At 65.8% G+C, this 55529-nt stretch carries 55 protein-coding genes and 1 tRNA gene (2 of these 56 running past the window's edge); 46 read left to right on the plus strand and 10 right to left on the minus strand.

What is annotated here, in order from left to right; genetic code table 11:
- From ABE473_RS06250 to ABE473_RS06335, 18 genes are all read left to right on the plus strand, one after another.
- Positions 1 to 1640: the 3' portion of a terminase TerL endonuclease subunit gene (locus ABE473_RS06250; RefSeq protein ID WP_346488891.1), read on the plus strand. It extends 184 nt beyond the left edge of the window; the window shows 1640 of its 1824 coding nt (coding positions 185–1824); its start codon lies beyond the left edge, outside the window; the stop codon is at positions 1638 to 1640.
- Positions 1637 to 2899, plus strand: a complete 1263-nt coding sequence (locus tag ABE473_RS06255; RefSeq protein ID WP_346488848.1) for a phage portal protein — start codon at positions 1637 to 1639, stop codon at positions 2897 to 2899. The genes ABE473_RS06250 and ABE473_RS06255 overlap by 4 nt, the downstream gene beginning before the upstream one ends.
- Complete coding sequence (locus ABE473_RS06260; protein ID WP_088432447.1) at positions 2892 to 3539, plus strand: HK97 family phage prohead protease; 648 nt, start codon at positions 2892 to 2894, stop codon at positions 3537 to 3539. Before ABE473_RS06255 ends, ABE473_RS06260 begins: the two co-directional genes overlap by 8 nt.
- Positions 3536 to 4744 carry a phage major capsid protein gene (locus ABE473_RS06265; RefSeq protein WP_346488849.1) on the plus strand — a complete coding sequence of 403 codons (1209 nt, stop codon included), beginning with the start codon at positions 3536 to 3538 and terminating at the stop codon, positions 4742 to 4744. Before ABE473_RS06260 ends, ABE473_RS06265 begins: the two co-directional genes overlap by 4 nt.
- Before the next feature lie 64 nt (positions 4745 to 4808).
- Positions 4809 to 5315 (plus strand): hypothetical protein, encoded by a 507-nt coding sequence (locus ABE473_RS06270; RefSeq protein ID WP_346488850.1) that lies wholly within the window; start codon positions 4809 to 4811, stop codon positions 5313 to 5315.
- Positions 5315 to 5617, plus strand: a complete 303-nt coding sequence (locus tag ABE473_RS06275) for a head-tail connector protein (RefSeq protein WP_346488851.1) — start codon at positions 5315 to 5317, stop codon at positions 5615 to 5617. The genes ABE473_RS06270 and ABE473_RS06275 overlap by 1 nt, the downstream gene beginning before the upstream one ends.
- Positions 5617 to 5952 (plus strand): head-tail adaptor protein, encoded by a 336-nt coding sequence (locus tag ABE473_RS06280; RefSeq protein WP_346488852.1) that lies wholly within the window; start codon positions 5617 to 5619, stop codon positions 5950 to 5952. Before ABE473_RS06275 ends, ABE473_RS06280 begins: the two co-directional genes overlap by 1 nt.
- Positions 5945 to 6448, plus strand: coding sequence for an HK97-gp10 family putative phage morphogenesis protein (locus tag ABE473_RS06285; RefSeq protein ID WP_346488853.1), 504 nt, complete (start codon positions 5945 to 5947; stop codon positions 6446 to 6448). The genes ABE473_RS06280 and ABE473_RS06285 overlap by 8 nt, the downstream gene beginning before the upstream one ends.
- Positions 6448 to 6807 carry a DUF3168 domain-containing protein gene (locus ABE473_RS06290; protein ID WP_346488892.1) on the plus strand — a complete coding sequence of 120 codons (360 nt, stop codon included), beginning with the start codon at positions 6448 to 6450 and terminating at the stop codon, positions 6805 to 6807. Before ABE473_RS06285 ends, ABE473_RS06290 begins: the two co-directional genes overlap by 1 nt.
- A gap of 78 nt (positions 6808 to 6885) precedes the next feature.
- Positions 6886 to 7365 carry a hypothetical protein gene (locus tag ABE473_RS06295; RefSeq protein ID WP_088432440.1) on the plus strand — a complete coding sequence of 160 codons (480 nt, stop codon included), beginning with the start codon at positions 6886 to 6888 and terminating at the stop codon, positions 7363 to 7365.
- Between the two features lie 127 nt (positions 7366 to 7492).
- Positions 7493 to 7870, plus strand: coding sequence for a hypothetical protein (locus ABE473_RS06300; RefSeq protein WP_088432439.1), 378 nt, complete (start codon positions 7493 to 7495; stop codon positions 7868 to 7870).
- A gap of 56 nt (positions 7871 to 7926) precedes the next feature.
- Complete coding sequence (locus tag ABE473_RS06305) at positions 7927 to 8163, plus strand: hypothetical protein (RefSeq protein ID WP_253247632.1); 237 nt, start codon at positions 7927 to 7929, stop codon at positions 8161 to 8163.
- Between the two features lie 2 nt (positions 8164 to 8165).
- Positions 8166 to 10142: a hypothetical protein gene (locus ABE473_RS06310; RefSeq protein ID WP_346488854.1), complete on the plus strand. Its 1977-nt coding sequence runs from the start codon at positions 8166 to 8168 to the stop codon at positions 10140 to 10142.
- A gap of 22 nt (positions 10143 to 10164) precedes the next feature.
- A complete protein-coding gene (locus ABE473_RS06315; protein ID WP_346488855.1) occupies positions 10165 to 10908 on the plus strand; it encodes a hypothetical protein in 744 nt (247 codons plus the stop codon).
- Between the two features lie 420 nt (positions 10909 to 11328).
- On the plus strand, positions 11329 to 15912 hold the full coding sequence (locus tag ABE473_RS06320; protein ID WP_346488856.1) for a tape measure protein: 4584 nt from the start codon (positions 11329 to 11331) through the stop codon (positions 15910 to 15912).
- A gap of 6 nt (positions 15913 to 15918) precedes the next feature.
- Entirely contained in the window at positions 15919 to 20358 is a 4440-nt protein-coding gene (locus ABE473_RS06325; protein ID WP_346488857.1) for a hypothetical protein, read from the plus strand.
- Positions 20358 to 20639: a hypothetical protein gene (locus ABE473_RS06330; protein ID WP_346488858.1), complete on the plus strand. Its 282-nt coding sequence runs from the start codon at positions 20358 to 20360 to the stop codon at positions 20637 to 20639. The genes ABE473_RS06325 and ABE473_RS06330 overlap by 1 nt, the downstream gene beginning before the upstream one ends.
- On the plus strand, positions 20639 to 21325 hold the full coding sequence (locus ABE473_RS06335) for a hypothetical protein (RefSeq protein ID WP_346488859.1): 687 nt from the start codon (positions 20639 to 20641) through the stop codon (positions 21323 to 21325). Before ABE473_RS06330 ends, ABE473_RS06335 begins: the two co-directional genes overlap by 1 nt.
- A gap of 99 nt (positions 21326 to 21424) precedes the next feature.
- Here the strand turns inward: ABE473_RS06335 and ABE473_RS06340 are convergent, their stop codons facing one another.
- Positions 21425 to 21712, minus strand: a complete 288-nt coding sequence (locus ABE473_RS06340; RefSeq protein ID WP_346488860.1) for a hypothetical protein — start codon at positions 21710 to 21712, stop codon at positions 21425 to 21427.
- A 123-nt stretch (positions 21713 to 21835) separates the two neighbouring features.
- Here ABE473_RS06340 and ABE473_RS06345 point away from each other — a divergent pair, with 123 nt between their 5' ends.
- From ABE473_RS06345 to ABE473_RS06355, 3 genes are all read left to right on the plus strand, one after another.
- Positions 21836 to 22768, plus strand: coding sequence for an SOS response-associated peptidase family protein (locus ABE473_RS06345; protein ID WP_346488893.1), 933 nt, complete (start codon positions 21836 to 21838; stop codon positions 22766 to 22768).
- Between the two features lie 197 nt (positions 22769 to 22965).
- Positions 22966 to 23334, plus strand: a complete 369-nt coding sequence (locus ABE473_RS06350) for a hypothetical protein (protein ID WP_346488861.1) — start codon at positions 22966 to 22968, stop codon at positions 23332 to 23334.
- Between the two features lie 63 nt (positions 23335 to 23397).
- On the plus strand, positions 23398 to 23610 hold the full coding sequence (locus ABE473_RS06355) for a hypothetical protein (protein ID WP_346488862.1): 213 nt from the start codon (positions 23398 to 23400) through the stop codon (positions 23608 to 23610).
- Between the two features lies 1 nt (position 23611).
- On the opposite strand, the gene ABE473_RS06360 is transcribed toward ABE473_RS06355, so the two are convergent.
- A complete protein-coding gene (locus ABE473_RS06360) occupies positions 23612 to 24139 on the minus strand; it encodes a hypothetical protein (protein ID WP_346488863.1) in 528 nt (175 codons plus the stop codon).
- A gap of 510 nt (positions 24140 to 24649) precedes the next feature.
- Here ABE473_RS06360 and ABE473_RS06365 point away from each other — a divergent pair.
- From ABE473_RS06365 to ABE473_RS06380, 4 genes are all read left to right on the plus strand, one after another.
- On the plus strand, positions 24650 to 26161 hold the full coding sequence (locus ABE473_RS06365) for an ATPase domain-containing protein (protein ID WP_346488894.1): 1512 nt from the start codon (positions 24650 to 24652) through the stop codon (positions 26159 to 26161).
- A 4-nt stretch (positions 26162 to 26165) separates the two neighbouring features.
- Positions 26166 to 28205, plus strand: a complete 2040-nt coding sequence (locus ABE473_RS06370; RefSeq protein WP_346488864.1) for an ATP-binding protein — start codon at positions 26166 to 26168, stop codon at positions 28203 to 28205.
- 139 nt (positions 28206 to 28344) lie between these two features.
- On the plus strand, positions 28345 to 28806 hold the full coding sequence (locus ABE473_RS06375) for a BLUF domain-containing protein (RefSeq protein WP_346488865.1): 462 nt from the start codon (positions 28345 to 28347) through the stop codon (positions 28804 to 28806).
- 270 nt (positions 28807 to 29076) lie between these two features.
- Positions 29077 to 29325: a hypothetical protein gene (locus tag ABE473_RS06380; protein ID WP_346478596.1), complete on the plus strand. Its 249-nt coding sequence runs from the start codon at positions 29077 to 29079 to the stop codon at positions 29323 to 29325.
- Positions 29326 to 29375: 50 nt separating this feature from the next.
- Here ABE473_RS06380 and ABE473_RS06385 read toward each other — a convergent pair whose 3' ends face one another.
- Both ABE473_RS06385 and ABE473_RS06390 read right to left on the minus strand, forming a co-directional pair.
- Positions 29376 to 30467: a 4Fe-4S dicluster domain-containing protein gene (locus ABE473_RS06385; protein WP_346488866.1), complete on the minus strand. Its 1092-nt coding sequence runs from the start codon at positions 30465 to 30467 to the stop codon at positions 29376 to 29378.
- A gap of 2 nt (positions 30468 to 30469) precedes the next feature.
- Positions 30470 to 30763, minus strand: coding sequence for a hypothetical protein (locus tag ABE473_RS06390; protein ID WP_346488867.1), 294 nt, complete (start codon positions 30761 to 30763; stop codon positions 30470 to 30472).
- A gap of 182 nt (positions 30764 to 30945) precedes the next feature.
- Between ABE473_RS06390 and ABE473_RS06395 the strand changes: the two genes are divergently transcribed.
- The 8 genes from ABE473_RS06395 (at position 30946) to ABE473_RS06430 (ending at position 38407) form a co-directional block, all read left to right on the plus strand.
- Positions 30946 to 31389: a group III truncated hemoglobin gene (locus ABE473_RS06395; protein ID WP_176989609.1), complete on the plus strand. Its 444-nt coding sequence runs from the start codon at positions 30946 to 30948 to the stop codon at positions 31387 to 31389.
- A gap of 44 nt (positions 31390 to 31433) precedes the next feature.
- Positions 31434 to 32843: an oxygen-independent coproporphyrinogen III oxidase gene (hemN, locus tag ABE473_RS06400; RefSeq protein ID WP_346488868.1), complete on the plus strand. Its 1410-nt coding sequence runs from the start codon at positions 31434 to 31436 to the stop codon at positions 32841 to 32843.
- 66 nt (positions 32844 to 32909) lie between these two features.
- Positions 32910 to 32996 (plus strand) — tRNA-Leu (locus ABE473_RS06405).
- Positions 32997 to 33086: 90 nt separating this feature from the next.
- Positions 33087 to 34124 (plus strand): TraB/GumN family protein, encoded by a 1038-nt coding sequence (locus ABE473_RS06410; RefSeq protein ID WP_346488869.1) that lies wholly within the window; start codon positions 33087 to 33089, stop codon positions 34122 to 34124.
- A gap of 107 nt (positions 34125 to 34231) precedes the next feature.
- Positions 34232 to 34687, plus strand: a complete 456-nt coding sequence (locus ABE473_RS06415) for a BLUF domain-containing protein (protein ID WP_346488870.1) — start codon at positions 34232 to 34234, stop codon at positions 34685 to 34687.
- Positions 34688 to 34991: 304 nt separating this feature from the next.
- On the plus strand, positions 34992 to 36278 hold the full coding sequence (locus tag ABE473_RS06420; RefSeq protein ID WP_346488871.1) for a nucleotide sugar dehydrogenase: 1287 nt from the start codon (positions 34992 to 34994) through the stop codon (positions 36276 to 36278).
- A 30-nt stretch (positions 36279 to 36308) separates the two neighbouring features.
- Entirely contained in the window at positions 36309 to 37931 is a 1623-nt protein-coding gene (locus tag ABE473_RS06425) for an FMN-binding glutamate synthase family protein (protein ID WP_346488872.1), read from the plus strand.
- Positions 37928 to 38407, plus strand: a complete 480-nt coding sequence (locus tag ABE473_RS06430) for a GNAT family N-acetyltransferase (protein WP_346488873.1) — start codon at positions 37928 to 37930, stop codon at positions 38405 to 38407. Before ABE473_RS06425 ends, ABE473_RS06430 begins: the two co-directional genes overlap by 4 nt.
- A 127-nt stretch (positions 38408 to 38534) precedes the next feature.
- Here ABE473_RS06430 and ABE473_RS06435 read toward each other — a convergent pair whose 3' ends face one another.
- Together ABE473_RS06435 and ABE473_RS06440 are read right to left on the minus strand one after the other, a co-directional pair.
- Positions 38535 to 39782 (minus strand): TIGR03862 family flavoprotein, encoded by a 1248-nt coding sequence (locus tag ABE473_RS06435; protein ID WP_346488874.1) that lies wholly within the window; start codon positions 39780 to 39782, stop codon positions 38535 to 38537.
- Between the two features lie 10 nt (positions 39783 to 39792).
- On the minus strand, positions 39793 to 40233 hold the full coding sequence (locus ABE473_RS06440) for an FKBP-type peptidyl-prolyl cis-trans isomerase (RefSeq protein WP_019183352.1): 441 nt from the start codon (positions 40231 to 40233) through the stop codon (positions 39793 to 39795).
- Positions 40234 to 40299: 66 nt separating this feature from the next.
- On the opposite strand from ABE473_RS06440, the gene ABE473_RS06445 reads away from it, so the two are divergent.
- The 4 genes from ABE473_RS06445 to ABE473_RS06460 all read left to right on the plus strand — a co-directional run bounded on the left by ABE473_RS06445 (position 40300) and on the right by ABE473_RS06460 (position 43205).
- Positions 40300 to 40665, plus strand: a complete 366-nt coding sequence (locus ABE473_RS06445; RefSeq protein WP_176989617.1) for a DUF6164 family protein — start codon at positions 40300 to 40302, stop codon at positions 40663 to 40665.
- 49 nt (positions 40666 to 40714) lie between these two features.
- Positions 40715 to 41467, plus strand: a complete 753-nt coding sequence (locus ABE473_RS06450; protein WP_346488875.1) for a sulfurtransferase — start codon at positions 40715 to 40717, stop codon at positions 41465 to 41467.
- A gap of 138 nt (positions 41468 to 41605) precedes the next feature.
- Positions 41606 to 42598, plus strand: coding sequence for an LLM class flavin-dependent oxidoreductase (locus tag ABE473_RS06455; protein ID WP_179459265.1), 993 nt, complete (start codon positions 41606 to 41608; stop codon positions 42596 to 42598).
- Between the two features lie 97 nt (positions 42599 to 42695).
- Entirely contained in the window at positions 42696 to 43205 is a 510-nt protein-coding gene (locus ABE473_RS06460) for a pyridoxamine 5'-phosphate oxidase family protein (RefSeq protein ID WP_346478606.1), read from the plus strand.
- 69 nt (positions 43206 to 43274) lie between these two features.
- On the opposite strand, the gene ABE473_RS06465 is transcribed toward ABE473_RS06460, so the two are convergent.
- Entirely contained in the window at positions 43275 to 43931 is a 657-nt protein-coding gene (locus ABE473_RS06465; RefSeq protein ID WP_179459263.1) for an exopolysaccharide biosynthesis protein, read from the minus strand.
- Positions 43915 to 45225, minus strand: coding sequence for a hemolysin family protein (locus ABE473_RS06470; protein ID WP_176989622.1), 1311 nt, complete (start codon positions 45223 to 45225; stop codon positions 43915 to 43917). Before ABE473_RS06470 ends, ABE473_RS06465 begins: the two co-directional genes overlap by 17 nt.
- A gap of 282 nt (positions 45226 to 45507) precedes the next feature.
- Here ABE473_RS06470 and ABE473_RS06475 point away from each other — a divergent pair, with 282 nt between their 5' ends.
- Positions 45508 to 46134: a DUF47 family protein gene (locus ABE473_RS06475; protein ID WP_176989623.1), complete on the plus strand. Its 627-nt coding sequence runs from the start codon at positions 45508 to 45510 to the stop codon at positions 46132 to 46134.
- A 13-nt stretch (positions 46135 to 46147) separates the two neighbouring features.
- On the plus strand, positions 46148 to 47269 hold the full coding sequence (locus ABE473_RS06480) for an inorganic phosphate transporter (protein WP_176989624.1): 1122 nt from the start codon (positions 46148 to 46150) through the stop codon (positions 47267 to 47269).
- 122 nt (positions 47270 to 47391) lie between these two features.
- Here the strand turns inward: ABE473_RS06480 and ABE473_RS06485 are convergent, their stop codons facing one another.
- Complete coding sequence (locus ABE473_RS06485) at positions 47392 to 47964, minus strand: GNAT family protein (RefSeq protein WP_346488876.1); 573 nt, start codon at positions 47962 to 47964, stop codon at positions 47392 to 47394.
- Between the two features lie 128 nt (positions 47965 to 48092).
- A complete protein-coding gene (gene parE, locus ABE473_RS06490) occupies positions 48093 to 49982 on the minus strand; it encodes a DNA topoisomerase IV subunit B (RefSeq protein WP_179459261.1) in 1890 nt (629 codons plus the stop codon).
- Between the two features lie 163 nt (positions 49983 to 50145).
- Between parE and ABE473_RS06495 the strand changes: the two genes are divergently transcribed.
- From ABE473_RS06495 to ftsB, 7 genes are all read left to right on the plus strand, one after another.
- Positions 50146 to 50385 (plus strand): hypothetical protein, encoded by a 240-nt coding sequence (locus tag ABE473_RS06495; RefSeq protein ID WP_176989627.1) that lies wholly within the window; start codon positions 50146 to 50148, stop codon positions 50383 to 50385.
- A gap of 261 nt (positions 50386 to 50646) precedes the next feature.
- Entirely contained in the window at positions 50647 to 50907 is a 261-nt protein-coding gene (locus ABE473_RS06500) for a hypothetical protein (RefSeq protein WP_179459259.1), read from the plus strand.
- The gene (locus ABE473_RS06505) at positions 50904 to 52568 is read left to right on the plus strand and encodes a CTP synthase (protein ID WP_346488877.1); all 1665 of its coding nucleotides are present in this window, start codon (positions 50904 to 50906) and stop codon (positions 52566 to 52568) included. The genes ABE473_RS06500 and ABE473_RS06505 overlap by 4 nt, the downstream gene beginning before the upstream one ends.
- Positions 52569 to 52673: 105 nt before the next feature.
- Positions 52674 to 53504, plus strand: coding sequence for a 3-deoxy-8-phosphooctulonate synthase (gene kdsA, locus ABE473_RS06510; protein ID WP_019183338.1), 831 nt, complete (start codon positions 52674 to 52676; stop codon positions 53502 to 53504).
- Positions 53501 to 53917, plus strand: coding sequence for a hypothetical protein (locus ABE473_RS06515; protein WP_346488878.1), 417 nt, complete (start codon positions 53501 to 53503; stop codon positions 53915 to 53917). The genes kdsA and ABE473_RS06515 overlap by 4 nt, the downstream gene beginning before the upstream one ends.
- Positions 53918 to 53986: 69 nt before the next feature.
- Positions 53987 to 55273 carry a phosphopyruvate hydratase gene (gene eno / locus ABE473_RS06520; protein ID WP_121041757.1) on the plus strand — a complete coding sequence of 429 codons (1287 nt, stop codon included), beginning with the start codon at positions 53987 to 53989 and terminating at the stop codon, positions 55271 to 55273.
- Positions 55274 to 55277: 4 nt separating this feature from the next.
- Positions 55278 to 55529 carry the 5' portion of a cell division protein FtsB gene (gene ftsB, locus ABE473_RS06525; protein ID WP_176989630.1) on the plus strand. Its footprint extends 99 nt past the window's final position, so only the first 252 of its 351 coding nucleotides appear in the window; its start codon is at positions 55278 to 55280; its stop codon lies beyond the right edge, outside the window.

Genomic DNA, 55529 nt, shown 5'->3' on the forward strand with positions numbered 1-55529 from the left:
AGCTGCATCCGTCTCAGGCTTTCATCGTCGGATCGCTGTTCGGTTGGAAGGGGCCTGACGGGTTCCGTCGCTTTCGCCGGGCTTACATCGAGCAAGGGAAGGGCAACGGGAAAAGCCCGCTCGCTGGCGGCCTCGGGCTGTTGGGGATGACTGCCGCCGGCGAGGCTGGCGCGCAGATTTACTCTGCCGCTGCCAAGAAGGACCAGGCAGGGATCCTCTTCGCCGACGCCGTGAAGATGGTCAAGCAATCACCCGCTCTGGCCAAGCGCGTCGAGTTCGCCGGCGGCGAGGGGCGTGAGTACAACATGGCCCACCAAGCCAGCCAGAGCTTCTTCCGGCCTGTATCTCGCGACACCGGCAAGACCGGCTCGGGGCCGCGGCCGTTCTTCGTCCTGGTGGACGAGGTCCACGAGCTGCCCGACCGCAAGATCATCGAAATGCTCGAGCGCGGCTTCAAGTTCCGCCGCGAGCCGCTGCTGTTCATGATCACCAACTCCGGTAGCGACCGCACTTCGGTGTGCTGGGAAGAGCACGAACACGCGGTCAAGGTCGCAGCGGGGCACACGGCCGCGGTGAACGACCCGACTTTCGTGGGCGACCCGATTGACGACCGGACCTTCAGCTACGTGTGTGCGCTGGACGACGGCGACGACCCGCTGGAAGACCCGACGTGCTGGGCAAAGGCCAACCCTTTGCTCGGCGTCACCATCACAGAGCAGTACCTCTCGGACCTGGTCAAACAGGCGAAGGCGATTCCGGGTTCCTTGAACGGGATCCTTCGCCTTCATTTCTGCATCTGGACCGACGCGGAGACGGCGTGGATGACCCGATCAACTCTTGAGCCGGCGCTCGCCGACTTCGACCCTGCGCAGCATCACGGATCAAAGGTCTATCTGGGGCTCGACCTCTCGCAAAGCCGCGATATCACGGCCCTTGGGGCGGTGGTGGAAACCGGCAGTGTCGATGTGTCGGTGGTGGTGGACGGACAGACGCAGATGATCAGCAAGCCCACCTACGACGGGTGGGTGGAAGCGTGGACCCCGGGCGACACCGTCGCGGCGCGCGAGCTGCGCGACAAGCTGCCGTACCGGACGTGGATCAATGGCGGGCATCTACACGCACCGCAGGGTCAGACGATCAGCTTCCGCCACGTCGCTCAGACCTTGGCCGAATACGACCGGGATTACCTGGTCGAGCTGATCGCCTACGACCGATATGCGTTCCGCAAGTTCGAAGACGAGGTGATCGAGCTTGGGCTGTCGCTGCCATTCGCTGAGCACCCCCAAGGGGGCACGAAGAAGGGCCGGCCGTTGGAAGTGGCGGTGAAGGCAGCGGAGGACCAAGGACTGCCGCCGCCTGAAGGTATGTGGATGCCGGGATCGCTGCGGCTCTTCGAAGAGGCGCTGCTGGAGGGCCGGCTTCGGCTCAAGGGAAACCCCGTGCTGGTGTCCGCAATCATGTCGGCCGTCATCGAGTCGGACAAGTGGGAGAACCGCTGGCTATCCAAGGCGCGTTCGGTGAACAAGATCGACGCCGCGGTGGCCCTTTGCATGGCCTTCGGCGCTGCGCATGCCACGCCGGCCGAAGCCGGCGGCATTGATGACTACCTCGAGAACGGCTTCTTTGGACTGATCGGATGACAAATTTTCGCTGGTACAACCCGATGAGCTGGCGGTTCTTCGGCTACGACGACCCTGCAACAGGGAATTATGTGGAGGTCGACCTTTCGGTAGGCGGAAAAGGCACCAAAGCCGGTGTTCGCGTGACCCCCAAGACAGCGCTGACGGTAAGCATCGTCTGGGCGTGTCTGAAGGTGCTGAGCGAATCTGCATCCGGCCTGCCTTGGAAGCTCTACGAGGATGTCGGCGGGGTCCGATCCCTGGTCAAGGGCAGCAGCCCGCAGCGGCGTAGGCTTTTGCGGCTGCTGGCCAAGCCGAATCCCAACGTCAAATGGCTGGACCTGATCAAGGCCATCGTGGTGAACATGGGGCTGCGCGGTAATGCCTTTGCCATCATCCAGCGCAGCGACGACGGCGAGTGGATCGGGCTGATTCCGGTCTCGGCGGACAACGTCCGCATCGACACTGACGACGGCTTGCTCTACTGGGCGAACATCGGCGGAAAAGAAGCCCCGGTATCCCCGGCCAACATGCTGCACTTCAAGCTGTTCAGCACCGACGGCATCGTGGGGCTGTCGCCGATCGAGTACCAGGCCGAATCGATCGGGCTCGCGCGTGCGGCGCAGGATTGGTCTGCACGCTTCATGCGAAAAGGTGGCTTCACCGGTGGCTACATCATCTATCCGGGCTTCTTGACCAAGGAACAGCAGGCTCAAATCAAGGCCAAGCTGCCAGACATTCGCCAGGGTGACGTAGACGACCTGGGAAAGATGGCGATCCTGCAGGGCGGGCCGACGATCACGCCGGCCGGCATGACGCAGAAAGACAGCCAGTTCATCGAGTCGCAGCAGTTCCAAGAAGAGGCGCTGGCCGGAATCTGGGGCGTCCCGCTGTACCTCACGAATCGGGCGCGCTCCACGTCCGTGCTTGGGTCCAACCTCGAGCAGCAGACCAGTGGCTTTGTGACCTTCGGTCTGAAGCCATACCTGGACGCCATCGAGAGCGAGCTCAACGACAAGCTCTTTGGCGACAGCAGCATGTTCGTCGAGGCAGTGGTGGAGGGGCTGCTGCGGGCCGACAGCACCGCGCGAGGCAACTACTTCAAGACCGCCTTGGGCGGCTCCGGTGGTTCCGGCTGGATGACCATCAACGAGGTCCGGGTGAAGGAAAACCTGCCCGTGTTGGACGGTGACCAATACAACCAGGTCACCCGATGGACGAGCAACAAGCCCGACTCGATCGGGGACGACAACAGCACGGGAGATCCGGCAAATGCTTAACACCTTCGCCTGCCCCTTCGAGGTCAAGTCCGCTGACGATTCGGGCAACTTCGAGGGATACGCCTCGGTATTCGACAACATCGACCTGGGCGGCGACGTAATCGTTCCCGGGGCCTTCACCACAGTGAAGACCACGCGCACCGGTCGGTTACGACTGGCGCTGTACCACAACCTGACGCGGCTGATCGGCGACGCCGCGTTCAAGCAGGACGGCAACGGGCTGCTGCTCAAGGGCAAGGTCAACCTCAACGTCAGCTACGCCAAGGACGCCTACGAGCTGATGAAGGCCGGCACGCTCGATGAGATGTCGGTTGGCTACAACCCCATCGAGGACGCGATGGAGACCCGGGATGGGCGCCGCGTCCGCGTCATCAAGCGCGCCGAACTGTGGGAGGCGTCGATCGTCCCCTTCGGCATGAATCCGGAGGCGCAGGTTCTCAGTGTGAAGTCGGACCTGCGCGCTTTCGAATGTGCCCTGCGCGAACGCATGGGCCTGTCTCAAAAAGAGGCGGCTGCCGTCGCCTCGCTCGGCTTTCCTGCCATCCACCGAGACGGTGGCATGGCGGACACGGAGACCGTGAAAGAGCTGAAGCACCTCGGCACATCTATTCAATCCATTTTTGAGGGAATGCACGCATGAGCGACAACATCACCGATATCCGCGAAGGCCTGGAAAAGCAGCTGAAGGAAGGCTTCGCGGGCCTGCAGAAGAAGTACGACAGCGCCTCCGCCGAGATCGAAAAGGGCAACCAGGTCACCACCAGCCTGAAGAGCCAGATCCAGTCCGCCACCGACGAGATCCAGAAGGTGGTGGACAAGGTGCTCAAGCTGGAAGAGAAGGGCGTTGCGCTGGGCAACCAGCCGGGCCAGAAGAAGGGCTTCATCGACTTCATCAAGGACAACGGCGAGTACAAGTCGCTGCTGAGCCGCGAGAAGGGCTCGGCCGAGATCGAAGTCAAGAAGGAAGAGCTGGCCGCGATGGAGACCAAGGCCGTCACCAGCGCCGGCATCGTCGTGCCCAACTTCGACCCGACCATTCAGCCGGGTATGCGCCAGGAACTGCGTATCCGCGACCTGATCCCGTCGATCTCTGTCACCGGCCAGAGCTACACCTACTTCCGCGAGCTGCTGCACACCCGCGGTGCGGGTCCGGTGGCCGAGGGCGGTGCCAAGCCGCAGAGCAACGTCACGTTCGAGCAGAAGACCGACTTGGTCAAGAAGCTGGCCGTCTGGATTCCGGTGACCGACGAAACCCTGGACGACGTGCCGCAGATGTACGGCTACCTGCAGCAGCTGCTGCGCTACGACCTCAAGCTGGAAGAGGAAGCGCAGATCCTGAAGGGTGACGGCCTGGGCAACAACCTGCCGGGCCTGATGACGGACGCCTTCGTCTTCGATGATGACCTGTCCAAGGCCAGCGATACCGCCATCGACACCGTGCGGCGCGCCATCTACCAGGTTCGCAAGCAGTCCAAGCTGTCGGCCGACGCGACGGTGATGACCGAGCTGGACTGGATGAACATCGAGCTGGAGAAGGACAGCCAGAACCGCTATCTGTTTGCCAACCTGCAGGGCTTCGTTACCCCGATCCTGTGGGGCCGGCCGGTGGTTGCCTCGGACAGCATGGACGAAGGTGACGGCACCACCACCGGTGGCGAGTTCCTGGTGGCCAACTTCCAGCGCGGCGCGACGATCTATGACCGCATGAACTTCCTATTCAAGGTCGGCATGATCAACGACGACTTCGTGAAGAACCAGCGCGTGTTGCTGGTCGAAGAGCGCCTGGGCCTGGCCAAGCGTCGCCGCGAGGCGTTCGTCAAGGGCCGCTTCAAGCCCGCCGCCTGATCCAACTGCCTTCCCGTGGTGGCGGCCGCTGATGCGGTCGCACCACCTTCCGGAGACCATACAGATGAAAATCAAAGTCCTTTGGGGCTTCTGCGGCGACGTGGAGAAGCTGGGCCCCGACACGAACGGCGACTCGCGTTCGCCCACGCGCGCCGGCCAGGTATTCGAGAACGTCCAAGACGAATACGCATACACCCTCATCGGGAAGGGCCTGGTGCAGCAGTTCGATGGGGCGGCGCCTGCCGCCACGAAACCCGCCGCTGCACCTTCCCCGAGCCAGCCCGGCCCCGTCGTGACGCTCCAGCCAGCGCCTGCCGATATCAAGGTGGTCGGACCGTCGACCGGCAGTGCCGAGGAAAGTGGAGCCGATGCTCCCCCTGTCTCTGGCGAGGCGGCGCCCATCGACGCAGCACCGACCGCGCCGGCCGCAGCGGGCGAGGTGGGTTCCGACGCCGAGAAAGCCGCGCTGGTCGCCGAGCTGGAAGCCGCCGGTGTCGTCTTCGATCGCCGCTGGGGTGTCGCCAAGCTGGCCGAAGCCCTGAAGAGCGCTCAGGGCGCGAAGGTGGAGTAATGGCCGCCGCCCTCGATCTTGCTTTGGTGCGGGAGCAGTGCCGCATCGTCGATGAGGTCAGCGACCTTCTGTTGCAGTCCTATGTCGATGCGGCGCTCGCCCACGTGCAGATGCACTGTGATCGCACCTTGGTTGAGGGTGAGCCGTCCAGCGAGGATGAGATGGCACTGACGGCTGACGTTCGCCAGGCAGTGCTGCTGTTGGTCGGCAGCTGGGCCGAGAACCGCAGTGCCTTGGGCGAGGTGAGCTCGGAGATTGCCTTGGGCGTGTCCAGGCTTCTTTGGTATAGGAAACGGTTCTGATGGCTACTCCAGCGGGACAGCGCCGCCACCTCATCCGCTTCGAGCGGCCCGTCGAGATCCGTGATCCGCTCGGCGGGCCATCCAAAAAGGGATGGCAGTTCGTCGCGGAGGCGTGGGCAAAGAAGACGAACCAGCTCAGTGCGACTGCCGAGGCGGTTGCAGCGGGGGCCGAGCGATACCGCGAGCAAGTCCGCTGGGACATGCTTCCGCGCCAGGTTGATCCGACCTGGCGCATTGTTGCGAGAGGCAAGGCGTACGCCATCAAGAGCATCGGCACCAGCAACGATGGGAGCGAGACGGCGGTGATCTCCGTAGCGGGGTTGAGCGATGGCTGAGCAGGTGTCCATTCAAGGTCTGGACGGCCTCCTGCGCTCGCTGCGAGAGGCTCCCAAGGCCGTGCAGGGAAGGGCGGTCCAGACTGGTATGCGCAAGGGCGGCAATGTGATCCGGGACGACGCGAGGCGTAGGGCGCCGAAGGCATCCGGATTCATGGCAAGCCAAATCGTTACGCGCCGAGCCAACGCTCGCGACAGGACGCGCGCCGGCGTCGGGAAAGCCGGCGAGTACTTCACCGTGGGGGTCAAGTCGGGCCGCCGTCGGAAGTACGCCAACACCAAGCGCAATCAGCGACGCGGTCGAGCTGGAAAGTCGTATGTCGATCGTGGCTGGGCCTACTACTGGCGGTTCCTCGAGTTCGGCACCAAGAAGCTGAGGGCCAATCCGTTCCTGACGCCGGCAGGCGAAGCGAAGGGGCCGGAGGCGGCGCAGGTGATCATCGATGAGACCTGGAGCGCGCTCAACAGTCAGATGAGAAAGGAGGGTTGGAGATGATGGTCCCCTTGATCCAATCCCTGTTGCAGGGCGACGCGGGTGTCCGGCAAGTGCTGGGCGACCCGATCAGGGTCTGGCCGGGCACTGCACCGCAGGACACCGCACTCCCATACGCGACGTGGGAGGTCGTCGGCGGGTCGCCTACGGCGATGCTGTCCGAGCCACCGCCTGCAGATGGGTGGAGGGTTCGCTTGACCGTATGGGGCGACAGCCTGACCCAAGCCAACGGCGCCGCGGTGGCCATCCGTGATGTGGTCGAGCGCGTGGGCAGCATCGAGTCGTACAACCCGACGCCCGACAGCGACGGCACGGATGCGATGGGAATTTCATTCGACGCACGGCTCCTGCAGCTGCGCTGATCCACACAACGGCAACTCACCGGCCCCGCAAGGGGCTTTTTTTATGCCCGGCGACGGGCGCAACACAAGGAAATCCCTATGGGACAGGTAATCAAGTCGAAGCACTCGCAGCTGTTCGTCGCCATCGGCGCGGCCGAAGTCATCAAGGTGACCCGCCTGCGTTCTGTTGGTTTCCCCGATGGCCAGGCGTCGGAGATCGATATCTCCGACTACGACGACGACTGGGATCAGTTCGTCGCTGGCCGAAAGCAGACCGGCAGCACCAGCATCGAAATCATCTACGACAGCGTCGACCACGAGAAGCTGGAAGACCTGCACAAGACGGGCGCCGTCGTGAACTGGCTGGTGACCGCACCGCTGTCCGAGACGGAGGGTGTCGCGAAGCCGGCGGCGGTTGACGGGACGATCACCCCGCCGACCACGGTGCTGTCCAAGCAGTTCGACGGGTTCGTGCAGAACTTCGCGGTGAGCAGCCAGGACAACGACGTCTGGAAGGCAACGGTCACCATCCGCGGCTCCGGCGCGGTGACCACTCACCGGCCTGCTGGCGGCCCGTAACGGGCGGCAACGGCTGCACCACTCTCGGCCCGCTTCGGCGGGCCATCTCTTTGACGGGGCGGGCGGATCCTCCGCGTGTTAGCCGTGCGCGGCCCGCGCGCCCTGTCGCCATTCAAGGAAACGGCCAATGAGCAAGACCAACGAAACCCTCCCGCTTGAAACCGTCGCTCCCTCGCAGACGGTGCTGCAGGCGTTCACCAGCCTGGGCATGTTCGCGTCCAAGGACGTGCACGCCGATACGATCACGCTGCCCAACGGCGACAAGGCCCAGTTCTACGTCCGCGAACTGCCGGACGCCGAATTCCGCAAGCTCTGGCAGGACGCAGACCGCGCCAAGCTGATCGCCGCCACCATCTGCGACGAAGACGGCAAGCCGGTGATGACGACCGTTCAGGCGGCACAGCTGAAGCCGCTGGTAGCCGCCGAGCTGCAGCGCGTCGCCATGAAGCACTCCGGGTTCGGGGAAGAGGCTGCCAAAGCCCAGGCTGACGCGGGAAACGACTAAGGCAGCGGGGCGAGGACTGGTTCTGGAAAGTCCTCGCCTGGCACCTGCACCGCACGGTGTCCGAACTGCAGGCGACCATCTCGCGCCGTGAGTTCCTTGAATGGTGGGAGTTCCACAAGCGGAACCCCATCGATCCGGTGAGCCTGCACCAAAAGCCCGCTGCCTTCCTCGCGTACATCACCGCCTCCCACAGCCAGGGCGGCACCAAGCGCTCGTTTCAGCACTACCAAGACGCCCTCGTGCCCCGTTCCGATGATGACGAGGCGCAAGACTGGTTCGATGGACTGGGATAACCATGACCGACACTTTCGGGCGCTTCGCCGCCAACCCCATCGGGCCCCTGCTCGCGGCGCGGGATGGCGGGCTCACGCTCGCCACTACGGGCGCGACCGCCCCGACCAGCCATGCACGCTCCGACTTCAGCCGGGACGCCGGCACCGTGGGCGTGGAGTTTGCCGTGTGGGGCGACGACGCCGTGACGGCCCTTGTCGGCTTCGCCACCGGGCCCGCAGCGCTGAACAAGGCGCTCGGGACAGACCTAGCCAGCATTGGCTGGGATCTCGCTGCGGGTCGCTTGCTTCAGGCCGGAGGCGCGATCGCAACGGGCCTGCCAGTAGTAGTCCACGGCGACATTGTTGGCTTGCAGGTGGTGTTCTCCACTCCGCGCCAACTGCGGCTCTACCTCAACGGTCTGCAGATCCACCTACGGGAGCTACAGCTGTCTGGCCCGCTGTTCTTCGCCGCGTCGCTGGGCGCATCGAAGGCCGGCGGACTGTACCTGGCGGTAAACGCCGGGCAGTGGGGGCCGCGCAGCGAAGCGGCCGCATCCGGCTGGAGGTTGCCCACACCCGCGTTCGGTCTCACCGCCTCAACGCACTTGGCCGACGTGGACTGGCTGTCTGCGCCGGGCGACAGTCCTGCAAACGCTCGTTACGAGGGGTTGGTGTCAGAGGGCGTCAGCCTGATACAGGAGCTGGCGTTCTGGCCGTGGGGCGGTGACCCGGTGTCGCAGGCCGCAGCCGCGGAGTGCGTTGTAACGGACGCAGACGGCTTGCTGGATGCTCTGGCAGGCACCGGCGCGTCCGGGAGGTCGGTGCAGATCCTGCTGGCGGCCGAGAGTGGGATGCGCGCCGATGCCGTCCCGGCATTCCGGTGCGCGATCGAGCAGGTCGAAATCAACGACGACGGCACCAAGACTCTGCACCTGCGCGACGCGCACGATTACCTGGACGAGACGATCAACCGGGGCGTGTTCCTTCCGAATGTCCCATCCCTCGCGTGGAAGCCCCAGCCGGTTGTGATCGGCGCGGTGGCCAGCATTCCAGCGATGGGAGGCAACTCGGACGCCACGTCGATGTTCGTTGCCGATAGCCGGGTCTACATGGACGCGGTGATGGACCGCGGCGATCTGATGGAGGCCGGCACCTACAGCGCGGCGCCGGATGGGCAGCAGCTGCTGTTGAAGTCGCCCCCGGTGATGCCGGTGGTTGTGGATGCGTCGAGCGTCGGGGCCGCCATGATGCCGGCGCGACTGGAACAGGCGGTCGGCGACGTAATGGCCCGGCTGGGGCAGGAAGCCTGGTCAGCCGGCGACTGCGCGCTGATCGACCAGGCCACGGGCTACATGGGTATCGGCTACTACGCTGGCGCTGCCATCACCGGCCGCGCGGTACTGAACGCAATTCTGCCCAGCTACGGAGCCGGGTCCTACCAAGACGCTTCCGGCGTGTTGCGCTTCGTCCGCGTGACTGCGCCTGAGACCCATACCGGAGAGTTCGCCTTCGATCTTTCCGAGGCTGACCTCGCTGTCGATTTGATCATGGTCCCGGATGAGGCGCCGAATCTGACTCGCCGCATGGCCTACCGCCCCAATGGACAGGCGCTGGGAGCCTCGGACATGGTGACCGATGTAGTAGACGTCCCGCAGGCGCGGCGGGATGAGTTGAGCGGCCTCTATCGGGGGCAGGTATACGGGGCTGGCCCGCTGCATGCTCACTACCAGCGGGCGGAGGCAGCCGATCCGGTGATCTCCCTGTTCTGGCATGCCGCCGATGCGCAGGTGGAGATTGATCGGATCCTCAGCCTCTACCGGGTTGAGCGCTACTTCTACCAACTCGCGGTGCGTGGCGATCAGGACTTGGCGCCGTTGCCTGGGCAAATTGGTCGGCTGACCTATAGCCGGTATGGGCTCGAAGACGGCAAGCCTGTCCTGGTGCGCCGGGTTGAGCGCAACCCTGCCACGGGGGACGTGGTTCTGACGGTGTGGGGATGATGACGTGTTGATTGGATATGGTATGCCGGCAGTCACGACAGTCACCCTGACCGGGGGCATTTGGCTCAGCGCCGACCAGGGCGCGGCCCTCTTCGACGGCAAGCCGGGCCGTGCATCGCGAATCCGACGCACCGGTTCGCTGGCGATCACGATCAATCTGGCCGAGGCGGTGGTCCCGGGGATCATTGCGATTCTTGGCTTGAACCTGCCCGCAGACGTTCAGGTCAGCGCCGCGGGAGCAACCGGGAAGACAGTGCGATTGCCGGACGGAAGCGTGTGCGCCTGGCTGTTCCCGCCGTCGGCCACGCTGGTGTCGACCGTCTCGGTGGAGGTGGCCACCACCGCGACCAACGTGGACGTGGGCGAGATCGCGATCTTCCGGGCGGTGGATGTGGGAATCAGCGACGGCTGGTCCGTGGCGACGATCGACACCAGTGTCCACACCCGCACGAAGGGCGGCCAGATAAACACAGTTGCGGGGGTGCTGTACCGCAGGCTGGTCTGTACCTTGTCTGGCCGGGCCACCACCGTTGTGCGCGGCGGCGGCCTGGGCGGGATGGACTGGGAGACGATCGGGGCCGCGCTCGCGGGGCGCCGCCGCTCCTGTGTCGTCCCTCAGTACCGCGACATGGGCACGAAGGCGTTCGACCCGCTGCTCGCCGCTCGGTCAGCGCTCTATGGCTACCCGACGCAGCTCCCCAGCGCCGAGAACATCAGCCGGCAGTACTTCTCTGGATACCTGGAATTTGAGGAAATCTCGGCGTAGCTGGCATGATCCCAGCAAAATATCGGGAGGTCCTATGAAATATGCACTCCGTTTCCCACCCCTGCTAGTGCTGGCGTTGATGGTTGCCTGTTCCGCGCGGGATGACGGTTCCAAGCAAGCGCTGCTGAACTGTATGAGCGCGATTCAGTCCGCAACCGGGGACGCAGGCGGCACCAAGGTCCCGTATGCGAAGGATATGGGTTCTGGGAACGAGCACTACTTCGCTTGGCCCGCAGGGTCGGGACTGACTCTGCCGGAACGATATGGCAGTTCTCAGCCGGCGTCAGCGTCCTGCATTACCGACGCAGCCGGTGTCGTGACTGGCGTGACCATCAACGGGTCGGAGATCCCGATCCGCTAGAAAGAACCCTCCATAAGTCTCTAAGCCCGCCTAGTGCGGGATTTTTTTTTGGAATCGCAATGAGCCTCTACACCCTTACCGTAGACCTGCTGCTGAAGTCGGGCTCCTTCGAGCGCGACAGCGGAAAGGCTGCTCGCGTAGTCCAGCGCGACATGGCGGCCATCCAATCGTCTATGTCGGAAGCGTCGCGGCGCGGGGCCGACGAGGTCGCGGCCGGCTTCCGCCGCGTTGCCTTCGAAGCTGTGGGCCTCACCTCTGCGCTGGTGGCCGTGAAAGCCGCAGTCGGCAAGGCGGACGAGTGGACGAACCTCAACAATCGGCTGCGCTTGGTGACTCAGGGGCAGGCTCAGTTTGCAGCCGCGCAGGCAGATGTGATCCGCATCGCCGGTGCTGCGCGACAGCCGCTCGGCGCCACCGCAGAGCTGTATCAACGCATCGCAATGAACCAAGAGGCTCTGAACCTCTCTGGCAGGGACTTGGCGCGCGTCGTCGAAACTATCAGCAAGACGATGGTTATCAGCGGCACGTCGGCTGCGGGGGCGGACGCAGCACTCGTTCAGCTGGGCCAGGCATTTGCATCCGGCACGCTGCGCGGTGAGGAGCTGAACTCAGTGCTCGAGCAAGCGCCCGCACTGGCCCAGGCCATTGCGAAAGGCTTGAATGTACCGATCGGCAAGCTGCGAGAGTTGGGTGCCGCGGGCAAGTTGTCTTCCCAACAGGTGATCAACGCACTGCAGAGCCAAGCCGGCGCTGTGGACGCGGCGTTCGGCAAGATGGACGCCACCGTTGGACAGTCGATGACGCTGTTCAACAACAACCTGCAGGTAATGATCGGAAGGGCGGATGAGGCAACTGGCGCCTCAAGGGCGCTCGCGGCTGGTATTGGGGCGCTCGGCAACAACTTGGAGATGGTGGCAGTGGCTGGCGCGGCCGTGGCTTCTGGTCCGCTGCTCAAGGCCCTTCTCGCGCGGGTGGCGGCTGCAAACGCTGGGATGGTTGCCGATCGGGCCGCCGCGGGGCAGAGCTTGGCGGCGGCCCAGCAACTTGAGCTGCGCACCCGCGCTGCCATGCTGGATGCCCAGGCAGAGGTACGCCGTACAGCTGCGATCGGCGGCAGCGTATCGGTAAGCTCCAAGGCTGCGGCCGCGACTCTTGAACACCGGCAAGCAATCCTGCTGCTGGCACAGGCACAGACTCAGGCGACGGCCGCCAACGCCAGCTGGCTGGCACGAGCCGGATCCTCGACGCTCGCCATGCTGGGCGGCCCCGCTGGCATCGTCACCATGCTGGCAACTGCGGCGGCAGGTTGGCTGATCTTCCGAGACAACACCCACACCGCATCAGCTGCACTGATCGACTTCGGCGGCGCCGCCGATGTCGCGATTGAGAAATTCCGGGAGTTGAACCGGCAGCAGCAGGCTGGCGAGATCCTGCGGCTGCAGAAGGAAATCGGTGATGGTTACAAGGAGATCACTGGAACCATCCGGGACATGGCGCTGGAGTCTCAGAGGGGCATCACGAACTCATACTCGGACGTATACGCGGCTTCAATTCGCGGTCTGGCCGACGACCTCAAGGCCGGCAAGCTCAGCGCCGACGAGTTCAGCGCACGGCTCGAACAGGCGAACGCCAAAGTGCTCGAGGGTGCAACCGGCGCGGATCGATTCCGCGGCCGCATGGTGGAACAGACCGCAAGCGTGGCGACGCTCGCACGTGAAACCGAGCGTCAGGCCGGTGTTCTTGAATCATTGAACGTCGCCACCACCCAGGCGAAGGGCGCGACCGACGCTCTGTCGGGCTCGTTCAACGTCCTGGGCGATTCAGCTGGCGCTGCCGGAAAGCGCATCGCTTCGGCAATGCAGTCGCTTCCTGGCCAGCTTGCTCGTGTCGGGAAGAGCGCTGCCGATGTGGCAAAGCTGGATGTGGCCGATTGGTTCAAGGAGGCCCAGGCAGGCGGAGTCGATTTCTCCAAGCGCGACGATCCGAAGGTCAAGCAGTACATCGAGCAGGGCGCCCAGTACATCCGGCTCCAGACCGATCTTGCTGCCGCACAGAAGACCTTCACCGAATCGCGCAAGGCGGCGTCCGCGGCAGAGCGTGCCGGCGCGAAGGACCGCAAAGCCGACGCGGAGGCAATCAAGCGTTACAACGAGCAAGCGGCGATGGCCGCCGCGACCATGGCGGGGCCGCTGGCCGAGGCCACGGAGCGCCAGAAGCAGCTCGAGGACAAGCTCAAGGAATCGCTCAAGGAGGGACGCATCGAGCGGGCGGCGTACAACGCCTTGGTGCTGGAGTCGCAGAAGGCACTTGAGCAGTCCACCGCGGAAATCAACAAGGCGCTGTCCAGCCCGGAATCGATGCTGGCCACCATGGACGCCGAGGTGGCCATGCTCGGCAAGGTCGGGCGCGCGCGCGAGCTGTCGCGCCGCCAGATGATGAACGAGCGTGACATGCGGCAGGAGCTGCAGAAGGCCGTGGAAGCGGCAGGGAACAAAGAGGAGCTTGCCCGTAGGAAGGGTGTGGCGTCCTACGAGGCATACGAGCAATCCATGCTCGCCGCGGCCCGGGCATCGGCCGATCTATCGCTGCGGGTGGAAGAGGCTGCTGCCAATGTCGAGGCATGGGCCAACGTACTGATCTATGGCGTTGGCGATGCTGCCGATGCTATGGCTGACTTCGTGGCAGGGGGAATGCGCGACTTCGACAACCTGTGGGATGACCTCAAGGACGCGGCCAAGCGCGGGCTGCGCGACCTGGCCCGGGAGTTCCTGCAGCAGAAGCTGGTTATCCCCATCCAGACGCAGATTCTGAACGGGATGAGTGGGCAGGGTGGCGGGCTGAACCTGCAGAGCATCATGGGCCTGTTCGGCGGCAACGGCTCGGCTGCGGGCGGTCAGAACATGGGCACGGTAGCCGGCCTGCTGTCCAAGGGGCAGGGCCTGTTCGGATTCGGCAGCTCGGCAGGATCGGCGGCAGGATCCCTGACCGGCTTCGGGGACGTGACCAGCATGGCCGGGATGACCGGCTCCAGTTTCTCGGGGCTGATCGGTGGGGGCAGTGCCGGGGCCGGCGCCGGAGCGGGTGCGGCAAGCTCTGCCGCGGCGGCGGTGCCCATCATCGGCTGGATCGTTGCCGGCATGATGAAGAACGCCGAGCTGTTCGACCAAGGCTGGGATATTGCCAACGGGGAGAGTTGGGCCGGCAAGATCGCCACTGCTGGTGCGGTGGGCCTGGCAGACAAGGGATTCCGTGGCCTGGGCTTCAACGACAAGACCGCATCGATCCTGTCGGGGTCCAGCATCCACGCCAAGCTGTTTGGGCGCAGCGCCCCCAAGGTAACCGGGCAGGGCCTCACCGGCAGCTACGGCTTCGGTGGCTTCGACGGCCAGTCCTACGCGGATATCAAGGCCAAGGGGGGCATGTTCCGCAGCGACAAGAAGTGGACCCAGTACGGCGACCTTGACCCAGGCATCGATCGCACCTTCGACATGGCGGCGCGGCAGGTGCGTGGCGCCACCACGGATCTGGCGAAACAGCTCGGGATCGACCTGTCGGGGCAGCTCGCCGGCGTGAAGGTGTCGCTGGGCAAGCTGCAGCTGTCGGCCGATTCGGCCGAAGCGAAGTCGCAGTTGGAAGCCTACCTGGCCGACATGACGGATCGCCTCTTCACCGAGGCAGTGAAGGCGGCGGGGTTCGGCGGGCAGCTGGATGGCTACTTCGAAGCGTCGGACGTGTTCTCGGCCCTCAGTGCTTCTATCGCACTGGCTGTTGGCAACGCCGACGAGCTGGGGCGCGCGCTGAACGGCATGGAGGTGGAGAAGGTCAACAAGGCCGTCGACTACTTCCAGGACTTGGCCAGCGTCGCCGGCACGGACTTGGCCACGCAGGTGGAGAAGGTGACGGGCCTCCTGGGAAACTACGCCAGCCTCATGGCCGACGTGAGTACGCAGCTGATGACGGCGAACCTGACGCAGTACCAGTCGCAGGCGTTGTCGATCGAGCGCACGTATCGCCAGCAGGTCAAGGCGGCCAACGACTACGCCAAGGCGCTCGGGTTGTCCGGCGCCCGCGCGGAGGACCTTGCCAAGATCGAGGCGCTGCGTGCGACGAACATGGGCAAGCTGCAGGCCCAGATCGACGCCGACAAGAAGGCAATGCGGTACGGGTTGGATACCAGCGACCTTTCGACGCTGACCGATCAGGAGAAGCTGCAGAAGACGATGCAGGAGCTGGAGCGTGCGGTGGCCGGTGGCGACACCAGCGCCGCGCAGGCGGCCGCACAGGCGGCTCTGGGCTTTGGTCGGAACCTCTACGCCAGCGGCCAGGACTACAACGGCCTTTACGACCAGGTGACCGGCCTGATCGACGGGATGAAGGTCGGGAACCTCGACCTGCAGGACGGAACCAGCATGGGGGCGCTGGCCGACGCCATCGAGGCGCTGCCGGACAACTTCAGCCGGGCTGTGTTCGACCTGGTCGTGAACAACGACGCCCAAACGCAAACCACAGCCGCCGTGCAGCAGAGCAACGCCCTGCTCGCCGAGCAGAACCAGCTGCTCCGCCAACTCGTGTCCACCACCACCCAAGGCGTACGCAACGCCAGCAGCGCCGAGCTGCGCAGTTCGCTCAACTACACGAGGTAATCAGCAATGCAAGCAAGGAAACTCACGCTGGTGGAGATCGGCGTGGGCGCGCTGCCGTCCGCGTCTCCGGTGGCGCCGCGCTTCTCCACGTGGTTCCCGGTGCCTTTCAAGGCGCCGGATGTGCCGCCGGCCAACGGCGTCACCCCCACCCCGGTCGCCGACGGCGTTGTCCTTGAGTGGGATGCCGTCGACCTGGAAGGTGTGATCTACGTCATCTCACGCAGCGAGACCAAGGACGGGCCGTGGACGGAGATCCACCGCACCACCGAGACCCGCTACGTCTACAACGACGGCAGTGGCAGCACTTGGTGGTTCCAGATCACCCCGACCGTGCGCGGAAAGACCGGCACGGGAACCGTGGTGGGCGTCACCCCGCCGACCACGTCGACCGATCTGGCGGAGCAGCAGGCGAAGCTGGCAGCCGAGGTCAGTGCCCGAATTCAGGCCATCGCCGATGAGGCGGCCGCGCGCGCCGCGGGGCTGGCGCAGGCCGCACAGGACCTGGTGGCCGAGGCGCTGCTGCGGCAGCAGGGGGTGGGCGAGGCCATGCAGGCGATCGGTGCAGAAGCCCAGGCACGCATCGACGCCATCCTCAACGAGAAGATGGCCCGTGAGGCAGCTATCACCCGAGAGGAGCAGCTGCGGCAGAGCGCCGACGAGTCGTTGGCGCGCGCTGTGTCGGAAGTTGCGGCCGGCAGCGGTACGCAGTTCGACAGCATCAAGCTCTGGCCTTTCAACCAGACCACTGAGGGGTGGACCGGCAATGGCGCCCCCACGCTGGTGGATGGCTGGTTGCGCCCTGCAAACCACGCCACCGCGCCGTGGGTACAGTCGCCGGTGGCGCTGGCCATCGACGGCAGCGCTTACCGTTTCGTCAAGCTGCGCGTAAGGCGCGTGGGAGCCCCAACGTGGGGCGGTTTCCTGCAGTGGATCACCGCGACGGACCAGGCATGGAACACGCAGAAGCGTGCATCCATCCCGGAGCCGGCGTGGGACGTGAACGGCATGGCCACGGTAGACGTTCAGGACGTTGCCTGGTGGCCGGCCAAGGTGGATGCGATCCGCCTGCAGCTGGGCGCTGCGCAGACGGTGGCCAACTACTATCTGATCGACTACATCGCCGTGGGCCGCCCCCAGCCGGGGGCGTCGGTGGCGCTGGTGCAGGAGGAGACACAGGCGCGCATCACTGCGGATGCCGCCGAGGCCAGTCAGCGAACCGCACTTGCGGTGCAGATGCGAGGGAACTACACGGGCACGGATCCGGCCCAGCTGACCTCCGGGATCGCCTACGAGGAACTGCGCGCCCGGGTGGCAGCGGACTCGGCCCAGGTGCAGCGCATCAGCACGATGGAAGCGCGCATGCCGGCCGGGTCGGGCTCGCTGGCCACCACAGCGTCGGTCACGGCTCTCCAAGAATCCACCGCAACCACCACCAACGCGCTGGCGCAGTCGATTACCAGCATCAACGCGTCGCTCCAGAACATCGGCGGCGACAACCTGCTGACAGACAGCGGGTTTGAGGCCAGCACCGGCACCACCACCTTGCTGCCGAACTGGCAGACCAATACATCGCAGTCCTTCACTGTTGGGTACGGTGCAAGCCCACTTGCAGGATCGTCGCGCTTCCTCAGCCTTTCGGGTTCGCTCTCCACAGTGAGCGCGTACTTTGGCGTTGAGCCGGTGAACGCGAACCGCCCCAAGGTGACGGCCGGCGAAAAGTACGTGCAATCGGTGTGGGCACGGGGTACGCCGGGCGCCAAGCTGCGTTTCATCACGCAGTACGTCAATTCGCAGTCCGGCCAGGCGGTAACAACTCTTCAGCAGGACTTCGTTCTGACTGACACGTTCCAACGCTTTGTAGGTTCACCGACTGAAGCCCCTGCCACGGGCACCTACGCCCGGGTCATCTATCGCCTCTTGGCTGTGGCTGGCGGCTTGGGCGCGGTGCAGATGGACCTGGACAACGCGCAGTTCCAGCAGGGCGAAGTGGCAACGCAGTGGTCCGGGAGTACCAACGAGCTACAAAGCGCGATCAACGCCACTGCCTCCGCGGTATCGGGGCTGACATCGACGGTCAGCCAGCTTGGATCGACCGTGGACTCGCAGTCGGCACAGATCATCGCTCTGCGCAGCGAAGTCACCGACGTAGCCAGCAACACCAGCGCAAATACAACCGCGTTGCAGCAGCTCTCCACACGAACCACGGCAGTGGAAGGCAGGGTGGACAGCGCAGCCACCAACGTGACCCGGCTGCAGAGCCAGATGGGCACAGTCCTCAGCGGGGACGACAGCCTGTTCCCGTATGGCACGTTCGAGTTCGGTATCGACGGGCAGGTGTACGCCACCGCCGCCGGCGGTAACGTGTTCACCTATAAGGCGAACGCGGCGCGCACCGGGCGCCTGGGCATGAACATCGAGACCGCTGCCGCCAACGGCAGCAATGCCGATGCCTACTTTGGCGAGTTCACGGCGGTGGGTGCGGAACGTCGGTTCTACGTTGAATATTGGGCTCGTATGCGTGACGACAGCGCTACCCCTGCCACCGGGCAGATCACGGTGGGGTGGATGTCGCAGGCGGCGAACAGTTCCACGGGGAGTCGCAACTGGCCGGGCCTCGGGCGCTCCTTCGCATCGCTGGCGCAGAACAAAGGCCAGTGGGTCAAGAATTCGGGTTATCTGACCACCCGGGCCGACGCCGAGAAATGGCAGCTGTGGGTCTCCATCCCGAACAACGGCCGCACGGCAGGCGTGAAGGTGGATCTGGATGACATCCGCATCGTTGACGTGACCGAAGCGTTCAATGCGCAGCAGGCGGCAGACGGTGCCGCGACTGCGTTGCAGGGCCTGACGACCCGTGTAACTCAGGCAGAGGGCAAGATCGACGCCCAGGCCACACAGGTGACCGAGCTGAATTCCACTGTCCTGTCCACGGTGAATCGTGGCGAGAGCTTGGTGGAGAACCCGACGTTCGACTATGGGATTCAGCTGTGGCTCCCCGGTGGCTTGGGCGGCGGCAGCACGGTGACTCACGTCGTCGGCGGTGGTCAGCAGGGCAATGCCCTGATGATTACCCGTCCGGCGTCCGCCACCGCCAGCCCGTTTATCTTCAGCAACAACGGGCGATGGGCACCGGTAAAGCTGGGCAAGCCCCAGCGCCGCCTGCGGGTCACGTTCGTAGCCCGGGGCCTGGACGGTGCCATGGAGGTGACGGTACGCACCCGCGTCCGTGATGCCTCCGGCGAGGGCAACAACGACCAGAAGGTCCAAGTGACGACGGCGTGGGCGCGGTACACCGTGACCGTCCCGATCGGCGATGCCCGAAACGAATTCATGTTGCAGCTGTGGACGCCTACGACCGGTCGTCTGATCTTTGATCGAATTGAGATGTTCGACATCACCGAGGAGGTGGCGATCGACGCCCAGGCGACCGCGATCAGTGGCCTGGACACGAAGGTGACCCAGCAGGGGAATCAGATCACTGCAACCGCCAACAGCATTACCGCCCTGAACACTCGCCTGGGCGATTTCAATTCGGCTGCGTGGCAGCAAATGCAGTCCACCGTGACGCAGCAGGGCAGCCAGATCAGCGCGCAGGCATCGCAGATTCAGGGCGTGCAGGCTTCGCTGGGTGGCAAGGCCGATGCGGCGGTCGTGCAGTCGATGCAGGTCCAGGTCCGCAATCAGGGCGAAGGCGGCAACCTCATCCCAAACAGCACGTTCCCGAACTGGAGCGGGACGGGCTGGGGCCAGCCGTCCGCGTGGTATCCGTACGGAAACCACGCGGGGCCTGGGTTTATTCCTCATGGCTTTGCCTCGGCCCTGTGTACGCGCCGCAGCGGGACCATCCCGGCCAACGATATGCAGTGGTCGATCATGGTCAACAACGTGCCCGCCGTCGCAGGGAAGATGTACTGCATCGCGGTAGGCGCAAACACTCACCGCTGCGCCATGTTGTTCTATGCGGAATTCATGCGGGCAGACGGCACCATCCTGGGCAGCGTAGCGTGTCAGGAAGTCGTCAGCACCGGCCGATCAGCCGGCCCGTTGAACGAGTTCCCGCGCTACTTCGGAATCCAGGTAGCCCCGGCGGGTACGGCCTTCATGCGGGTTGCAATCCGCCTTCGCGGGACTGGCGAGGGCGACCCGTATATGTGGCTGTGGCAACCGATGTTGTGCCAGGTTTCAGACGGCGCAACCCAGCCGCCACCGTACGCGGTATCCGGGCAGTCGGCGGAGGCGCAGTGGGCCGTGGACGTGAGGGCAGATGGGAAGGTGGGCGGTGTGCGACTCGGTGTGACCGGACAGGAGGCCGTGTTCGACATCGTGGCGGACCGGTTCCGCGTCAGCCCATCCGGGGGCGGTGAACGCACCGAGTACAGCGATGGCAACTGGCGCGTTTATGATGGCAACGGCGTGCTGCGCGTGGCGATGGGAGTCAACATCTGATGGCCACCGGCATCAAGGTTTACAACGCGGATGGGTCGCTGGGTTTCGACAGCGGCCAATTTCGGCTGTTCCGCATCGTCGCGCGTGTCAACTATGGAACTGGGGACGGCGGCTCGTATTTCGGGCGCCGCCCCGAGGACACCGCACTTACGCCGGTCGCGCTTAATTGGTATCCGCCGATCTTTACGCTCGATGTTGCCAACAGCGCGATCTATTGGAACTTCGCCAACGTGCCGGCGATCTATCGCGTACCCGGCATCGTGGAAATTTGGGCACGCTAATGGCCGCAGGAATCAAAATCGTCAACGACTTCGGAACCATCTTGATCGATGACCAGTTCCCTGTGCTCACTGTCCTCGCGCAGGGCGTGAGTCAGTTAAACGGGGCAGGGAGCGCGTTCATCGGCAACTACGATGGCAAGGTGGCTGTGCGCTCGGTGTCGCTCGTGGGCACCCAGCGGTTCAACTACATCGAGGGTTATTCGGGCGGCATCTACTTGTTCGGCCCCCCGGGCGAAACTGTCGAATGGTGGGTGTTTGCTCAGCCCCAAGGAGCGCCCAGTAACGTCGGCCTGAAGATATACAACGCCGCACAGCAGCTGATGTTCGACGCAGGAAAAAAGGTAGCCCGTGTGGTGGAGCTCCGTGCCGGGCCAGGGAACGGTAACTGGCAGGGCAACGTCGGCATGCCGGGCGGCGGGCGCAAGTGGGCCGTCATGCCACTGGTGAATGCGTTCTCCTCAGTGATGACGTTCACCCGCGCCGGCGCCGGCGGCCCGGACCAGTACTGGCAGCGAGAGAACGTGAGCGTCGCAGGCGGCGCGGTGTTGGGCGACACGGTCGTGCTGGGTATGACCTCTCAGTCCCTGCGGCAGTACGGCCCATACACAGGCACTCAGGTGCCGACCGGCTACACCGTGGCGTCGCAGAACTGCGCTATGGCGGTGATGGACATGACCGGATACTGAGACGGGCACCAAGGGGGGGTGAGTCGGGCCGGGCCGTCGCGTTGGTTGACTGGTGCGCAAACGGCATGAACTATCGCGCCGCCGAGGGGGGTGAGCCGGCTACTGACTGCTGCGATCGGTATTGCCGGCCACTGAGCGCGATGCGCTGCCCACGCGGGCGATGAACTCGGAGAACCTGGCCAGGCTAACGGCCTGACGATTTTCGCAGTGCGGGCAGGCAAGGACTGCCCCGCCTAAAACGGTGATGAGACCTTGGCCGGGGACGGCGGTGAACGTCCTGCCGCACGGCAGGCAGCTGCATTCTACGGCGGTCACCTCGAGCAGCCTTTCGGCCTCATCGGCTTGACCATCGACGCGCAGGAGATAGAACTGTCCGGTGTTGGGCATGGGCCTCTGTTGTTCGCGACGGGGCCGGGATGCCTCGGAGATGAATCATAGCCGTCCGCTTGTTAAGTTTCGGCAGACGCCGTCGATCACGGAGCCTTGAGCTGGCCGTGGTGTAATCCGGCCATGTGCTACTCCGCTCAGATCAAGGCCGACTACCACAAGCTCGTGCGCGAGTTTGGCGCGGTGGTGTCCATGGACGAGTTCGCGGCCCTCTATGCCCAGGATCCGGGCAAGAAGCGGCCGAAGACGTCGAAGGCCATGGACGATGCGTTCGCCGCGGGCAAGACACCTGCCGAGCGTTCGGTCTGGGCGGCGATCCAAGACTGGAACGCCGGCGATGCCACTGCCTTCGAGCAGGAGCTGTTCACCCAGAAGACCCGCCTGGTCAACGCCGAACGCGCGCTGCAGACCAAGGTCACGAAGAAGGCCGAGAACGACGTGAGGGTGGCCACCAACAAGATCGCGCGAGCCCAGGGCAAGCTGGCCGACCTCCGGCGCACTGATCATGTGGCGAGAGACTCGCGCATTTTCCCCGGCGTGTACGGCACCGTCATCGTGTCCGAGGGTGGCAAACGAGTCGTGAAGCCGATGCGCTACCAGTGCCGGCTGGCCGGCAAGCCAGCCAGCTATGACCAGCGCTACCCCGGCACATACAACGCCCGGCGTGACAGCCTGGAGGGCTTCTGGCGGCCGGCCTTCGGCCACACGCATGCGCTGATGGTGGTCGACACCTTCTACGAGAATGTGGAGGGGCCGGACGGCGGCAACCAGGTGGTGCAGTTCACACCCCGCACGGGCGATCCGATGCTGGTGGCGTGCCTGTGGTCGCACTGGGTGGATCCGGCCGGCAAGGAACCCGACCTGCTGTCCTTCGCCGCGATCACCGATGATCCCGAGCCCGAGGTCGCCGAGGCCGGCCATGACCGGACGATCATCAACATCAAGCCCGAGCACGTGGATGCCTGGCTCAACCCCAACCCGGCCGACCTGGGCGCGCTCTACGCGATCTTCGACGACAAGCGGCATCCGTTCTACGAGCATCGGCTGGCGGCGTAGGGCAGCGCCGACGCCGCCGCGCGTAGTCGACCTATGGTTTCCGGGTGTCCCGGGACGCATGATCGGCATGCCGGATCCGGGAGCCGCAGGCAGCTCAGCCCGGGTGCCGGGGCGCCTGAGCAGCGCCCCGCCGGCACCTTTGCACTGCCCTGACGCGCCGTCGCGGAATCTGAGACCCCAGCCCGTATCCTGCGCGCATGCTCCCGCCCTGCAACTTCACCGGCTTCATGACCGCCCCTCAACCTCGAGGCTGGGTGCAGTACGGCGAGCACTGGGGGCTGTGGTGGAGAAATCGCCAGATCGCCAGCGTGCAGCCTGATTCCCACGGGGTCCGTGTCGTCCTGGCCTGCAGGAAACTGTGGGAAGACAAGGAGGTCAGGGCGGCCAGCGTGCGTCAGGGCAAACGCTACGCTGAGCGGTGGTGTGCGGCCCGGGTGCTGGAGGGTGTCCCCCTGAGGGAGGCTGTGGCTCGGCTGGTGGCCAACGACGTGCCGGCCCGCAAGCTCTCCCGCACCGAGATCCAGCAGCAGAGACGACTGGACGCGATTCCGAACCCGAAGCTGTAGCGCCAGTCAGCCGGCGTTGCCTCCGTATCGGCGCGTGCGACCGCCGGCGGCGACAGTAGCTGCATGGATCAGAAGAGCATGGGCAAGGCGCGCTGGGCGCGCGCGAGGGCGGCATCGCTATGGCAGCAGGCCGACGACCTGGACAGGAATCACAGCGGAGACTGGAGGGCCAGGGCGACTCGCCGGCGCGGCGCTGACCGGCTGCGCGCAGAGGCGGCGCGCTTCGACGGCATCGCCAATCGGTTGCAGCCTTTCGAGGACGATCAGGCGGCCTGAATTACCCAAACCCCCTGTGTGAAACAACGAACTGGTTGTCGTAGATGCAGCGATACTCCGCGTGCAGCCGAACTCGTTCGTAGTTGAGCCTTATCAGGTTTCGATGATCAATTGCTAACGGTGCCTCTGAATAGACCATTCGGACGCTGCCACCCGCCGCCAACACCGACCCCTTCAACAGGCCGCGGACTCTCAGGTAGGGACGCGTGTCAGCGCCAGAGAGCAGCTCGGATATGAAGGTATCGATCCCATCTCCCGAAAGCAGATCGATTTCCACGCCATCAAGCGTCGCCGTGAAGCGTTCAACGAATGCCGGACCCACGCCTTCGTTTGCGAGGCCGAGGATCTCATCGATGCAACCCACCTCTACATCCAGAATCGGCCTTGAGCTGAGTCGGAAGTGCTTCCGCTGCAACCAACCGAAATAGAAGGACGTTCCCAGGGCAAGCGCAGCGATGATCGCGCCGCAGACTGCGACGATCACTTCTGAAGTAGGTGCCGAGGGGGCGATCACAGCTGCAAGGGTCATGGGCGTACCGGGGCGTCCAGAGTGGTCACATCCCAGTATTCCACGCGGACGGGATTTCAGGGCGCGTTGGATCCACCGCGAGTCTATCCGTGCAAATTCCGTGCAACCCGCATAAGGAAAAAGGCCCGCATCGCTGCGAGCCTTTAAAAGTGGTGGCCGGGGACGGAATCGAACCGCCGACACGGGGATTTTCAATCCCAGCATCCCGGTTGCCTAGATGATCTCGCTGGCGTTCCGCAATCGGAGACACCCCCTTGCGGCAGTAAGCTTCTACTGCCCGACTTCGGGCCCGTTTGCGGAACGGAATCGGCTGTGCAGCCGTTGAGACATATAGATATGTGTCAGGACTGCAAATCCGCGTACGCCGGTTCAATTCCGACCCAGGCCTCCAAATAGAAACACGCCCAGAGCCCGCGAAAGCGGGCTTTGTGCGTTGTGGGTCTCCATTCAGGTTCGCGGGCAGAGCCGACGGGGCCTACACAGGGCGCTTCGTATGCTGCAGCCGTCCACATTGGCGACCTTATGCAGACACAAAAAGCGCGCGTAGCAACCGGGATCGAAGGGCTCGACAGCGTTCTTGGCGGAGGCTTTCCCCAAGGGCGGTTGTACCTGCTGGAGGGGCCCCCCGGATCGGGCAAGACCACGCTGTCCCTGCAGTTCCTGCTGCATGGATTGAGCAAGGGGGAGCGCTGCCTGTACATCACGCTCTCGGAGACGGCAGACGAACTGCGCGAGGTCGCCGATGCCCACGATTGGTCGCTGGAGGGGCTGGAGCTGTTCGAGCTGGCCTCGGCCGAAGAGGCACTCGGCGATGGGCGGCTGCAGTCCGTCCTGCACTCCTGGGAAGTGGAGCTGGACGAAACGGTCAAGCTGATCCTTCGCGAGGTCGAGCGCATCAAGCCGCATCGCGTGGTCTTCGATTCGCTGTCCGAACTGCGGCTGCTATCGCAGGACCCGCTGCGTTACCGTCGCCAGATTCTCTCGCTCAAGCAGTTCTTCGCGCCGAAGAGCGCGACGGTCGTGCTGGTCGATGACATGACCGCCTCCGGCGAAGAGCGCGATGGCCAACTGCACAGTCTGTGTCATGGCGTGGTGTCGCTGGAGCGTTTGACGCTGGATTTCGGCCCGGCACGCCGCCGCATGCATGTGCAGAAACTGCGCGGGGTGAACTTCACCGCCGGCTACCACGACATGACCATCCGCGGGGGCGGGCTGGTCGTGTTCCCGCGGTTGATCGCGCTGGATCACCACGCCAAGTTCGTGGGTACGCCCATCAGCAGCGGGGTGGGCGGGATCGACAGCCTGCTCGGTGGCGGACCTTTGCGTGGCACCAGTACCCTGCTGACCGGCCCCGCCGGCAGCGGCAAGACCAACGTGGCGCTGCAGTACGTCTGGGCCGCGTGCGAACGTGGCGAGCACTGCTGCATCTTCGAGTTCGATGAGCGCATCGGCACGCTTCTGGCCCGCGCGGAATCGCTGGACATCGATCTGAGCAAGCACCTCGACTCGGGACTGCTGGAAATCCAACAGGTCGATCCGGCGGAAATCTCGCCGGGCGAGTTCGCCTGGAACCTGCAGCGTGCGGTCGAGGAGCGTCACTGCCAGCTGCTGGTGATCGACAGCCTCATCGGCTACGTCACCGCGATGCCGCAGGAGAAGCAGCTCATGCTGCAGCTGCATGAGATGCTCTCGTATCTCAACCAGAAGGGCGTGGCGACGCTCCTGATCAATCCGCAACATGGCCTGGTCGGCACGATGTCGACCGGCAACCTCGACGTGTCCTATATCGCCGACTCGGTCGTGCTGTTCCGTTTCTTCGAATCGCAGGGTCGCATCCGCAAGGCGATTTCGGTCATCAAGAATCGCGGTGGTGCGCACGAGAACACGATCCGGGAGTTGAAGATCGACGGCAAGGGCATTTCGCTCAGTGCACCCCTGGATGAATTCAAGGGCATCCTGACCGGCACGCCGGAGTTCGTGGGCAATACGGCGCATCTGCTGGGCCTCGCCAGTGCGGAATGATGGCGTGTCCGGGGCGATCCACATCTTTGCGCCGTTCGGGCGCGATGCGGAGAGCATCGCTTCTGTGCTAAACGCGTCCGGACTGAACACCACGATCCACGACAGCCTGTCGCGGCTGGCCGACGCGCTCGACGATGACGTGGGCGCCGTGGTGGTCACCGAAGAGGCCGTGACCAAAGGTGCGGGCGCCCTGCTGGAGCCGCTGGCCCGGCAGCCGTCCTGGTCGGACATCCCCTTCATCCTGCTGCGCTCGCCGCGCTCGCAGAAGCGCCCGTTGGCCAATCCCGGCCTGCAGATGGCGATCAACATCATCGAACTGGATCGGCCGTTGGGCAGCGGTTCGCTGCTCAGCTCCGTGCAGAGCGCGCTGAGGGCGCGCGACAAGCAGTTCCTGGTGCGCGACCAGATGCAGGCGTTGGCCGATGGACGGGCCGCACTGGAGCGCAGCGAGGCCGAGCTGCGTCTGGTCGCCGATGCCATGCCGGTGCTGATCGCCTTCATCGACCGCGACCTGCACTACCGCTTCGCCAACAAGGCCTATGAAGCCTGGTTCGGGCGGCCCGTGTCGGAAGTGATCGGCAAGCGCGTGCCGGAGGTGTTCGGGCAGGACGTGTGGACCAGCCGCCGGCCGCTGATCGAGCGCGCGCTGGCGGGAGAGCACATCGTGTTCGAAGCCAACTGGCCGTTCAGTGATGGCCGCCGACGCGACAGTGAAATCCGCTACTCGCCGCGTTTCAACGCGGAAGGCGCGCCGGACGGTTTCCATGTATTCGTCACCGATATCACCGCCTCCAAACTCGCGCTGGAGACCAGCCAGCAGCACGCGCTGGACCTCGAGGCGATGGTGGCCGAGCGCACCGCCGAACTGGAGCGCCAGATGGCCGCGCGCGAGGCCAGTGAAGCGGCCCTGCGCCAGTCGCAGAAAATGGATGCGATCGGGCAGTTGACCGGCGGTATCGCGCACGACTTCAACAACATGCTGACCGGCATCCTGTCCTCGCTGGATATCCTGCGCATGCGCCTGGACATGGGGCGCATGGATGGGCTGGAGCGCTTCCTCGATGCGGCGACCGCCTCCAGCCAGCGTGCGGCGGCGCTCACCCAGCGGCTGCTGGCGTTCTCGCGCCGGCAATCGCTGGATTCCAGGACGGTGGAACTCAACGAGCTGGTCGGTTCGGTGCAGCACCTGCTGCGCAGCACCCTGGGCGAAACGATCCGCATCCAGATGGCCATCAGCGAGACGCCGCTGCGCGCGAATCTGGACAGTAACCAGTTCGAAAGCGCGCTGCTGAATCTGGCCATCAATGCGCGTGATGCGATGCCCGATGGCGGTAAGTTGCAGCTGCGCACGTTGCACGTCCACGTCGCCGACGGCGAGCTGCCGACCATTCCGGCCGGCGAGTATGCGGTGGTGTCCGTCGCCGATTCCGGCACCGGCATGCCCCCGGAGGTGGTGGAACGCATCTTCGAACCCTTCTTCACCACCAAGCCGATCGGCAAGGGCACCGGCCTGGGCCTGTCGATGGTCTACGGCTTCATGCAGCAGTCCGGCGGCCACATCACCGTGGACTCCGCGCCGGGGCAGGGCACCACGGTGTCGCTGTTCATGCCGGTGGTCCACGAGGTCACCGAAGACGACGACGCCCCCAACGCGCCGCCGGTGTCGCTCGGCGCCGGGCAGTCGATCCTGGTGGTGGAGGATGACGAGCAGGTGCGCATGCTGGTGACCGTGGTGCTGGAAGATCTCGGGTATACCGCCGAAGTGGTCGGCGACGCCGACGGCGCCATCCCGATCCTGGGATCGTCGAAGAAAATCGACCTGCTGATCACCGATGTCGGGCTGCCGGGCCTCAACGGACGACAGCTGGCGGAAATCGCGCGGCAGTCGCGCCCGGCGTTGCCGGTGCTGTTCATGACCGGCTACGCGGAGAAAGCTCAGGAACGCTCTGCGTTTCTCGACAACGGCATGGCCATGATTGCCAAACCGTTCCTGCTCGATGCATTCAGTGAGGCGGTACGGAGTTCGATTGCCCCGCGTCCGTAAGGCACACGGGCAGAACCCACCGAAAGAGAAGCGGCGGAATGCCTTCATTTTTACGCAGGGTCTGAACGCTTCAGGCAGGCGCTTTATTTAGGTACCTGAAAGTGCCAGCATAGTGGTTTGAAATTGTCGGAGTTTACCCATGCCCCTGTGCGCGATCGCGTATGTCAGCGACGTTGCGGGTCCGTTGCCTGCGGCGCATCTCGATACTCTTGTCGAGGATGCCATCCGCTTCAACAGCCTGGCTGGGGTCACCGGTGTGCTGCTCTGCGATGGCAGTCGGTTCCTGCAGTACTTCGAAGGTCCGGATGATGGGGTGTCCGCCGTGCATGAGCGCGTGCTGCAGGCGCGCAGCCATCGGGCCATCCACAAACTTGGCCACGCACGCGTGCCGCAGCGTTATTTTCCGTACTGGAGCATGCGCTGGCTGGGCGTGGAACCGACCCTGATCGCGGAGTTGTCGGCCGGTGACTGGGAGGCGTTTGCCGATCGCAGCCTGGGCGGCCCGCCGGTGGACAGTGCGATGGAGCGTCTCATGCGGTTCGTCGCGCCGCACCTGCCCGAGCGCGCCGGGGTCCAGGAGACCCGCTCGTCTGCCGAGTGAGCGTGCCTCCCGTGAAGTTTCCCGGGGGCGAGGCGGGACGGTCACAGATTATCCGTGAGGCCGCCACTGACATATTGCTGTCAATACAGCGCCTGCATCATGCAGATGCGGGCGGCCACGCAATATGAACGGTTCATCATGGCGTCTGAGTTTGCCGGTCGGGTAATTGACTTAATGCAACGACCGTGCAAATTTTAAGTGAACCCGAAGTGAATCCGCCCCTGAGGGGGTTTTGTCGTCCCTGAAGCAAGCAAGTCCCACGGAGGTCGTATGGAATACGGCGAACATGACTTGGCTGATGGAGTGCGAACCGAGCTGGAAGCCAGCTACGTGAAACATGGCTGCGGCCCGGAATTCTGGTCCACCTACCAGCGCGTGCTCGAGCGCCTGGTCCCACCCGCGCAGGGCACCGCGCGAACCCGTGTCACCAATGAGCTGGCGTTGATCATCGAACAGCTGGGGATCGTGCGGCGGGCGCAGTTGGTGCCGCCGCGTAGTGCGCGGACACGCGCACGCTGAGTCCGGGTCGGGGGACCGGGAATCCGCAGGGGAACACCGCCAGCGCGGCGCTACGACACGTGATGAAGACCGATACCCAGCAGCGCCAGCAGCGTGCCGGCCGCGGCGAGCGTGCGCGGGCGTAGCCAGCGCGCGGGACGTTGCTGCATGGCCGCCGTGCTGGTGTACCGGATCAGCCTGATCGGGAACTGCGCTGCGCGCATCCGTGCATCGCAGGCATCCTGGCAGTCGCCACAGCCGATGCAGTCCGGGTGTGGCCCGGCACGTACGTCCAGCGCCATCGGACAGACGCTGACGCAAGCGCCGCAATCCAGGCAATCCCCCAGGCGGTCGGCGCTGAAACGCGGCATCGGGCCGGCGATGTCTTCATGCGCGGCGCGGAAGGCGTAATCGCGGGCGCTGGTGGGGTCGAGCAGCCCGCGGCCACGCGCCTCGACACCGCCCAACCCCGGCACGCGCGGTCCACGTGGTTCGCCGCGGCGCGCGTGGTAGTGCATCCGCGGGGTGTCGCTGTCGCAGAACATGCCGTGGATGCGCGCGTACGGGCACAGCTCGCGGCAGACGTGTTCGCGCAGGAAGCCCGCATTGCCCCAGGTCGCCGCCGCATAGAACACGATCCAGAAGGTTTCCCATCCGCTCCACAGCGGCGGCCATGACGTGCCGACCAGCCCGTGGATCGGACTGAAAAAGCCGACGAAGGTGATACCGGTCCATGCCGCCACCAGCATCCACGCCAGGTGCTTGATCGCGCGCGCCGCGCCCGCGGCCGGCACCCGGCGCGCAATGCCCTGTTCGATCCAGCGGAACAGCCGGCTCCACAGGGTCTGTGGGCAGCCGTAGCCACACCACACCCGCCCGGCCAGGTTGGTGAGCAGTACCAGCGCGGTGCCGAGCACGGCAGCCAGCCCCAACAGCAGGCCCACGTCCTGCGGCCAGAGCGTCCAGCCGAACAGATCGAAGCGGCGCGCGGTCAGGTCGAACAGCAGCGCTTGGCGGCCGTCCCAGCGCAGCCACGGCAGCGCGTAGAAGCCGGCCAGCAGCAGCGCGGACAACAGCGGTCGCCAGCGCAGCGACGTGTGCGGCTGCGCTGGCGGGGAGGCCGGCGGGGTATCCACAAGGTGCAGGGTCAGGCGATCGGACATGGTCAGCCCAGCGGCAGATCGTCGTCGTCGCCGGGCATCGGCCGCAGCAGGTACCCGGTGATCGCACTGGCGGCGGCGGTGACCGTCCAGAACATGAAAAAGCCCAGCGTATAGCCGAGCTCGCGGCTGATCTCGTGCTGCGGGAAGCTGATGTCGCGCAGGCGCAATGGGTCGACGAAGGCGAAGAACACCACGCTGGCCAGGCCGGCGGCGACGAAACTGGGCCACAGGATGGCGCCCCATTGCTGGATCAGCCGTCGGCGGCTGCGGTCGGGCGGGTCGTGCAGGTCGTTCATTGCGGCCACGCTCAGAAGGAGGGGGCAGGGCACGGCTATACTTTGCGCCGACCGGGGGCCGGGATCGCGGGTGCGCGCTTCCTGTCGAGTTCCCAGACTAGAAGGCTTCGCCGCCGGCTTCATTGATCCTGATCAAGGCAGCGGCGGGCCCTGCCGACGATGCTGGGCGGTGCCGCCCGAGGATGTTCATGGCCGATCCCACCGACAACACGCTGCCGCTCCCGGCGCTGGACCTGTGCAGCGAGGACGAGGTCACCCGCCTGGTGCACGACTTCTACGCGCGTGTCCGCGAGGAGCCGCGCCTGGCGCCGGTGTTCGCCGCGCGGATCCACGACTGGGATGCGCACCTGGCCCAGCTGGTCGATTTCTGGTCGGCGATGCTGCGTGGCACGCGTCGCTTCAAAGGCGCGCCGATGCCCAAGCACATGGCCATGGACGAGCTCGACCGCGATCTTTTCGACCGCTGGCTGGCGCTGTTCCGGCAGACCACTGCCGAATGCGGCAACCTGCCGATGCAGCGGCTGGCCGATGATGTCGCCGAGCGCATCGCCGATACGTTCTGGCGCCGCTTCCAGATGCTGCGCTGGCCCAGCCTGCCGATGGCGGGGCGCCCGGGCCTGAATTGATCTGACGCAATGCGCGCGCGCGCCTGCACGCGCACGCTGGCGACATGGATACCTTCTCGCCTGCCGCCGCCGGGCTCGCCTGGCACTTCGACCCCGAGCTGCTGCGCCGCCATGATCGGCCCGGCCCGCGCTACACCTCCTATCCGACTGCGCCGCACTTCCATGACGGCTACGGTGAAGCGGCCCTGCGCGACGCCATCGTGGACAGCAACCGGCTCCGGCGACCGTTGTCGTTGTACGTCCACGTGCCGTACTGCAGCAGCCCGTGCTTCTACTGCGGTTGCAACCGGGTCATCACCCGTGATCATGGCAAGGGCATCGCCTATGTCGCGCGGGTGCTGAGCGAGGCCGACCTGATGGCGCCGCAGTTCGATCCGGCGCGGGAGGTGATCCAGCTGCACCTCGGCGGCGGCACGCCGAACTTCCTCGCGCCGGCACAGATGCGCGAGCTGATCGAGGGGCTGCGCCAGCGCTTCACGCTGAGCACGGCGGCCTCGCGCGACTTCTCCATCGAGCTCGATCCGCGCTTCGTTACGCGCGCCGACATCGCGGTACTGGCCGAACTGGGCTTCAATCGCGCCAGCCTGGGCGTGCAGGACTTCGATCCCGATGTGCAGAAGGCGATCAACCGCGAGCAGGGCGTGGAAGCCACGCTGGATATCCTGCGTGCATGCCGCGAGTACGGGCTGCGCTCGGTCAATGTCGATCTGATCTATGGGCTGCCGAAACAGACGCTGGCCGGGTTCGCGCAGACGCTGGAAACGGTGTTGCGCGAGCGGCCGGATCGCCTGGCGGTGTATGGCTACGCGCACCTGCCACATCTGTTCCGCGCGCAGCGCCAGATCGCCGATGCGGATCTGCCCAGTCCCGAACAGAAACTCGCCCTGCTCGGCCTGGCGGTGCAGCGACTCACCGAGGCGGGATATCAGTACATCGGCATGGACCACTTCGCGCTGCCGGAGGAAGACCTCTCGCGCGCACAACGCGCGGGTCAACTGCACCGCAACTTCATGGGCTACACCACGCACGCCGATACCGATCTGGTCGGCCTTGGTGCCAGCGCGATCAGCCACATCGGCAACACCTACAGCCAGAACCCGCGCGAGCTGCCGGCCTGGGAAGCGGCGGTGGATGCAGGCCGGCTGCCGGTCTGGCGTGGCCTGGCCCTGGACCAGGACGACGTGCTGCGCGCCGAGCTGATCGGCCAGCTGATGTGCCAGGGCGAAGTGGATGGCAGGGCGCTTGCGGCACGGCACGGGGTGGACTTCGAGACGTATTTCGCCGACGGGCTGCGTGCGCTGGCCGCACTGCAGGCCGATGGCCTGGCCGAATACACGCAGGGCGTGGTGCGTGCCACTGAGCGCGGACGTCCGCTGCTGCGGCTGCTGGCGATGTGTTTCGACCGCTATCTGGCCCAGCCGGACCAGCCGGTGCGGTACTCGCGCGCGATCTGAGCAGGGGCGCATCGGCGCGCATGCATTCCAAAACCCGGCGTGATCAGGCACCCTATGCGCGCCGTTGCCCGGGTGGCGAAACTGGTAGACGCATCGGACTTAAAATCCGCCGGGGGCAACCCCATGCCGGTTCGATTCCGGCCCCGGGCACCAAGGCTTCTTGGGACGGCGCGCAACGCAAACTTTACGCAGCCGGACGCGCGCCACCGTAGGCTGCGCAGCAACGCTCTCCGGACAGGCCTCATGGCAAACGCAGTATGTGCAGGGAAAGCACTGGTGTGTAGCGTCGCGCTGCTGCTCTGCAGCGCCGCCCATGCCCAGGGTCCGACGCCGCTGCCGGCGCCGAAGGAGGCTGCGGGCGAGGTGATCGACCTCGCGCCGGTGCTGGTCTCGGGCGAGCAGCCCGGGCCCGGCATGTGGCAGGTCCGCGACGCGCAGGGCCACACCCTGTGGATCCTCGGTACCGTGTCGCCGCTGCCCGCCAAGCTGGAATGGCGCGCCGACGAGGTGCGGGCCGTGATCGCCAGCGCGCAGGAGGTGCTTGGCTCACCCGGCTGGACGCTGGACGCCGATGTCGGTTTCTTCCGCGGACTGACCCTGCTGCCCTCGGCGCTGAAGGCCGCGCGTGACCCGGACGGGCGCACGCTGCGCGAGCGCCTGCCGCCGGATCTCTACGCGCGCTGGGAGGTGCTCAAGCAGCGTCACATCGGGCGCGACAACGGCATCGAGAAGGACCGCCCCCTGGTCGCCGCGGGGCAGTTGTACGCGGCCGCGCTCAAGGATGTCGGCCTGGGGCGTTCCTCGCCGGTGTCCAAGGTGGTGGAGAAGGCCAGCAAGGCCCACGGCCTCACACCGGTATCGACACGGGTGACGATCAAGATCGCCGACCCGCGGCAAGCGCTCAAGGAAGTGCGCGGCACCGCGCTGCAGGACGTGGAGTGCTTCCGACGCACGCTGGACGTGGTCGAACATGGCCTGCCGCTGCTGGCGGAGCGGGCCAACGCCTGGTCGGTTGGCGACATCGCAGCGCTGGAGAGCCTGGCGGTGAAAGGGCAGTACCTGGCCTGCGTGGATGCGGTGGCGACCAGCGAGTTCGGGCGGCGGCGCGGACTGGCCGACGTCGATGCCCAGGCGCACCGCAAATGGATGGACATGGCCAGCGCTGCGCTGCGTCGCAATGCGGTGACCTTCGCCACCGTCCCGGTGACGTCAATGGTCACGCCCGGTGGCTATGCCGATCAGCTGCGCGCGCGCGGCTACGAGGTGCTGGTGCCGGAGTGAGCGCGATCGCGTGACCCTCTGTTGATTGCAGGTCGGCGATATACGGCGCCTACCCAGTGCGAATACTTCGTGGCATAGTCAGCTCAAGTTCATCAAGGAAATACTTCATGCCGCTGCATGCGGTCGCCTATGTCAGCGACGCTATCGATGGAATCGAAACGTCTGATATCGATCAGATCCTGCAGGCAGCAACGGGATTCAACAAAGTGGCGGGTGTCACCGGCGTGCTGATGTTCGACGGCCAGCGCTTCCTGCAGTATTTCGAAGGGCCGGAGGACGGCGTCGATACGGTGTTCCAGCGCGTGTTCAACGCGCGCATCCATATGAATCTTCGAGAGCTCGCGCGTGGTCCGGTGGAGGCTCGCCATTTCCCGCGCTGGACGATGGCATCGGCAGCGGTCGAGCCGACGGCGCTTGCGCGCATCGCCGATGTGCCGTGGCAGGGATTCCAATCGCGGCCTGCGGCTGGCGGCGATGCGCTGCCAGGCTTCGGGTGTCTGCTGGCTGCGTGGACAGGTGTCTCTGGAGAAATGGAACCGGCGGCGGTGACGCTGGGGTCGTAACGCAAAACAACGCTGGCCGTAACAGAATGATCACGACTCAGCGCCTACTATCGTTCTACCAGCTGTGACCAGTCTTGCGGGGTTTGCCCTTGGAGGCTGTCTGAAAGGGTAGTAACCGCAGCTGGACCATTATTCCTTTGGCCGTCGTCCGTACTCTCCGCGGGCGGCGGCTTTGTTCTTTGTGGGGCAGGGTCCGGCGCGTTAGGCTTGCATCACCTGCACCCCCGGTTCCGTAGCGCATGACGTATTCCCTGATGATGCTCCGCCTGATGGCCGGCCCGGTTCCGCGGTGCGGAGCCGCTCGATGACGCAGGCCATCTCCGCCGCGCTCGCCCCGCGCATCGGCGTCATCGGGCTCGGCTACGTCGGTCTGCCGCTGACGGTGACCTTCGGCGGAAAACACGCCACGATCGGCTACGACATCGACCACGCGCGCGTGGCCGAGCTGCAGCGTGGGGTGGACCACACCCTGGAACTGGAGGCGGACGAGCTCGCCGCGGCGGTACACGCGCGTTACACCGCCGATCCCGCGGATCTGGCCGAGTGCAATGTGTACATCGTGACCGTGCCGACCCCGATCGACGCGCACGAGCAGCCCGACCTGGCGCCGTTGCGCAGTGCCAGCACCCTGATCGCCGGCCTGCTCACGCCCGGCGATATCGTGATCTACGAATCCACGGTCTATCCCGGCACCACCGAAGAAGTGTGCGTGCCGCTGCTGGAGGCAGGATCGGGACTGCGCTTCAACGTCGATTTCTACTGCGGCTACAGCCCCGAGCGCATCAATCCGGGCGACCGCGAACGCCGGCTGCCGGATATCCGCAAGATCACCTCCGGCTCCACGCCCGAGGTCGCCGCCGTGGTCGACGCGCTGTACAAGGGCATCATCACCGCCGGCACCTGGCCGGCGCCCTCGATCCGCGTGGCCGAAGCGGCCAAGGTGATCGAGAACATCCAGCGCGACGTCAACATCGCCTTGGTCAACGAGCTGGCGCTGATTTTCGATCGGCTCGGCATCGACACCCAGGATGTGCTGGACGCCGCCGGCAGCAAGTGGAACTTCCTGCCGTTCCGGCCCGGCCTGGTCGGTGGCCACTGCATCGGCGTGGACCCGTACTACCTGCTGCACAAGTCCGAAAGCGTGGGGTATCACCCCGATCTGATCCACACCGCGCGCCAGGTCAACAACCGGGTCGGCGAGCACGTCGCGCAGCGGGTGCTGGCGCTGCTGGCCTCGCGCAGCATCGCCGTCGCACAGGCGCGCGTGCTGGTGCTGGGCGTGACCTTCAAGGAGAACTGCCCGGACCTGCGCAACAGCCGTGCGCTGGAGCTGGCGCAGCGGCTGCAGGCGAGTGGCGCGCGGGTGGACGTGCAGGACCCGTGGGTTGGGCCGGCCGCGCTTGCCGATGCGGGGGTGCACTGGGTCGAGGCACCGGCGGCGGCCGGCTATGACGCCGTGGTGCTGGCGGTGGCGCATGAGCGTTTCCGCGCCTTCGACGCGGCGCAGGTGCGCGCGCTGCTCACGCCCGGTGGCGTGGTGTACGACGTCAAATCCGTATGGCCCCGGGAAGTGGTGGACGACCGCCTGTAGACTCGGGGCAGCTATTGATTGAGGAAAGCCATGCATCGCTATCTCGCGTATCTGCTCGCCATCCTGTTGTTCCCGGTCTGCCTGTGGTTGGCCACGATCTGGCCCGCCTGGTACTGGGGCGTGGGGGTGACGGCCGCACTGGCGGTGCTGGGCACCTGGGATCTGCTGCAGAAACGCAGCACGCTGCGGCGCAACTACCCGGTGCTGGCGCACTTCCGCTACGGGCTGGAATCGATCGGCCCGGAGATCCGCCAGTACTTCGTGCAGAGCGATCTGGAGGACGTACCGTTCTCGCGGCAGCAGCGCGCCCTGATCTACCAGCGCTCGAAAAATGAAATGGACGTGGTGCCGTTCGGCACGCTGCGCAGCACGTACGCCGTGGACTACGAATGGATCAACCATTCGCTTGCACCGACCGAGATCGGCCACCACGATTTCCGCATCCAGATCGGCCCGAACTGCGCCAAGCCGTATTCGGCCAGTGTGTTCAACATCTCCGCGATGAGCTTCGGCTCGCTGTCGGCCAATGCGATCCGCGCACTCAACGAAGGCGCACGACGCGGCAGTTTCTACCACGACACCGGCGAAGGGTCGATCTCACCGTATCACCGTGAGATGGGCGGCGACCTGGTCTGGGAAATCGGCTCGGGCTACTTCGGCTGCCGTGACGATGCGGGTGGCTTCAGCGAAGAGAAGTTCGTCGCCAACGCCAACCACGATCAGGTCAAGATGATCGAGATCAAGCTCTCGCAGGGTGCCAAGCCCGGCCACGGCGGCGTGCTGCCGGCGGCCAAGGTCAGCGAGGAAATCTCGATCACCCGCGGCGTGCCGATGGGCGTGGATTGCGTCTCGCCGTCGAAGCACAGCGCGTTCAACACGCCGGTCGAGCTGCTGCAGTTCGTGGCGCGGCTGCGGGAGTTGTCCGGCGGCAAGCCGATCGGTTTCAAGCTGGCCATCGGTCATCCCTGGGAGTGGTTCGGCATCGCCAAGGCGATGCAGGAAACCGGCTTGCTGCCGGATTTCATCGTGGTCGACGGGGCCGAGGGCGGTACCGGCGCGGCACCGGCCGAGTTCATCGATCATGTCGGCGTGCCGATGCATGAAGCCCTGCTGCTGGTGCACAACACCCTGGTCGGGCTGGACCTGCGCGACCGCATCCGGGTCGGCGCGGCCGGCAAGGTGACCAGCGCGTTCGAGATCGCCCGCACCATCGCGCTGGGCGCGGACTGGTGCAATGCCGGGCGGGGCTTCATGTTCGCGCTGGGTTGCATCCAGTCGCTGAGCTGCCACAGCGACAAATGCCCGACCGGCATCGCCACGCAGAACCCGCATCGCTGGCGCCACCTGGACGCGACCGACAAGGCCACGCGCGTGCACAGCTATCACGAGAACACGCTGCGTGCGCTGCGCGACCTGCTGTGCGCGGCCGGCCTCCATGATCCGTCGGAGCTGGGGCCGGAACACATCCTGCGCCGTGTCTCGCCGGTGGAGATCCGTTCGCTGGCGTCGCTGTACCGGTATCTCGCCCCGGGCGAGCTGCTGCGCAAGGTGCCGGACCATGCCGTCTTCCACGATTACTGGGCCGATGCGCGCAGCGATTCCTTCCAGCCCCCGGCGCGCATCCAGGCGCTGCGGACGAGCAAATCGCGATGAGTGGAGAGCGTACCGTTCAACTGCGTGTGGGACGTGCCGATGAGGCCGACGCCCTGTGGGTGCTGCGCACGCGCTGCGTGCGTGAACTGTGCAGCGCGGCGTATCCGCCGGAGGTGATCGCGCCTTGGTCGGCCACGCCACCGCCGGCGCACTATCGCGCGCTGTTGGCGGCCGGTGGCTGCGTGGTCGCCGAAGACAGCGACGGCGACCTGCTGGGGTATGGGGTGATCGATCGGGACGGCAATGAGATCGATGCGCTGTTCGTCGATCCCGACTGCGGTGGCCGTGGCATCGGGCTGACCTTGATGCAGGCGATGGAGGCGATGGCCGATCCGGCGCGGCCGCTGGTGCTCTCGGCCTCGCTCAACGCAGTGCCGTTCTATACCCGTTGTGGTTTCGAGGCCCTGCGCGAGGAACGCTATCCGCATCCCAGCGGGGTAGCGCTCGCCTCGGTGCGCATGCAGCGCACACGGTGATGCCGGCCAGCGGCCGGCACTACCTCGATGCTGCGCGCGGCACGCGCGCCGAGGTGCGGCTGAGCCGCGCCGAGCGCCCGTCAGGGCACATGTCGGTAGTGCCGGCCGCTGGCCGGCACCTCGCGATCTATGCCTGCGCCAACCAGGCCACCACGCCACGCCCGGCGCGCAGCCCGCTGGCGTAGCACGCCGTCAGCAGGTAACCGCCGGTCGGCGCTTCCCAGTCCAGCATCTCGCCGGCGCAGAACGTGCCGGGGCGCTCGCGCAGCATCAACTGCGCGTCCATCGCCTCCAGCCGCACGCCGCCGGCGGTGCTGATCACCTCATCGATCGGCCGCGGTGCCTGCAGTGCCAGCGGCAGGCGCTTGAGTGCGTGCGCGATCCGGTCCTGCGGCAGCTGTCCGGCCTCGCGGCCCAGCACCTCGAACAGCAGTGCGGATTTGACCCCGCCCAGGCCGAGCTGGCGACGCAGGAACTCGCCGAAGCTGCGGCCCTGGCGCGGCTTCTGCAGCTTCTCCAGTACCTGTGCTTCGGTCTGGCCCGGCAACAGGTCCAGCTGCAGGTCCACGTGGCCATCGCGGGCCAGGCCGTCGCGCAGATCGGCCGACAGCGCATAGATCAGGCTGCCTTCGATTCCGGTCGCGGTGATCACGCATTCGCCCTGCAGCGAACGCGGCTGACCCTGCAGGTCGGTCCAGTGCGCCACCACCGGCTTGAGCGGGGCACCGGCCTGGCGCTCGCTGAAGTAGGGCGTCCAGCCGATGTCGAAGCCGCAGTTGGCCGGCTTCAGCGGGGCGATGTCGATGCCGTGCGCGGTCATGGGAGAGACCCACGCGCCATCCGACCCCAGTTCCGGCCAACTGCCGCCGCCGAGCGCGAACACCACGGCGTCGGCAGTCACGGTGGTCGCGCCTTCAGGGGTCTGGAAACACAGCGCGTCCGCGTCATCCCAACCGGTCCAGCGATGCTGCACATGGAAGCGCACACCCTGTTCCTTCAGCCGCCGCACCCAGCCGCGCAGCAGCGGCGCGGCCTTGCGGTCGACCGGAAACACGCGCCCCGAACTGCCCACGTAGGTCTCCACCCCGAATGCCAGCGCCCAGGCGCGCAGCGCATCGGCATCGAAATCGGCCAGCCAGCCGCCCACTGCCTCCGCCCGTTCGCGATAGCGCGAGACGAACACGTCGCGCGCATCGGAGTGGGTCAGGTTGAGGCCGCCCTTGCCGGCGATCAGGAACTTGCGGCCGGGGGATCCCTTGGCCTCGTACAGATCGACGGCGTGGCCGGCAGCGCGCACGGTTTCCGCCGCCATCAGGCCGGCGGGACCGCCGCCGATGATCGCGACCCGGCGTGGGGTAGTCAGGGCAATGCTCATGCAGGCAGGATCAACGCGGCTTGACGTCGAGCAGCTCGACATCGAACACCAGCGAGGAGTTCGGTGCGATCGGGCCGGCGCGGCGCGCGCCATAGCCATACTCGGCGGGAATCATCAGCGTGCGCTTGCCGCCCACCTTCATCCCGGCGAAACCTTCGTCCCAGCCCTTGATGACCTGGCCCTGGCCAAGATCGAAGCTGAAGGGCTCGCCACGGTCCACCGAGCTGTCGAACTTGTCGCCGTGCTTGTCGGCGGTGCGTTCGTCGTAGATCCACCCGGTGTAATGCACCGTGACCTTGCTGCCCGGCGTGGCCTCGGCGCCGGTGCCCGGCTGGGTGTCGATCTTCTCGAACTGCGCGATGCTGCCACCGGGCGGCGGGCCGGGCGGGGTGCAGGCCGCCAGCAGCGACAACATCAGGGGGGCGAGCAGGTAACGCGGCAGACGACGCATGGCGGGCTCCGGATCCAAAAAACGGGGACGCAAGGGTAGCGCATCGCCGGGCGCTATCATGGGCGCATGTCGAAACTGCTGCTCAACCTGCGCAATGTCGCGGACGATGAAATCCAGGATGTCACCGCCCTGCTGGACAAGGCGGGCATCGCCCATTACCGCACCGAGCCCAGCCCCTGGGGAATCTCCTTTGGCGGGATCTGGGTCCGCGACAACGAGGATCACCCCCGGGCCAAGGCGCTGATGGCCGAGTACCAGCAGGCGCGCGGTGAACGCGTCCGCGGTGAGCGTGAGGCCGCCCTGCGCGAGGGCACGGCCGAGACCTTCGGCAGCCTGATCCGGCGCCGCCCGGTGTTCGTGGTCGCAGTGCTGATCGGCATGGCCGTCGCGACCGCGCTGGTGCTGCTGCCGTTCGTGCTGCTGCGCGGCTGATTCCCGGCCGGGTCAGGCGCGGCGCCTGCCCAGCGGCTAAAATGGCGGGATGATCGCCAATACCGCCGCCTACCACTTCACTCCCGTCGCCGACCCGGACGCGCTGTGCGCGACCCTGCTGGAGCGGGCAACCGCCGCGCAGCTGCGCGGCACGATCCTGGTGGCGGGCGAGGGCATCAACCTGTTCCTGGCCGGCGCCGAGCCCGGGATCGACGGCTTCTACGCCGCGCTGCGGGCGGATCCGCGGTTTGCCGAGCTGCGCGTGAAGACGAGCTACAGCCACATGCAGCCGTTCGCCCGGCTCAAGGCCAAGGTCAAGCCGGAGATCATCAGTTTCCGCATCGATGACGGCCAGCCGCTGGCCTATCCGCGTGCACCCTCGATCGATCCCGCCACGGTGCAGCGCTGGCTGCGCCAGGGGCACGATGACGCGGGCAGGCCGGTGGTGATGCTGGACACCCGCAACACCCAGGAAATCGAGTACGGCACCTTCCAGGACGCGCTGGTGCTGCCGATCACCAAGTTCACCGACCTGCCCGAGGCCCTGGCTCCGCACCGCGAGGAGCTCAAGGACAGCACGGTGGTCAGCTTCTGCACCGGCGGCATCCGCTGCGAGAAGGCGGCGCTGTGGATGCGCAATGACGGCATGGACAACGTGCTGCAGCTGGACGGCGGCATCCTGGGCTATTTCGAGGCCGTGGGCGGCGAGGGCTATGACGGCCGCTGCTTCGTGTTCGACGAGCGGGTGGCGCTGGACCCGGCCCTGCAACCGCTGGTCGACCAGAACGCCGACGCTGCCTGAGCCGTCTTCACGGCCTTGATTGTCCTGAATCGTCGCGAGACGGAAATCAGCGTCTTGCCATCCGCGCCTTATGGGCGGTGGCAAACCACGCGGACAGCCCCATCTCAGTGAGATATCTCCTGGTTGGAACGAGCATTCATGATGCAGCTGTCGATTCTTGATCTGGCGCCGGTCTGCGAAGGCAGCGACACCACGCAGGCCTTCGCCAACATGCTGGACCTGGCCCAGCACGCCGAAGGCTGGGGTTTCCATCGCTATTGGCTGGCCGAGCACCACAACATGCCTGGCATCGCCAGCGCCGCGACCGCGGTGTTGATCGGTCATGTGGCCGGTGGCACCCAGCGCATCCGCGTCGGCGCCGGCGGCATCATGCTGCCCAACCACTCGCCGCTGCAGGTGGCCGAGCAGTTCGGCACGCTGGCCTCGTTGTACCCGGACCGCATCGATCTGGGCCTGGGCCGCGCGCCGGGCACCGACCAGCCGACCGCCCGCGCGCTGCGCCGTTACTTCGACAGCGCCGACCAGTTCCCGCAGGACGTGCGCGAGCTGCTGCACTACTTCGAGCCGGCCCAGAAGGGCCAGGCCGTGCGCGCGGTGCCCGGTGCGGGCATTCCAGTGCCGGTGTGGCTGCTGGGCTCCAGTCTCTTCAGTGCGCGCCTGTCGGCGGCAATGGGCCTGCCGTTCGCGTTCGCCTCGCACTTCGCCCCGGACGCGATGGACGAAGCGTTGGCGGTCTACCGTCGCGAGTTCCGCGCCTCGCAGTATCTGCAGGCGCCGTACGCGGTGCTCGGCCTGAACGTGGTCGCCAGTGATTCCGAGGCCGACGCCAAGCGGCTGTTCACCACCCAGCAGCAGAGCTTCGTCAATCTGCGTCGTGGCCTGCCGGGCCTGATTCCGCCGCCGATCGACGACATCGAAGCGTTCTGGCAGCCGCACGAAAAGGCCGGTGTGCAGAGCGCGCTGGCCTGTGCGGTGGTCGGCGACGTGAAGCAGGTGCAGGACGGTCTCGCCGCCTTCGTGGCGCGGCACAAGCCGGACGAAGTGCTGGTCACCGCCAACATCTACGATCATGCCGCGCGCAAGCGTTCGTTCGGCCTGGCGATGCAGGCATGGCGCGCGTTGCAGGCCTGACCCAGGCGCTGCATGCGAAGAACACGTGACCACGCGGTTCACGTCGCCGTAGCCGCCAATCGGCTGTGATGGGGGCTCCCCTTACAGGAGCCACCTCATGGCCGAACACGATCGCCAGCAGCACATCAAACAACTGGCCGGATTGATCCGCGACGTGGACATCGCGATGTTCACCACGGTCGGTGCGGATGGCCGGTTGTTCAGTCGACCGTTGGGCACGCAGGAAGTCGAGTTCGATGGCGACCTGTGGTTCGCCACCGGCGCCGACAGCCCGAAGATCGCCGAGATCGCGGCCAATCCGCGCGTCAACGTTGCCTATGCGTCGCCCTCGGGCAACACCTATGTCTCGGTCTCGGGTACCGCCCGCGTGGTCAATGACCGCGCCAAGATCGAGCAGCTGTGGTCACCGGCGATGAAGATCTTCTTCCCCGGCGGCAAGGACGACCCGAACCTGCGCCTGATCCACGTCAGCGCCGAATCGGCTGAGTACTGGGATGGCCCCGGCGGCCTGCTCGGCAAGGCGCTGTACTTCGTGCTGTCGGCGGTCACCGATGATCCGGGCGCAATGTCCGATACCGGCACGGTGGATCTCAAGCCCGGCGCGTAGGTAGTTCAGCGGCAGGTACCGACCGTTGGTCGGTACTTCAACGACAGGTACCGACCGTTGGTCGGTACGTCAGAACCAGCGCTGGAACAGATCCACCGTATAGCCCACCAGCTGCCCCGAACTGAAGCCGAAGAACAACACGGCGGCCACGGCGCCGATCCAGTTGAGCAGCATCAGCACGCCGTCGCGCTCCAGCAGCGCGAGGGCGAACAGCAGCAGCTGGAAGCCGAACAGGTAATTGGTGAGCGGGATCGGCAGCGACAACAGCACGCCGATCAGGATCAGCAGCAGGCCGCTGAACGCATGCGCCGGCAGCGGCACCAGCAGTCCGGGCATCCGCGGCTTGAGCAGGCGGTCCAGCCGCCGCAGCGGACCGTCGATCCGCTCCAGGAAACGATGCATGGTCCCGCGTTTCGGACCGCGCCTGCTGACGAAGCCCGGCAGCCACGGCCGGCGCATGCCGCACAGCATCTGCGCGCCGATCAGCACCACCAGCGGCCCGCTGACCGCACCGCCGATCCCGGGGATCGGAATGAAGGCGGGCAGGATCGCGACGAACAGGAACACACCGAACGCACTCTGCTGCAGGTCCTGCAGGATCTGGCCCAGCAGCAGCCGTTGCTCCGGGTCACCGTGGTCGAACATCGCCAGCAGGGTACGGATACCCTCGTTGCGGTACTGCGGCCGCGTCGGGTCCGGCGGCGTCGGCTCAGCCGGTGATGTCATCGGTCTCGTCTTCGCTCAGGGTACGCAGCAGCAGCTTGTCGACCCGGGCACCGTCGAGATCGACGATCTCGATGCGCCAGCCGGCCCAATCGAAGTACTCGCCCGCATGCGGGATGCGGCCGAAATAGTGGATGCACATGCCGGCCAGCGTGTAATAGTCGCCATCGTCGGCATCGGGCAGCTCGGCGTTGCCCATCAGTTCGCGCAGGTCCTCGATCGACAGCGAACCGTCGACCAGGAACGAGCCGTCCTCACGGGTCACCACCAGCGCGTCCTCGTCCACGTTCTCCACCGACTGCAGGCGGCCGACCACCGCGCCCATCAGGTCGCTGATGGTGACCAGGCCCTGGATCTCGCCGTACTCGTCCACCACCAGCGCCATCGACTGCTGTTCCTCGCGGAAGATCTCCAGCAGCTTCATCGCATGGGTGGACTCGGAGACGTACAGCGGCTCGCGCAGGTTCTGGAACAGCGAATGGTCATCGCGCACCAGGCGGGTCACCAGGCTCTTGACCTCGAGCACGCCGACGATGTCCTGGTCGTTGTCGCGGAACACCGGGTACCGCGAGAACTCGTTCTCGCGCATGGTCGCGATGTTCTTCTCCGGATCGGCCTGGGTATCCAGCCAGGCGATCCGGTTGCGCGGGGTCATCAGGCTGTCGGCGGTGCGGTCGCCCAGGCGCATGACGCGGTTCATCATGTCGCGCTCGTGGGCGTCGATCACGCCGGCCTCGTGGCTCTCGGCTACCAGCATGCGGATCTCTTCTTCCGTCACCGAGGCCGATTCGTCCTTGCCCAGGCCGAGCACGCGCAGCACCAGCCGGGTGGAGTGGGACAGCAGCCATACGCCGGGCGCGGCGATGCGGGCCAGCCAGCTCATCGGCAGCGCCACCAGGCCGGCGATGTCCTCCGAACGGGTCAGGGCCAGCCGCTTGGGAACCAGTTCGCCGAAGATCAGCGTCAGGAAGGTGATCAGGGCCACGGCCAGCGTCTTGCCGACCACGCCCGAATAAGCAAAGGCCGGGAACATGCCCTGCAGCCACTCGGCAATGGTCAGGCCGATGGCCTCACCGCCGAACAGGCCGGTCAGGATGCCGATCAGGGTGATCCCGATCTGGACCGTGGAGAGGAAGTTCTCGGGCTTCTCGGACAACGCCAGGGCGCGCTCGGCGCGCTTGCTGGAGCCGGCCATCTGCTTGAGGCGGCTCTTGCGCGAGGTCATGACCGACATCTCGGACATGGCGAAGAAGCCGTTGAGCAGGATCAGGGCGAGGACAATAATCAGTTCAAACACGGGCGGCATCCCCGGTTGGTGGCAGGGAGGGCGTGTTCAAGCAATGTCGGCTACCGGAGGGCGCGTGAGCGCGGCGGTGCGGCGGGGGGTAAGGGTCGTCGTCCATAGAGTGCACCCGAAGGTGCCCGCGCATCTTAACAAAAGGCCGGGGCAGGGATGCAATCAGGGTCGTTCAGGCAGGGCCGTCAGAGCGTGAAGATGACAGGGAGTACCCGGATTGGACATCAAACCGTCATAATTCCGCCCGGTGCCGTCCTTCCTCGACGGCGAATAGGTTTCTCAATGTTCTCTCTGCAGACCATTTTTGGCTCCGGCAAACAGTTCTACACCCTGCTGGACGAGGCTGCCCAGGCCGCCCAGGACAGCTCCAAGGCGCTGCACTCCATGCTGCGCGAAGCGGACCGCCAGCCGGCGCTGGACGCCTTCAAGCTGGCCCGCCTGCGCGAGCGCGCGGCCTCGGACAAGATCAGCCAGGCGCTGGTCGACAGCTTCATGACCCCGATCGAGCGCGAAGACATCGAAGCGCTGGGTTCGGCGCTGTACAAGATTCCCAAGCAGATCGAGAAGTTCGCCGATCGCTATTCGCTGGCCACCCAGCATCTGGAACACATCGATTTCGCGCCGCGCGCGGCGATGCTGGAACAGGCCGCCAACGTGGTGGTGGAGATGGTCAACGACCTGCGCCACATGAACCTGGACCGGATGACCGCGCTCAACGAGAAGCTGCGTTCGCTGGAAAACGAAGCCGACCGCCTGATGCTCGAGCTGTACCGCGACATCTATTCCGGCCGCCTGGACAGCCTGCAGATGTTCCTGCTCAAGGAATTCTTCGAGATCCTGGAAAAGGCCATCGATCGTTGCCGCGAGGCCGGCGTGGTGGCGTACCAGATCGTCTTGAAGAACAGCTGACGGACGCCACAGCATGCTGACCCTTGTCCTGGTGGTGATCCTGGCCGCGCTCGTCTTCGAGTTCATCAACGGCTTCCACGACACCGCCAACTCCATCGCCACCGTGGTGGCGACCAAAGTGCTCTCGCCCGGCTGGGCGGTGATGCTCGCCGCGTTCATGAATCTCATCGGCGCGCTGACCGGCACTGCCGTCGCGCTGACCATCGCTTCGGGCCTGCTCAACACCAACGTGGTCGATGTGACCCCGCAGGTGATCCTGTGCGCGCTGCTGGGCGGCATCATCTGGAACCTGATCACGTGGTGGAAGGGCCTGCCGTCCTCGTCCTCGCACGCCCTGATCGGCGGCCTGTGCGGCGCCGGCCTGGCCGCGGCCCACAACAACTGGGACGCGCTGATCTGGTCCGAGCGCATCGGCACCTGGGCCCAGAACAAGGGCCTGCTGTGGAAGGTGTTCCTGCCGATGATCACCTCGCCGATCGCCGGCTTCCTGCTCGGCATCGCGGTGATGCTGCTGCTGTGGGGCATGATCGCGGGCATGGCGAAGATCGGTGGCTTCCTCGGCCGTCTGGCCCGCCCGCGTATCGTCAACGCGTTCTTCGGCAAGGCCCAGATCGTGTCGGCGGCCTACATGGGCTTCGCCCACGGCCACAACGACGCGCAGAAGACCATGGGCATCATCGCCATGACCCTGATCGGTGCCGAGGCGACCGGTGCGTTGAACGACCTGCCGTCCTGGCTGGCCTTCATGCACCCGGACGCGAGCGCCGGTGACGGCATCGCGATGTGGATCGTGCTGACCTGCGCCGTGGTGATGGCCGCCGGTACCGCTTCGGGCGGCTGGAAGATCATCAAGACCCTGGGCCACAAGATGGTCAAGCTGCACCCGATCCACGGTTTCGCCGCGGAAACCAGCTCGGCCACGATCCTGACCGTGGCGGCGCACTTCGGCATGCCGGTCTCCACCACCCACAGCATCTCCACCGCGATCATGGGCGTGGGCTTCGCCAAGAACCCGCGTTCGCTGCGCTTCGGCGTGATCGAGCGCATCGTGTGGGCCTGGATCCTGACGATCCCGGCCGCCGGCGGCTGTGCGTACCTGATCCTGCGTCTGTTCGAAATGTTCGGCTGGGCCTGATCGGTCCACGCGGTTGAACATCGAAAAGCCCGCCGAAAGGCGGGCTTTTTCGTGGGAGTGAGCGTGCCGGACAGGTCGGGGCGAGGCGAGGCCGGTACACGCAGGATGGCGTCGCGCCGGTTCTAACGCGGCGCTGGGTCGGCCCGATCCTGCCACTCGCGTGCCAGCAGGCCGTAGACGGCTGAATCGGAGACCTCGCCGGCGACCCGCCAGCGCTCCCGCAGCAGCCCTTCGCGCTGGAAGCCGAGCCGCTCCAGCACCTTCGCCGAAGGCACGTTGCGCGGATCGATCTCCGCCTCCAGCCGACGCAGGCGCAGTTCATCGAACAGGTACGCCACGAACCGTGACAGCGCCTCGTGCATGTAGCCCTTGCCCTGCGCCGACGGCGCCAGGTGATACCCGATCTCCGCGCGCCGGGACGTCTCGTCGATAGCGAACACCACCACGATCCCCAGCAGTGGCCCGTCCACACGCTCCCGGATCGCCAGCTTCAACTGCGTGCCCGCATCCAGCGCGGCCAGATCGTCGAGGATCTGCAGATAGGCCTGCTTGAGGTCGGTCCACGCCGGATGGTTCCAGTAGCGCATGCCGGCACGGTCGGACTGGATCGCGAACAATGCCTGCGCATCCGTGGCGCGGATCGCTGTCAGCACCAGGCGCGCGCTCTCCAGTTGCAGGGTGGGATCGAACGGCATGCGGGTTCCTGTGCTCGAGGTGTGGCCAAGGTAGCCGCTCCTGCCCCGTGTAGCCATGCCTGGCGTGTCCCCGCGCCCAAGAAAAAACCCGCCGGGAGGCGGGTTTTTCCAGTGTCACTACCGGTCGATCAGACTTCCAGCGAGGCCAGGTCGCCCTTCTTTTCCAGCCAGCCCTTGCGGTCGCTGGCGCGCTTCTTGGCCAGCAGCATGTCCATCAGCGAATGGGTCTGCTCGCCATCGTCGATGGTCAGCTGCACCAGGCGGCGCGTATCGGGATGGATGGTGGATTCGCGCAGCTGCTGCGGGTTCATTTCACCCAGGCCCTTGAAGCGGGTCACGCTGACCTGGCCCTTGATCTTCTCGCGCTCGATCTTGTCCAGCATCGTGCGCTTCTCTTCCTCGTCCAGGGCGTAGAACACCTGCTTGCCCACGTCGACGCGGAACAGCGGCGGCATCGCCACGAACACGTGACCGGCATCGACCAGCGCCGGGAAGTGCTTGAGGAACAGCGCGGTCAGCAGGGTCGCGATGTGCAGGCCGTCCGAGTCGGCGTCGGCCAGGATGACGACCTTGCCGTAGCGCAGGCCGGCGATGTCTTCCTTGCCCGGGTCGCAGCCGATCGCGATCGCCAGGTTGTGCACTTCTTCCGAGGCCAGCACGCTGCCCGAGGACACTTCCCAGGTGTTGAGGATCTTGCCGCGCAGCGGCAGGATCGCCTGGAAGTCCTTGTCGCGGGCCTGCTTGGCACTGCCGCCCGCGGAGTCGCCTTCGACCAGGAACAGCTCGGTGCGCGACAGGTCCTGGCTGATGCAGTCGGCCAGCTTGCCGGGCAGGGCGGGGCCCTGGGTGACCTTTTTGCGGGTGACCAGCTTTTCGGTCTTCAGGCGCGCACTGGCGCGCTCGATCGCCAGCTGCGCGATCTGCTCGCCCAAGGCGACGTTCTGGTTCAGCAGCAGGCTGAAGGCATCATGCGCTGCGCCTTCAACGAACCCGGCGGCCTGGCGCGAGGACAGCCGTTCCTTGGTCTGGCCGCTGAACTGCGGATCGGTCATCTTCAGCGACAGCACGAACGATACGCGGTCCCAGACGTCTTCCGGGGCCAGCTTGACGCCACGCGGCAGCAGGTTGCGGAAGTCGCAGAACTCGCGCAGCGCCTCGGTCAGGCCGGTGCGCAGGCCGTTGGCGTGGGTGCCGTGCTGGGCGGTCGGGATCAGGTTGACGTAGCTTTCCTGGACCAGTTCGCCCTCGGGAATCCAGGCCAGGGCCCAGTCCACGATCTCGTTTTCTTTCTTCAGGTGGCCCACGAACAGGTCGGCCGGCAGCATCTCGCGCTCGCCAAGCTCGGCCTTCAGGTAATCGCTCAGGCCATCTTCGTAGTACCAGGTGTCCTGCTCGCCGGTGGCTTCATCGAGAAGCTTGACGGTCAGGCCCGGGCACAGCACGGCCTTGGCGCGCAGCAGGTGGCGCAGCGCACGCAGGTTGTACTTGGGCGTATCGAAGTACTTCGGGTCGGCCCAGAAGCGCACGCGGGTACCGGTGTTCTTCTTGCCGACGCTGCCGACCACTTCCAGCGGGGTGGCGCGGTCGCCGTTGCGGAAGGTGATGCGGTGTTCGCTGCCGTCGCGCTTGATGTGCACTTCGACCAGGGTGGACAACGCGTTGACCACGCTGACGCCGACGCCATGCAGGCCGCCGGAGAAGGTGTAGTTCTTGTTGTTGAACTTGCCGCCCGCATGCAGGCGGGTCAGGATCAGTTCGACGCCGGGGATCTTCTCCTCGGGGTGGATGTCCACGGGCATGCCGCGGCCGTCATCGCTGACCTCGCAGCTGCCGTCCTTGAACAGCGTGACTTCGACCGTGCGGGCGTGTCCGGCCAAGGCTTCGTCGACGGCATTGTCGATGACTTCCTGCGCCAGATGGTTCGGGCGCGCGGTGTCGGTGTACATGCCAGGGCGGCGCTTGACCGGGTCCAGGCCGGACAGGACTTCAATATCGGCGGCGTTATAGCGGGCGTTCATCTGTCTTCATAAAGCGCAATGCGACGGCGAAGTTTGCGGTCTGGACGGGTTTTTTGCACGCCACACGTTCAGGGGGCGGCCGACCGGGGCGCGATAGACTGTCTGCAATGGGAAACCGGAGCCTCCGGCGACCCATTCCATGCCATACCGCGAGGAGCACCCCATGAAGAAGTTGCTGACCATCGTTGCCATCGCCGCCGCCGTGGTGGCCGTGCCCATGGCACTGGCCCAGAACGCCGGACAGGGCCAGCCCACGCCGCAGCAGGGCGAACAGGCCGACAAGGCGCAGGCCGAGGCGGACGCCAAGGCCAAGCGCCGTGCCGCCGCCACGGCCGAAATGAAGGCCAGGGGCGAGCAGGCCCCGCAGAAGGAAGAGGAAGAAGAAGCGCGGAAGAAGCGATAAGCGCTTCGCGCTGACGCTTCCCCACGGTTTGCGCGGCAAACCGTGGGCCCCGCTCACCCTGTCTTCCACATCCCCGCGCCTGTCGGCGAGCCCCCTTGAACTCCAAGGGGGCTCTCCACGAGAGAGACCTGGGGATCTGAAAAAGTACGCAACATGAGCCCCGGTATCGCGCCGGGGCTCTTCTTTTTATGTGAAGACCGTCATCCGCCCCTTGGGCTGGAGGCCGGCAATCTGTAAACTATGGCTTTCCGGGAGTAGTGCGTGTCATCCATCAGCGAATGGACTGGCCTGATCGTGCGCGATCGCCAGCAGGGTAGGCAGGAGGTGACGGTCCAGACAGTGGCCGGCACGGCTGACCCGACGTCGCTGACCCACTCCCGCACCGTCTCCCCCCTGATCCCGGCCCTGGCGCGTGAACGCCCCGCAGCCGCCCGGATCGCCCCGATTTCCCCCTTCACGTCGTCCGTCGCCCTGCGCGCCGGCGCCGTTTCCCCCTTCCTGACAGGACACCCCCAGCCATGACTCCCTTGATCTTCGTAACCGGTGGCGTAGTGTCCTCGCTCGGCAAAGGTATTGCCGCCGCGTCGCTTGCCGCCATCCTTGAGGCCCGCGGCCTGCGGGTGACGATGATGAAGCTCGATCCGTACATCAACGTCGATCCGGGCACCATGAGCCCGTTCCAGCACGGCGAGGTCTACGTCACCGACGACGGCGCCGAGACCGATCTGGACCTGGGCCATTACGAGCGCTTCGTGCGCACCCGCCTGAGCCGCAAGAATTCGGTCACCACCGGTCGGATCTACGAGAACGTGATCCGCAAGGAGCGCCGCGGCGACTACCTGGGCGCCACCGTGCAGGTCATTCCGCACATCACCGATGAAATCCGCCGCTGCATGGACGAGGCCACCGAAGGCTTCGACGTGGCGCTGGTGGAGATCGGCGGCACCGTGGGCGACATCGAGTCGCTGCCGTTCCTGGAAGCGATCCGCCAGGTGCGCACCGAGCGCGGCCCGGAGAAGGCGCTGTTCATGCACCTCACCCTGGTGCCGTACATCGCCGCCGCCGGCGAGCTGAAGACCAAGCCGACCCAGCACTCGGTCAAGGAGCTGCGCTCGATCGGCATCCAGCCGGACGTGCTGCTGTGCCGTTCCGAGCAGGTCGTGCCGGATTCGGAGCGCCGCAAGATCGCCCAGTTCACCAACGTTTCCGAGCGCGCGGTGATCAGCGTGCCGGACGTGGACGTGCTGTACCGCATCCCGATGGGCCTGCATGCGCAGGGCCTGGACGACATCGTCGTCAACCAGCTCAAGCTCGGCGACAAGGCCGGCCCGGTCGACCTGGCCGAGTGGGAAGCCGCGGTGGATGCCACCCTGCACCCGCTGGACGAGGTCACCATCGCCGTGGTCGGCAAGTACGTCGATCACCAGGACGCCTACAAGTCGGTCGGCGAGGCGCTCAAGCACGGCGGCCTGCGCCAGCGCACCAAGGTCAACCTGAAGTGGCTCGAAGCACAGGAACTGGAAGACAGCGACCTGGCCGCGCTCAAGGATGTCGACGGCATCCTGGTGCCGGGCGGCTTCGGCGACCGCGGCTTCGAAGGCAAGGTGCTGACCTCGCAGTTCGCCCGTGAGCATCACGTGCCGTATTTCGGCATCTGCTACGGCATGCAGGCCGCGGTGGTCGATTTCGCCCGCCACGTGGCCGGCCTGGACGGCGCCAACAGCACCGAGAACGACCGCCAGTCGCCGAACCCGGTGATCGGCCTGATCACCGAATGGCGCACCGCCACCGGCGATGTCGAGAAGCGTGACGACAAGAGCGATCTGGGCGGCACCATGCGCCTGGGCCTGCAGGAGCAGCGCCTGAAGCCGGGCACGCTGGCCCGCGAGCTGTACGGCAAGGATGTGGTCTCCGAGCGTCACCGCCACCGTTATGAGTTCAACAACCGCTACCGCACCCAGCTGGAGGATGCGGGCCTGGTGATCGCCGGCAAGTCGATGGACGACACCCTGGTGGAAGTCATCGAGCTGCCGCGCGACCAGCATCCGTGGTTCCTGGCCTGCCAGGCGCACCCGGAGTTCCTGTCCACCCCGCGCGAAGGCCACCCGCTGTTCATCGGCTTCATCCGCGCCGCGCGCGAGCGCAAGGCCGGTGGCAAGCTGGGCCAGGATGCAGCCGCCTGATCGGCACGCCGCACTTGCAGTGGGGGCCGCGCGCCCCCATTGCAGAGCGCTAATCACCCACGGCGGCTGGCCTGGCCAGTGTCCGCCGGACAACAAGGAAACGCCATGAAACTGTGTGGATTTGACGTCGGGCTGGACCAGCCCCTGTTCCTGATCGCCGGCCCGTGTGTGATCGAGTCGATGCAGCTGCAGCTGGACGTGGCTGGCAAGTTGAAGGAAATCACCGATCGCCTCGGCATCAACTTCATCTTCAAGTCGAGCTTCGACAAGGCCAACCGGACCTCCGGCACCGCCTTCCGCGGCCCGGGCATGGAAGAGGGCCTGAAGGTCCTGGCCGAAGTGAAGAAGCAGATCGGCGTGCCGGTGCTCACCGACGTGCACGAATACACCCCGATGGACGAAGTGGCCTCGGTGGTGGACGTGCTGCAGACGCCGGCCTTCCTGGTGCGCCAGACCGATTTCATCACCAAGGTGTGCGCGGCCGGCAAGCCGGTCAACATCAAGAAGGGCCAGTTCCTGTCGCCGTGGGACATGAAGCCTGTCGTGGAGAAGGCCAAGGCCACCGGCAACCAGGACATCATGGTCTGCGAGCGCGGCGCCAGCTTCGGCTACAACAACCTGGTCAGCGACATGCGCTCGCTGTCGGTGATGCGCGATACCGGTTGCCCGGTCGTGTTCGATGCCACCCATTCGGTGCAGCTGCCGGGCGGGCAGGGCAACAGCTCCGGTGGCCAGCGCGAATTCGTGCCGGTGCTGGCGCGCGCAGCGGTGGCAGTCGGTGTCTCCGGCCTGTTCGCCGAGACCCACCCGGATCCGTCCAAGGCGCTGTCCGATGGTCCCAACGCGTGGCCGCTGGACCGCATGGAAGAACTGCTCGAAACCCTGATGGAGCTCGACGCGGTCACCAAGAAGCACGGGTTCTCGCGCTTCGCATGATGGCCGACGTTCCGGCGTCCCCCGCGGTGCGCCGCGGCTGGCGCGGCTGGGCCTGGGGCTGGATCGCGCTGGGCGCGGCGATCGCCGCCTGGTGCGGGGTGTTCCTGATGGTGGTGCTGATGTTCACCAGCATGGGCTCGCCCGGTGATGGCGACAACGCACTGCGCGGGGTAATGCCCATGCTGTTGGCGACGCTGTCGCTGACCGGCACCGCCGCACTGGCCTGCGTGACCGCCAGCGTGCTCGCGTTCCGGCTGCGCCGGCAGGCGGCGGGTGGCGGTGCCGCGCTGGCGCTGCTGGCCGTGCTGATGCTGGTGTTGTTGATCCCGTCGCTGGTCTCGCGCCACGCCAGCGTGGCCGGGGTGCTGCCTGCCGCTACGCCGATTTGGCAAGTGGCGGGTGTGCAGGGATAATCACGCGGCATGTTTTTTTTGGCGCTGCGTTGGCGGCGCCTCCCCCCTCTGACTGGTAACCGGCCCGCTATGACCACGATCCGCAGCATCCACGCCCGTGAAATCCTCGACAGCCGTGGCAATCCCACGCTGGAAGCCGAAGTCATCCTCGAGGACGGCTCGTTCGGTCGTGCCGCGGTGCCCTCGGGCGCCTCGACCGGCACCAAGGAAGCCGTGGAACTGCGTGACGGCGACAAGACCCGTTACCTGGGCAAGGGCGTGCGCAACGCCGTGTCCAACGTCAACACCACCATCGCGACCGCGCTGAAGGGCTTCGATGCCGCCGACCAGGAAGGCCTCGACCGCCGCCTGATCGACCTGGACGGCACCGAGAACAAGGGCCGCCTCGGCGCGAACGCGCTGCTCGGTGTTTCGCTGGCCAATGCCCATGCCGTGGCCGCCTCGAAGAAGCAGGCGCTGTGGCAGCACCTGGCCAACGGCCGTGACGTGACCCTGCCGGTGCCGATGATGAATATCATCAACGGCGGCGCGCATGCCGACAACAACGTCGACTTCCAGGAATTCATGGTGCTGCCGGTCGGCTTCACCTCGTTCTCCGAGTCGCTGCGTGCCGGTACCGAAATCTTCCATTCGCTGAAGTCGGTGCTGAAGGGCCACGGCCTGAGCACGGCGGTGGGCGATGAAGGCGGCTTCGCGCCGGACTTCCGCAGCAACGTCGAAGCGCTGGACACCATCCTGGAAGCGATCGGCAAGGCCGGCTACACCGCCGGTGAAGACGTGCTGCTGGGCCTCGACGTGGCCTCCAGCGAGTTCTACGAGAACGGCAAGTACAACCTGGTCGGCGAGAACAAGCGCCTGACCTCCGAGCAGTTCGTCGACTTCCTGGCCGACTGGGCCGCGCAGTACCCGATCGTGACCATCGAAGACGGCCTGGCCGAGAACGACTGGGCGGGCTGGAAGCTGCTGACTGACCGCATCGGCAACAAGGTGCAGCTGGTGGGTGACGATCTGTTCGTCACCAACCCGAAGATCTTCAAGGAAGGCATCGAGTCCGGCACCGCCAACGCGATCCTGATCAAGGTCAACCAGATCGGCACCCTGACCGAGACCCTGGAAGCGATCGCCATGGCGCACGCGGCCAACTACGCCTCGATCGTCTCGCACCGTTCGGGCGAAACCGAAGACACCACCATCGCCGACATCGCCGTGGCCACCACCGCCACCCAGATCAAGACCGGCTCGCTGTGCCGCAGCGATCGCGTGGCCAAGTACAACCAGCTGCTGCGTATCGAGGAAGCCCTCGGTGCCGGCGCGCGTTACGCCGGTCGTGACGCGTTCGTGTCGCTGAAGCGCTGATCGCATGCGCAACTGGCGCTGGCTGCTGCTGGTGCTCGCGCTGCTGCTCGCATGGCTGCAGTACCGCTTCTGGTTTGGACCGGGCAACTCGGGCGAAGTGATGATGCTCGAGGCCCAGGTCGAGAACCAGAAGCGGGACAACGCCGGGCTGCAGCAGCGCAATGACGCGCTCGCTGCCGAGGTCAAGGACCTCAAGGAAGGCGAAGCAGCGATCGAAGAACGCGCGCGCAGCGAGCTGGGCATGATCAAGCCCGGC

The sequence above is a fragment of the Stenotrophomonas sp. TWI700 genome (genome assembly GCF_039673645.1).
Taxonomy (GTDB): Bacteria; Pseudomonadota; Gammaproteobacteria; order Xanthomonadales; family Xanthomonadaceae; genus Stenotrophomonas; species Stenotrophomonas maltophilia_AA.

What these genes read in the sequence shown, in the direction of transcription:
- ABE473_RS06410 (WP_346488869.1), top strand. Translation starts at nt 33,087, where the DNA reads ATGGCAAACGCAGTATGTGCAGGGAAAGCACTGGTGTGTAGCGTCGCG.
- ABE473_RS06505 (WP_346488877.1), top strand. Translation starts at nt 50,904, where the DNA reads ATGACTCCCTTGATCTTCGTAACCGGTGGCGTAGTGTCCTCGCTCGGC.
- ABE473_RS06480 (WP_176989624.1), top strand. Translation starts at nt 46,148, where the DNA reads ATGCTGACCCTTGTCCTGGTGGTGATCCTGGCCGCGCTCGTCTTCGAG.
- ABE473_RS06465 (WP_179459263.1), bottom strand. Translation starts at nt 43,931, where the DNA reads ATGACATCACCGGCTGAGCCGACGCCGCCGGACCCGACGCGGCCGCAG.
- ABE473_RS06280 (WP_346488852.1), top strand. Translation starts at nt 5,617, where the DNA reads ATGGCTACTCCAGCGGGACAGCGCCGCCACCTCATCCGCTTCGAGCGG.
- ABE473_RS06430 (WP_346488873.1), top strand. Translation starts at nt 37,928, where the DNA reads ATGAGTGGAGAGCGTACCGTTCAACTGCGTGTGGGACGTGCCGATGAG.
- eno (WP_121041757.1), top strand. Translation starts at nt 53,987, where the DNA reads ATGACCACGATCCGCAGCATCCACGCCCGTGAAATCCTCGACAGCCGT.
- ABE473_RS06315 (WP_346488855.1), top strand. Translation starts at nt 10,165, where the DNA reads ATGCCGGCAGTCACGACAGTCACCCTGACCGGGGGCATTTGGCTCAGC.
- ABE473_RS06385 (WP_346488866.1), bottom strand. Translation starts at nt 30,467, where the DNA reads ATGTCCGATCGCCTGACCCTGCACCTTGTGGATACCCCGCCGGCCTCC.
- ABE473_RS06320 (WP_346488856.1), top strand. Translation starts at nt 11,329, where the DNA reads ATGAGCCTCTACACCCTTACCGTAGACCTGCTGCTGAAGTCGGGCTCC.
- ABE473_RS06460 (WP_346478606.1), top strand. Translation starts at nt 42,696, where the DNA reads ATGGCCGAACACGATCGCCAGCAGCACATCAAACAACTGGCCGGATTG.
- ABE473_RS06310 (WP_346488854.1), top strand. Translation starts at nt 8,166, where the DNA reads ATGACCGACACTTTCGGGCGCTTCGCCGCCAACCCCATCGGGCCCCTG.
- ABE473_RS06330 (WP_346488858.1), top strand. Translation starts at nt 20,358, where the DNA reads ATGGCCACCGGCATCAAGGTTTACAACGCGGATGGGTCGCTGGGTTTC.
- ABE473_RS06300 (WP_088432439.1), top strand. Translation starts at nt 7,493, where the DNA reads ATGAGCAAGACCAACGAAACCCTCCCGCTTGAAACCGTCGCTCCCTCG.
- ABE473_RS06450 (WP_346488875.1), top strand. Translation starts at nt 40,715, where the DNA reads ATGATCGCCAATACCGCCGCCTACCACTTCACTCCCGTCGCCGACCCG.
- ABE473_RS06255 (WP_346488848.1), top strand. Translation starts at nt 1,637, where the DNA reads ATGACAAATTTTCGCTGGTACAACCCGATGAGCTGGCGGTTCTTCGGC.
- ABE473_RS06390 (WP_346488867.1), bottom strand. Translation starts at nt 30,763, where the DNA reads ATGAACGACCTGCACGACCCGCCCGACCGCAGCCGCCGACGGCTGATC.
- ABE473_RS06415 (WP_346488870.1), top strand. Translation starts at nt 34,232, where the DNA reads ATGCCGCTGCATGCGGTCGCCTATGTCAGCGACGCTATCGATGGAATC.
- ABE473_RS06290 (WP_346488892.1), top strand. Translation starts at nt 6,448, where the DNA reads ATGGTCCCCTTGATCCAATCCCTGTTGCAGGGCGACGCGGGTGTCCGG.
- ABE473_RS06455 (WP_179459265.1), top strand. Translation starts at nt 41,606, where the DNA reads ATGATGCAGCTGTCGATTCTTGATCTGGCGCCGGTCTGCGAAGGCAGC.
- ABE473_RS06495 (WP_176989627.1), top strand. Translation starts at nt 50,146, where the DNA reads ATGAAGAAGTTGCTGACCATCGTTGCCATCGCCGCCGCCGTGGTGGCC.
- ABE473_RS06475 (WP_176989623.1), top strand. Translation starts at nt 45,508, where the DNA reads ATGTTCTCTCTGCAGACCATTTTTGGCTCCGGCAAACAGTTCTACACC.
- ABE473_RS06375 (WP_346488865.1), top strand. Translation starts at nt 28,345, where the DNA reads ATGCCCCTGTGCGCGATCGCGTATGTCAGCGACGTTGCGGGTCCGTTG.
- ABE473_RS06435 (WP_346488874.1), bottom strand. Translation starts at nt 39,782, where the DNA reads ATGAGCATTGCCCTGACTACCCCACGCCGGGTCGCGATCATCGGCGGC.
- ABE473_RS06515 (WP_346488878.1), top strand. Translation starts at nt 53,501, where the DNA reads ATGATGGCCGACGTTCCGGCGTCCCCCGCGGTGCGCCGCGGCTGGCGC.
- ABE473_RS06440 (WP_019183352.1), bottom strand. Translation starts at nt 40,233, where the DNA reads ATGCGTCGTCTGCCGCGTTACCTGCTCGCCCCCCTGATGTTGTCGCTG.
- ABE473_RS06345 (WP_346488893.1), top strand. Translation starts at nt 21,836, where the DNA reads ATGTGCTACTCCGCTCAGATCAAGGCCGACTACCACAAGCTCGTGCGC.
- ABE473_RS06270 (WP_346488850.1), top strand. Translation starts at nt 4,809, where the DNA reads ATGAAAATCAAAGTCCTTTGGGGCTTCTGCGGCGACGTGGAGAAGCTG.
- ABE473_RS06350 (WP_346488861.1), top strand. Translation starts at nt 22,966, where the DNA reads ATGCTCCCGCCCTGCAACTTCACCGGCTTCATGACCGCCCCTCAACCT.
- ABE473_RS06325 (WP_346488857.1), top strand. Translation starts at nt 15,919, where the DNA reads ATGCAAGCAAGGAAACTCACGCTGGTGGAGATCGGCGTGGGCGCGCTG.
- ABE473_RS06395 (WP_176989609.1), top strand. Translation starts at nt 30,946, where the DNA reads ATGTTCATGGCCGATCCCACCGACAACACGCTGCCGCTCCCGGCGCTG.
- ABE473_RS06275 (WP_346488851.1), top strand. Translation starts at nt 5,315, where the DNA reads ATGGCCGCCGCCCTCGATCTTGCTTTGGTGCGGGAGCAGTGCCGCATC.
- ABE473_RS06425 (WP_346488872.1), top strand. Translation starts at nt 36,309, where the DNA reads ATGCATCGCTATCTCGCGTATCTGCTCGCCATCCTGTTGTTCCCGGTC.
- parE (WP_179459261.1), bottom strand. Translation starts at nt 49,982, where the DNA reads ATGAACGCCCGCTATAACGCCGCCGATATTGAAGTCCTGTCCGGCCTG.
- ABE473_RS06485 (WP_346488876.1), bottom strand. Translation starts at nt 47,964, where the DNA reads ATGCCGTTCGATCCCACCCTGCAACTGGAGAGCGCGCGCCTGGTGCTG.
- kdsA (WP_019183338.1), top strand. Translation starts at nt 52,674, where the DNA reads ATGAAACTGTGTGGATTTGACGTCGGGCTGGACCAGCCCCTGTTCCTG.
- hemN (WP_346488868.1), top strand. Translation starts at nt 31,434, where the DNA reads ATGGATACCTTCTCGCCTGCCGCCGCCGGGCTCGCCTGGCACTTCGAC.
- ABE473_RS06420 (WP_346488871.1), top strand. Translation starts at nt 34,992, where the DNA reads ATGACGCAGGCCATCTCCGCCGCGCTCGCCCCGCGCATCGGCGTCATC.
- ABE473_RS06360 (WP_346488863.1), bottom strand. Translation starts at nt 24,139, where the DNA reads ATGACCCTTGCAGCTGTGATCGCCCCCTCGGCACCTACTTCAGAAGTG.
- ABE473_RS06295 (WP_088432440.1), top strand. Translation starts at nt 6,886, where the DNA reads ATGGGACAGGTAATCAAGTCGAAGCACTCGCAGCTGTTCGTCGCCATC.
- ABE473_RS06260 (WP_088432447.1), top strand. Translation starts at nt 2,892, where the DNA reads ATGCTTAACACCTTCGCCTGCCCCTTCGAGGTCAAGTCCGCTGACGAT.
- ABE473_RS06445 (WP_176989617.1), top strand. Translation starts at nt 40,300, where the DNA reads ATGTCGAAACTGCTGCTCAACCTGCGCAATGTCGCGGACGATGAAATC.
- ABE473_RS06265 (WP_346488849.1), top strand. Translation starts at nt 3,536, where the DNA reads ATGAGCGACAACATCACCGATATCCGCGAAGGCCTGGAAAAGCAGCTG.
- ABE473_RS06335 (WP_346488859.1), top strand. Translation starts at nt 20,639, where the DNA reads ATGGCCGCAGGAATCAAAATCGTCAACGACTTCGGAACCATCTTGATC.
- ABE473_RS06340 (WP_346488860.1), bottom strand. Translation starts at nt 21,712, where the DNA reads ATGCCCAACACCGGACAGTTCTATCTCCTGCGCGTCGATGGTCAAGCC.
- ABE473_RS06380 (WP_346478596.1), top strand. Translation starts at nt 29,077, where the DNA reads ATGGAATACGGCGAACATGACTTGGCTGATGGAGTGCGAACCGAGCTG.
- ABE473_RS06285 (WP_346488853.1), top strand. Translation starts at nt 5,945, where the DNA reads ATGGCTGAGCAGGTGTCCATTCAAGGTCTGGACGGCCTCCTGCGCTCG.
- ABE473_RS06355 (WP_346488862.1), top strand. Translation starts at nt 23,398, where the DNA reads ATGGATCAGAAGAGCATGGGCAAGGCGCGCTGGGCGCGCGCGAGGGCG.